The organism is Sulfitobacter sabulilitoris (genome assembly GCF_005887615.1).
Lineage (GTDB): Bacteria > Pseudomonadota > Alphaproteobacteria > Rhodobacterales > Rhodobacteraceae > Sulfitobacter_E > Sulfitobacter_E sabulilitoris.
Map to the genome: position 1 here is coordinate 565,353 of NZ_VANS01000001.1, position 56,969 is coordinate 622,321.

At 64.7% G+C, this 56,969-nt stretch carries 52 protein-coding genes and 1 pseudogene (2 of these 53 cut by a window edge); 20 read left to right on the forward strand and 33 right to left on the reverse strand.

Annotated elements, in window-relative coordinates:
* The 8 genes from ppk2 to guaA all read right to left on the reverse strand — a co-directional run.
* Positions 1–257: the start of a polyphosphate kinase 2 gene (ppk2, locus tag FDT80_RS02590; RefSeq protein WP_138660673.1), read on the reverse strand. The gene continues 613 nt to the left of window position 1, outside the view; the window shows 257 of its 870 coding nt (coding positions 1–257); its start codon is at positions 255–257; its stop codon lies off the left edge, out of view.
* Positions 258–327: 70 nt separating this feature from the next.
* The gene (locus FDT80_RS02595; RefSeq protein WP_425471974.1) at positions 328–1,284 is read right to left on the reverse strand and encodes an alpha/beta fold hydrolase; all 957 of its coding nucleotides are present in this window, start codon (positions 1,282–1,284) and stop codon (positions 328–330) included.
* 7 nt (positions 1,285–1,291) lie between these two features.
* Positions 1,292–2,209: a homoserine O-acetyltransferase MetA gene (metA, locus tag FDT80_RS02600; RefSeq protein WP_138660675.1), complete on the reverse strand. Its 918-nt coding sequence runs from the start codon at positions 2,207–2,209 to the stop codon at positions 1,292–1,294.
* A 70-nt stretch (positions 2,210–2,279) separates the two neighbouring features.
* Positions 2,280–3,146, reverse strand: a complete 867-nt coding sequence (locus FDT80_RS02605; RefSeq protein ID WP_138660676.1) for an ATPase — start codon at positions 3,144–3,146, stop codon at positions 2,280–2,282.
* Between the two features lie 41 nt (positions 3,147–3,187).
* Positions 3,188–4,126, reverse strand: coding sequence for a DMT family transporter (locus tag FDT80_RS02610; RefSeq protein WP_138660677.1), 939 nt, complete (start codon positions 4,124–4,126; stop codon positions 3,188–3,190).
* 156 nt (positions 4,127–4,282) lie between these two features.
* Positions 4,283–5,377 carry an OmpP1/FadL family transporter gene (locus FDT80_RS02615; protein ID WP_138660678.1) on the reverse strand — a complete coding sequence of 365 codons (1,095 nt, stop codon included), beginning with the start codon at positions 5,375–5,377 and terminating at the stop codon, positions 4,283–4,285.
* A gap of 143 nt (positions 5,378–5,520) precedes the next feature.
* Positions 5,521–6,354 (reverse strand): DMT family transporter, encoded by an 834-nt coding sequence (locus FDT80_RS02620; protein ID WP_170311819.1) that lies wholly within the window; start codon positions 6,352–6,354, stop codon positions 5,521–5,523.
* 78 nt (positions 6,355–6,432) lie between these two features.
* Positions 6,433–7,995, reverse strand: coding sequence for a glutamine-hydrolyzing GMP synthase (gene guaA / locus FDT80_RS02625; protein ID WP_138660679.1), 1,563 nt, complete (start codon positions 7,993–7,995; stop codon positions 6,433–6,435).
* Positions 7,996–8,273: 278 nt separating this feature from the next.
* Here guaA and FDT80_RS02630 point away from each other — a divergent pair, with 278 nt between their 5' ends.
* Complete coding sequence (locus FDT80_RS02630) at positions 8,274–9,812, forward strand: trimethylamine methyltransferase family protein (protein WP_138660680.1); 1,539 nt, start codon at positions 8,274–8,276, stop codon at positions 9,810–9,812.
* Between the two features lie 60 nt (positions 9,813–9,872).
* Here the strand turns inward: FDT80_RS02630 and FDT80_RS02635 are convergent, their stop codons facing one another.
* Positions 9,873–10,163, reverse strand: coding sequence for a DUF6477 family protein (locus tag FDT80_RS02635; protein WP_138660681.1), 291 nt, complete (start codon positions 10,161–10,163; stop codon positions 9,873–9,875).
* Positions 10,164–10,423: 260 nt separating this feature from the next.
* On the opposite strand from FDT80_RS02635, the gene FDT80_RS02640 reads away from it, so the two are divergent.
* The 4 genes from FDT80_RS02640 to lipA all read left to right on the forward strand — a co-directional run bounded on the left by FDT80_RS02640 (position 10,424) and on the right by lipA (position 13,918).
* On the forward strand, positions 10,424–11,575 hold the full coding sequence (locus FDT80_RS02640; protein WP_138660682.1) for a DUF6456 domain-containing protein: 1,152 nt from the start codon (positions 10,424–10,426) through the stop codon (positions 11,573–11,575).
* A gap of 132 nt (positions 11,576–11,707) precedes the next feature.
* Positions 11,708–12,163 carry a DoxX family protein gene (locus FDT80_RS02645; protein ID WP_138660683.1) on the forward strand — a complete coding sequence of 152 codons (456 nt, stop codon included), beginning with the start codon at positions 11,708–11,710 and terminating at the stop codon, positions 12,161–12,163.
* A 115-nt stretch (positions 12,164–12,278) separates the two neighbouring features.
* Positions 12,279–12,872 carry a hypothetical protein gene (locus tag FDT80_RS02650; RefSeq protein WP_138660684.1) on the forward strand — a complete coding sequence of 198 codons (594 nt, stop codon included), beginning with the start codon at positions 12,279–12,281 and terminating at the stop codon, positions 12,870–12,872.
* An 86-nt stretch (positions 12,873–12,958) separates the two neighbouring features.
* The gene (gene lipA, locus FDT80_RS02655; RefSeq protein WP_138660685.1) at positions 12,959–13,918 is read left to right on the forward strand and encodes a lipoyl synthase; all 960 of its coding nucleotides are present in this window, start codon (positions 12,959–12,961) and stop codon (positions 13,916–13,918) included.
* Between the two features lie 54 nt (positions 13,919–13,972).
* Here lipA and FDT80_RS02660 read toward each other — a convergent pair whose 3' ends face one another.
* From FDT80_RS02660 to hpt, 4 genes are all read right to left on the reverse strand, one after another.
* Positions 13,973–14,872 (reverse strand): c-type cytochrome, encoded by a 900-nt coding sequence (locus FDT80_RS02660; protein WP_138660686.1) that lies wholly within the window; start codon positions 14,870–14,872, stop codon positions 13,973–13,975.
* A 4-nt stretch (positions 14,873–14,876) separates the two neighbouring features.
* Positions 14,877–15,356, reverse strand: coding sequence for a c-type cytochrome (locus FDT80_RS02665; RefSeq protein ID WP_138660687.1), 480 nt, complete (start codon positions 15,354–15,356; stop codon positions 14,877–14,879).
* A gap of 100 nt (positions 15,357–15,456) precedes the next feature.
* Positions 15,457–15,624, reverse strand: a complete 168-nt coding sequence (locus FDT80_RS18815) for a hypothetical protein (RefSeq protein ID WP_170311765.1) — start codon at positions 15,622–15,624, stop codon at positions 15,457–15,459.
* Positions 15,621–16,169, reverse strand: a complete 549-nt coding sequence (gene hpt / locus FDT80_RS02670; protein WP_138660688.1) for a hypoxanthine phosphoribosyltransferase — start codon at positions 16,167–16,169, stop codon at positions 15,621–15,623. The genes FDT80_RS18815 and hpt overlap by 4 nt, the downstream gene beginning before the upstream one ends.
* Positions 16,170–16,238: 69 nt before the next feature.
* On the opposite strand from hpt, the gene FDT80_RS02675 reads away from it, so the two are divergent.
* Positions 16,239–16,688: a type II toxin-antitoxin system RatA family toxin gene (locus FDT80_RS02675; protein ID WP_138660689.1), complete on the forward strand. Its 450-nt coding sequence runs from the start codon at positions 16,239–16,241 to the stop codon at positions 16,686–16,688.
* Between the two features lie 35 nt (positions 16,689–16,723).
* Here FDT80_RS02675 and FDT80_RS02680 read toward each other — a convergent pair whose 3' ends face one another.
* The 4 genes from FDT80_RS02680 to FDT80_RS02695 all read right to left on the reverse strand — a co-directional run bounded on the left by FDT80_RS02680 (position 16,724) and on the right by FDT80_RS02695 (position 20,175).
* Positions 16,724–17,905 (reverse strand): ammonium transporter, encoded by a 1,182-nt coding sequence (locus FDT80_RS02680; protein ID WP_138660690.1) that lies wholly within the window; start codon positions 17,903–17,905, stop codon positions 16,724–16,726.
* 167 nt (positions 17,906–18,072) lie between these two features.
* Complete coding sequence (locus FDT80_RS02685) at positions 18,073–18,537, reverse strand: CinA family protein (protein ID WP_138660691.1); 465 nt, start codon at positions 18,535–18,537, stop codon at positions 18,073–18,075.
* Between the two features lies 1 nt (position 18,538).
* Complete coding sequence (locus tag FDT80_RS02690; protein WP_138660692.1) at positions 18,539–19,030, reverse strand: phosphatidylglycerophosphatase A family protein; 492 nt, start codon at positions 19,028–19,030, stop codon at positions 18,539–18,541.
* Positions 19,027–20,175: a bifunctional 2-C-methyl-D-erythritol 4-phosphate cytidylyltransferase/2-C-methyl-D-erythritol 2,4-cyclodiphosphate synthase gene (locus FDT80_RS02695; protein ID WP_138660693.1), complete on the reverse strand. Its 1,149-nt coding sequence runs from the start codon at positions 20,173–20,175 to the stop codon at positions 19,027–19,029. Before FDT80_RS02695 ends, FDT80_RS02690 begins: the two co-directional genes overlap by 4 nt.
* Positions 20,176–20,381: 206 nt before the next feature.
* On the opposite strand from FDT80_RS02695, the gene dusB reads away from it, so the two are divergent.
* The 5 genes from dusB (at position 20,382) to ntrX (ending at position 27,560) form a co-directional block, all read left to right on the forward strand.
* Positions 20,382–21,344, forward strand: a complete 963-nt coding sequence (gene dusB, locus FDT80_RS02700) for a tRNA dihydrouridine synthase DusB (protein ID WP_138661755.1) — start codon at positions 20,382–20,384, stop codon at positions 21,342–21,344.
* Positions 21,341–22,420 (forward strand): two-component system sensor histidine kinase NtrB, encoded by a 1,080-nt coding sequence (locus FDT80_RS02705; protein WP_138660694.1) that lies wholly within the window; start codon positions 21,341–21,343, stop codon positions 22,418–22,420. Before dusB ends, FDT80_RS02705 begins: the two co-directional genes overlap by 4 nt.
* An 11-nt stretch (positions 22,421–22,431) precedes the next feature.
* Positions 22,432–23,796, forward strand: coding sequence for a response regulator (locus FDT80_RS02710; RefSeq protein ID WP_138660695.1), 1,365 nt, complete (start codon positions 22,432–22,434; stop codon positions 23,794–23,796).
* Between the two features lie 100 nt (positions 23,797–23,896).
* Complete coding sequence (locus FDT80_RS02715) at positions 23,897–26,155, forward strand: sensor histidine kinase NtrY-like (RefSeq protein WP_138660696.1); 2,259 nt, start codon at positions 23,897–23,899, stop codon at positions 26,153–26,155.
* Entirely contained in the window at positions 26,148–27,560 is a 1,413-nt protein-coding gene (gene ntrX / locus FDT80_RS02720; protein WP_138660697.1) for a nitrogen assimilation response regulator NtrX, read from the forward strand. Before FDT80_RS02715 ends, ntrX begins: the two co-directional genes overlap by 8 nt.
* A gap of 76 nt (positions 27,561–27,636) precedes the next feature.
* Here the strand turns inward: ntrX and FDT80_RS02725 are convergent, their stop codons facing one another.
* The gene (locus tag FDT80_RS02725) at positions 27,637–28,107 is read right to left on the reverse strand and encodes a hypothetical protein (protein WP_138660698.1); all 471 of its coding nucleotides are present in this window, start codon (positions 28,105–28,107) and stop codon (positions 27,637–27,639) included.
* Between the two features lie 131 nt (positions 28,108–28,238).
* Between FDT80_RS02725 and trkA the strand changes: the two genes are divergently transcribed.
* The 5 genes from trkA (at position 28,239) to FDT80_RS02750 (ending at position 33,415) form a co-directional block, all read left to right on the forward strand.
* Complete coding sequence (trkA, locus tag FDT80_RS02730; RefSeq protein ID WP_138660699.1) at positions 28,239–29,615, forward strand: Trk system potassium transporter TrkA; 1,377 nt, start codon at positions 28,239–28,241, stop codon at positions 29,613–29,615.
* Between the two features lie 3 nt (positions 29,616–29,618).
* The gene (locus tag FDT80_RS02735) at positions 29,619–31,172 is read left to right on the forward strand and encodes a TrkH family potassium uptake protein (protein WP_138660700.1); all 1,554 of its coding nucleotides are present in this window, start codon (positions 29,619–29,621) and stop codon (positions 31,170–31,172) included.
* 245 nt (positions 31,173–31,417) lie between these two features.
* Positions 31,418–31,657, forward strand: a complete 240-nt coding sequence (gene hfq, locus FDT80_RS02740; protein ID WP_138660701.1) for an RNA chaperone Hfq — start codon at positions 31,418–31,420, stop codon at positions 31,655–31,657.
* The gene (hflX, locus tag FDT80_RS02745; RefSeq protein WP_138660702.1) at positions 31,654–32,952 is read left to right on the forward strand and encodes a GTPase HflX; all 1,299 of its coding nucleotides are present in this window, start codon (positions 31,654–31,656) and stop codon (positions 32,950–32,952) included. The genes hfq and hflX overlap by 4 nt, the downstream gene beginning before the upstream one ends.
* Before the next feature lie 61 nt (positions 32,953–33,013).
* The gene (locus tag FDT80_RS02750) at positions 33,014–33,415 is read left to right on the forward strand and encodes a DUF2177 family protein (protein WP_138660703.1); all 402 of its coding nucleotides are present in this window, start codon (positions 33,014–33,016) and stop codon (positions 33,413–33,415) included.
* On the opposite strand, the gene FDT80_RS02755 is transcribed toward FDT80_RS02750, so the two are convergent.
* Entirely contained in the window at positions 33,416–33,979 is a 564-nt protein-coding gene (locus FDT80_RS02755; protein ID WP_138660704.1) for a pseudouridine synthase, read from the reverse strand.
* An 8-nt stretch (positions 33,980–33,987) separates the two neighbouring features.
* Positions 33,988–36,453: a penicillin acylase family protein gene (locus FDT80_RS02760; protein ID WP_138660705.1), complete on the reverse strand. Its 2,466-nt coding sequence runs from the start codon at positions 36,451–36,453 to the stop codon at positions 33,988–33,990.
* 99 nt (positions 36,454–36,552) lie between these two features.
* Between FDT80_RS02760 and FDT80_RS02765 the strand changes: the two genes are divergently transcribed.
* Positions 36,553–37,425, forward strand: a complete 873-nt coding sequence (locus FDT80_RS02765) for an NAD(P)-dependent oxidoreductase (RefSeq protein WP_138660706.1) — start codon at positions 36,553–36,555, stop codon at positions 37,423–37,425.
* Positions 37,426–37,564: 139 nt separating this feature from the next.
* Here FDT80_RS02765 and FDT80_RS02770 read toward each other — a convergent pair whose 3' ends face one another.
* Both FDT80_RS02770 and hemB read right to left on the reverse strand, forming a co-directional pair.
* Positions 37,565–38,131, reverse strand: coding sequence for a lipid-binding SYLF domain-containing protein (locus tag FDT80_RS02770; protein ID WP_138660707.1), 567 nt, complete (start codon positions 38,129–38,131; stop codon positions 37,565–37,567).
* Positions 38,132–38,259: 128 nt separating this feature from the next.
* Entirely contained in the window at positions 38,260–39,264 is a 1,005-nt protein-coding gene (hemB, locus tag FDT80_RS02775; protein ID WP_138660708.1) for a porphobilinogen synthase, read from the reverse strand.
* A gap of 122 nt (positions 39,265–39,386) precedes the next feature.
* Here hemB and FDT80_RS02780 point away from each other — a divergent pair, with 122 nt between their 5' ends.
* Both FDT80_RS02780 and mfd read left to right on the forward strand, forming a co-directional pair.
* Positions 39,387–39,914: a component of SufBCD complex gene (locus tag FDT80_RS02780; protein WP_138660709.1), complete on the forward strand. Its 528-nt coding sequence runs from the start codon at positions 39,387–39,389 to the stop codon at positions 39,912–39,914.
* Positions 39,915–39,947: 33 nt separating this feature from the next.
* Positions 39,948–43,433 carry a transcription-repair coupling factor gene (gene mfd, locus FDT80_RS02785; RefSeq protein ID WP_138660710.1) on the forward strand — a complete coding sequence of 1,162 codons (3,486 nt, stop codon included), beginning with the start codon at positions 39,948–39,950 and terminating at the stop codon, positions 43,431–43,433.
* A gap of 7 nt (positions 43,434–43,440) precedes the next feature.
* Here the strand turns inward: mfd and FDT80_RS02790 are convergent, their stop codons facing one another.
* From FDT80_RS02790 to FDT80_RS02810, 5 genes are all read right to left on the reverse strand, one after another.
* On the reverse strand, positions 43,441–44,637 hold the full coding sequence (locus FDT80_RS02790) for a multidrug effflux MFS transporter (protein ID WP_138661756.1): 1,197 nt from the start codon (positions 44,635–44,637) through the stop codon (positions 43,441–43,443).
* Between the two features lie 158 nt (positions 44,638–44,795).
* Positions 44,796–45,218 (reverse strand): adenylyltransferase/cytidyltransferase family protein, encoded by a 423-nt coding sequence (locus FDT80_RS02795; RefSeq protein ID WP_138660711.1) that lies wholly within the window; start codon positions 45,216–45,218, stop codon positions 44,796–44,798.
* Positions 45,215–46,144: a LicD family protein gene (locus tag FDT80_RS02800; protein WP_138660712.1), complete on the reverse strand. Its 930-nt coding sequence runs from the start codon at positions 46,142–46,144 to the stop codon at positions 45,215–45,217. The genes FDT80_RS02795 and FDT80_RS02800 overlap by 4 nt, the downstream gene beginning before the upstream one ends.
* A gap of 110 nt (positions 46,145–46,254) precedes the next feature.
* On the reverse strand, positions 46,255–46,896 hold the full coding sequence (locus tag FDT80_RS02805; protein WP_138660713.1) for a DsbA family oxidoreductase: 642 nt from the start codon (positions 46,894–46,896) through the stop codon (positions 46,255–46,257).
* Positions 46,893–48,410, reverse strand: a complete 1,518-nt coding sequence (locus FDT80_RS02810) for a class I adenylate-forming enzyme family protein (RefSeq protein WP_138660714.1) — start codon at positions 48,408–48,410, stop codon at positions 46,893–46,895. Before FDT80_RS02810 ends, FDT80_RS02805 begins: the two co-directional genes overlap by 4 nt.
* Positions 48,411–48,477: 67 nt before the next feature.
* Here FDT80_RS02810 and FDT80_RS02815 point away from each other — a divergent pair, with 67 nt between their 5' ends.
* The gene (locus FDT80_RS02815; protein WP_138660715.1) at positions 48,478–49,101 is read left to right on the forward strand and encodes a helix-turn-helix domain-containing protein; all 624 of its coding nucleotides are present in this window, start codon (positions 48,478–48,480) and stop codon (positions 49,099–49,101) included.
* Positions 49,102–49,180: 79 nt separating this feature from the next.
* Here FDT80_RS02815 and FDT80_RS02820 read toward each other — a convergent pair whose 3' ends face one another.
* The 6 genes and pseudogenes from FDT80_RS02820 to FDT80_RS19050 form a co-directional block, all read right to left on the reverse strand.
* A complete protein-coding gene (locus FDT80_RS02820; protein WP_425471945.1) occupies positions 49,181–50,998 on the reverse strand; it encodes an extracellular solute-binding protein in 1,818 nt (605 codons plus the stop codon).
* A gap of 322 nt (positions 50,999–51,320) precedes the next feature.
* Complete coding sequence (locus tag FDT80_RS02825) at positions 51,321–51,713, reverse strand: VOC family protein (protein ID WP_138660717.1); 393 nt, start codon at positions 51,711–51,713, stop codon at positions 51,321–51,323.
* Positions 51,714–51,744: 31 nt separating this feature from the next.
* Positions 51,745–54,864, reverse strand: a complete 3,120-nt coding sequence (locus FDT80_RS02830; RefSeq protein ID WP_138660718.1) for an efflux RND transporter permease subunit — start codon at positions 54,862–54,864, stop codon at positions 51,745–51,747.
* Positions 54,861–56,069 carry an efflux RND transporter periplasmic adaptor subunit gene (locus FDT80_RS02835; RefSeq protein WP_138660719.1) on the reverse strand — a complete coding sequence of 403 codons (1,209 nt, stop codon included), beginning with the start codon at positions 56,067–56,069 and terminating at the stop codon, positions 54,861–54,863. The genes FDT80_RS02830 and FDT80_RS02835 overlap by 4 nt, the downstream gene beginning before the upstream one ends.
* Complete coding sequence (locus tag FDT80_RS02840) at positions 56,059–56,577, reverse strand: GbsR/MarR family transcriptional regulator (protein WP_138660720.1); 519 nt, start codon at positions 56,575–56,577, stop codon at positions 56,059–56,061. The genes FDT80_RS02835 and FDT80_RS02840 overlap by 11 nt, the downstream gene beginning before the upstream one ends.
* A 242-nt stretch (positions 56,578–56,819) precedes the next feature.
* Positions 56,820–56,969 (reverse strand): annotated as a pseudogene (locus tag FDT80_RS19050) (transposase) (its annotated part continues 529 nt past the right edge of the window); the annotation flags it as partial.

Here is a 56,969-nt window from a genome sequence, read left to right on the forward strand (position 1 = left end):
TTGCCGGCGGCGTCGCGCCCCTCGAATACACAGGCGACGCGCGCGCCGCTGTCCTGGCACCAGGCCTGCATCTTGACCAGTTCGATCTGCAACCGCTCCAGCGCTTTGGTGTAGTCCTTGCGCTTCATTTCGGCTTTGTGCGGATAGCTGTCGGACAGAATGTCGTTGCGACCCGCATCGGCAATCGCCCTGCGCACGTCGTCGGGCGCCTGGGCGGCGAAATAGGCGCTGATCGCGCCGTCAAAGGGCAGGTTCATGTGGGCTCCGGGGTTGCATCGGGTCACATCCTATATGGGATGTTAATGCGATTAACGCAAACCCGCAGCGTCAGAGCCCGGCGCGCCGCGCGGCCCGGTCCACCGCCGCGGCGACCGCCTGCGGATCGACGTGATGCGGCATGTGGCCTATCCCCTCCAGCCGGGTCAGGTTGGCCCCGGGTATCTGCCGCGCCAGCGGTTCGGAGTGGATGTCGATCGGCACGATCGTGTCGGCGGTGCCGTGGACGATCTCAGTCGGCATGCGCAGCGACGGATAATGCGCCGACATCTCGACCACATGCGGGCGCAGTGAATTGACCTGCTGGGCATTGGCGCGCATCGCGCTGCGGCGCAGGGTCATGTCCGGGCCGAAGTGATCCAGATATCCGTCGGGCGCGCTTTGCGGCGCGAAAATGGAACTCAGCGTGCTTCGAATCACCGGTTCGGGCACGAAGGCGGTGATCACCGGAATCACCAGCGCGCCGCCCGCGGGCGAGGAATTGACCTTGTAAAGCAGGCCAAGGTCGCCGGGCCAGGGGTTGGACGCCGCCGACACCAGAACCAACGCCGCCGTATCGTCGGGCCGCTCCAACCCCCAGGCCAGGGCGACCGCGCCGCCGTAGGAATGGCCCAGCACGATCGGATCGGTCACGCCAAGCCGGTCGGCGGCGGCCTGCAACAGCCGGGCTTGCACGCGCGGGCTTTCGGACCTGGCGTTCCATGCGCCCTCGTATGCGTTGCCCGGTCGTTCGGTCCAGCCCAGGCCGGGACGGTCCATCAGGATCACGCGGTAGCGGTCCGACATGCGTTCGGCAAAGGCAAAGGTGAAATCGCGCATCGACCCGCTGGCCCCGTGGATCATCACCAGGTCGGGGCCATCGCCCATCACCTTGACGTGCACGTCCGTGCCCTCGATGTCCAACAACTGCCCGGTCGGCGGATAGGCGGCTTCGGCCCGGTTTTCGCGAATGCGCGCGCAGCCCTGCAAAACCGTTGCAAAGACCAGAACGAGCAGCGTTGTCGTGATCACGGTTCTACGTCCCAATGCTCTCAAGCTCGTAAGGTGTGGATTGGTAAATCTCGTTGATCCAGTTGCCATAGAGCAGATGCGCATGACTGCGCCACCGGTTCAGCGGCGGTTTGGCGGGGTCGTCGTCGGTATAGTAGTTGGCCGGCACGTTGATCGGCGTGCCGCTTTCGACATCGCGGTCGTATTCCTGTTTCAGCGTGTCGCGGTCATATTCGAAATGGTTGAAGATATAGAGCGCGCGATGGTCCCTGTCCTCGACAAGGCAGGGGCCGACCTCGTCACTGCCCAACAGCGTCCTGAGCGCCGGGACGGCGTCGATCTCGGCCTGGCGCATTTCGGTCCAGCGCGACACAGGGATCACGCAATCATCCGAAAACCCGCGCAGGTAGGGCGAAGACGCATCGAGGTTGCGATGCCTGAAACATCCGAAGGCCTTGGCCGCCAGCATGTGCTTTTCTATCCCGTGAAAGTGGTTGATCATCGCCATGCCGCCCCAGCACACGCCAAAGGTGGAATGAACGTTGCTCTGGGTCCAGTCCATGACCTCGCGCAGTTCCTCCCAATAGGTCACATCGGTAAAGGAAAGATGTTCGATCGGCGCACCGGTGATGATCAGCCCGTCGAATTTCTCGTCCTTGACCTCCTGAAAGGGGCGATAAAAGCTTTCCATGTGCTCGGCGGCGGTGTTCTTGGTCTGATGCTCCGACATGCGCACCAGGCTCAGTTCGATCTGCAGCGGCGTCGCACCGATGAGCCGGGCGAACTGGTTTTCGGTCTGGATCTTTTTCGGCATCAGGTTGAGCAGTGCGATCCGCAACGGCCGGATGTCCTGCCGCGCGGCCTGCTCCTCATCCACGACCATCACGCCCTCGCGGGTGAGAACGGAATAGGCAGGCAGGTCTGAAGGCAGCTTGATCGGCATCGTGGCGGTAATCCTTGTCCCAGGGGGTTCAGATAGAGCGGCGGGCGCGGCGGCTCAAGGGTCGGGCGTGTCACATGGGCGTGCGCGCGGACACCGCGTTGGCGATCAGGTCGTCGAAATCCTGCGGGCTGCGCAATGCGCTCACCTGATCGGCGGTCACGGTCACACCCCAGCGTGCCATCGCCTCGTAACGCGGTTTGCGGTGCGCCAGCGCCTGCGCATAGGTCCAGCGGATAAAGGCGTCTGGATCAACATCCGCCTCTACGCAGTTGTTTTCGATCAGGTATTCCTTCCACACCCGCAACAGGAATTCGGGCTGGTAGGCCATCGGCTTGGGCGCCTTGTCGAATCGGCGGATCAATTCCTGCGTGTGCGCGGCGTCGCCCTTGATCCAGACCAGCAGACACTGGCGCGACAATTCGCCCAGCAGCGGGTCGGAATCGTCATCCGCATCGACCCATTCGCAGATCGACCCGCCGGTGTCGCAGATGAAATGCGGATACCCGTAGAGACGCTCGGCGCGGTCGGCGAAATACCCGGTATCCATCAGGGCCGCGATCTCGGCCTGACGAAACTGTTCCTGCCGGTCGCAATAGTCGGCAAAGGGCAGGCCGCCCCGGTCCGGGTCGCCCGGCTTGCCAAGATAGGTCGCGACCGGGCTGAGGTTGGCGAAGGTGATGTTGGACCCGATATAGATGCTGTCCGACAGCAGCAGCTCGCGCAGGAACGGCACCTTCATCGCCTCGGCCTTGGCGTTGTCGGCGATCCGTTCGCCCAGGTAGCGCGTGCCGATGCGGTAATCGATGGAATAATGAAACCACTTGCCGCTGTCGCGCAGCAACGTGGACATATGGGTCTTGCCCAGCCCCGACATGCCATAGACCAGCACCTTTTTGCGCGCGGCGGCACGCCAGTCGTCAGCGGTGGGATAGAGCATGCGGTGTCCTGCCTCGGGGCTTGGGGTCTTTGCGTCCTGTCCTAAAGCGGGGGGCGGGGCCGGTCAATCACCCGGCGGGCGCGCAGCGCGCCCCAGATCCGCCCGTCAAGCACCACCAGACCCAGCGCCAGCAACGCAAAGCCGCCATAGGCGTTGGGGCTCAGCGCCTCGTCCAGCACCAGCGCGCCCAGCGTGATCGCAACCGGCGCGATCAGCAGCGTGACCAGCATCAGGTTGCCGCTGCCCGCCATGCCAAGCACCCGGTAGTAGAGCAGGTAGGCCCCGGCGGTGGCCACCAGCGCAAAATATCCGACCGCCAGCAGCGTCACGGGCTGTAGCGCAAGCGTCAACGGCCCCTCGACGATCCACGCCAGGGGCAAGGTGATGATCGTCGATCCGGTCAGCATGCCGGCGGCGGCCAGTTGCGGGCGCAGGCCCGACATCGTCTTGCGCGCCCAAACGCCGGCCAGCGCATAGGACACCGTGCCGCCGATCACCGCCAGCTGCGCCAGGCTGCGCAGATCCAGGGTGCGCAGGTTGTCCAGCCCGATGGCCGTGGCCACCCCGGCAAAGCCCAGCGTCACGCCCACGGCCTTGCGCAGGGACAACCGTTCATCCGCGAAAAACAGCGCGGCGGCCAGCACCCCGAAAATCGCCGTGGTCGCATTGAGGATCGAGGTCAGCCCGCTTTCGATATGCAGCTGCCCCCAGGCCATCAATCCGAAGGGAATCACGTTGTTGAGCATCCCCATCACGGCAAAGGCGCCCCAGATCCGCCAATCGCGCGGCAGCGGCACGCGCATCGCGATCACCACCGCCCAAAGGACCAGCATCGCCCAGAACGTCCGGTGCGCCACCGACGTGAGCGGCCCGACCTCGTTCAGGGCCACGCGAATCGACAGGAAGGAGCCGCCCCAGATCAGGGCCAGCAACAGCAGTTCGGCCCATGCGCGGGCAGAGAGGGTCTTTTGGGCAATCATGCCAACGGTCTATGCCGCCGGGCGCGGCGTGGCGACCCGTTTGTTGCGCCATCGCCGGCACGGCCTGCGCCCACCCGGGCGATGATGCCACACGAAAAAAAGGGCGCGCGATGTGCGTCGCGCGCCCCTTGTCTGCCTTGATCGTGATCGATGCGATCAGAAGTTGAATCCGACCTTCACACCGACGGCGATGGCATCGTTGTCGCCAAAGTTGCTGGCTGCGTTGGTGCCATCGAGCGTGGTTTGCGCATCGCCGATGTTGACGTACCGGATGCCGCTGGTGATCTTCATGTTGCCGCTGGTGTAGGTCGCGGCGACGCCGAGGCTCTTGTTGCCATCGGTCGGCCCGAGATTGCTGGCGAAACCGCCATTGCTTTTCTCGTAGCCGAGGCTTGCCGCAACCGACCACGTGTCGTTCAGGCGGCGGCCGACGCCCAGCGAGTAGGTGAATACGTCGTCTTCGTAGCTGACCAGCGCGCCGGGCGGGTAGTTGGCGGGCGTGATATCGAATTCGGACCATTCGACCCAGCGCACGCCACCGAACAGCAGGGTGTCGGCGGCAATGCCGGTCTGGAATTCGAGGTTCACCGACTGCGGCGTCTCGATGGTGGTGGTGCTGCCGGGCAGCGTGGTCGCGCCGAACATCTCGGTGGTCGCGACGTCGTGCTCGATCTTGGAGTTGTAGGTCAGCGACACGCGCAGCGCGATTTCGGGCTTTTCGAACGATGCGCCGACGACATAGCCGACGCTGGTGTCGCGGTCGCCATCGACCGAATAGCCGCCCACGAAGGGCACCGCCGCCGTCGCCTCGACCGACTGCACGCGCAGACCGCCGTAGATGCTGACGTTCGACGGCATCTTGTAGCGCAGCAGACCGGTCAGCGCCTGGCTGTTGAACTCGGCCCGCGCGCCTTGGGCGAAATAACCGGTGCCGGTGGGGTATTCCACGTCCGCGCCAAAGGGCTGGTCATAGATCAGCGCATAGGACAGCTGATCGTTGATGTCGGCCTTGTAGGCCGCGCCGAATTGCAGGTAGCTGGGTGTCAGATCGCCGGACGGGGCCGGGCCGCCGCCGAACACCGTGCTGGTGCCGCTGGTGTCGGGCGCGATGCTGCCCAGGCTGAACTCGCCGTAGCGGCCCTTTTCGAACAGGGCCGTGATCGACTGGCCCGAGCGGTCGATGCCACCGGCCTGTGCCGCGGCCGCGGCCGTCAAGCCCACTGCGGCAGCCGTGAAAAACGTCTTACTCATGATACTCCTCCCCAGAAGTCGGCCTGCGCGGGGGTTGAGGGAAAGGGGGGTGCGCAGGAGGTGGAAAAAATAAGCGGCCCGCACCCGCGCCGGTCAATTCCTGACGTAGCGGCAGGCTGCGTCACCCCGAACAGGACCTAGCGTCACTGTGTCTTTCGTGTCTCGGACATGAGGTTGAGATAGTTGCCCGCAAAGATCACCAGCGCACCGACAAAGACCCAGACGTCGACGATTTCGCCGTAAACCAGCATTCCGATGACGGCAATCGCGGGCAGGCGGATGAAATCGATCGGCACCACCACGGTCGCCGGCGCGATGGCCAGCGCATTGGTCAGGCAGTAATGCGCCAAAAGCCCCGCCACCCCGATCACCACGACGAACGGCAAGACGGCAGGCTCCGGAACGGCGATGTCGCCGTCGTACCCGGCGGCCACCAGGCCAAAGACAAGCTGCATGGTCGTGAGGTGGAACAGGATCGACATGATCCCCTGGGTGCGCGTCAGCCGCTTGGTCAGCATGATCGTCAGCGCAAAGAAGATCGCCGAACTGGCCGCCGTCACGACGCCCGCGTTGATGCCCGCCATGTCGGGACGCGCCACGATCAGGATGCCCGCGAACCCCATCAGCGCCGCCACCGCCCGCATCCTCGTCAGCCGTTCGCCCAGGATCAGCGGCGACAGCACGATCACCCAAAGCGGCGAGGTGAATTCGAGCGCGAAGACCTGCGCCAGCGGAATCACCGTCACCGCGTAGAACCACAGGTTCTGACCGGTGAAATGCGCCAGGTTGCGCAGGGCGTGGGTGCCCAGATGCGCGCACGAAATCCTGCGCCACGCGCCCGTCACCGCCGCGACGGTGCACACGACGATGACCCCGATCAGGCTTCGGTACATCATCACCTCGAATGTATCGAGCTGCACCGAGACCTCGCGACCCGCCACCGCCATCGCGGAAAAGGACGCGATGGAGCCGCTCATCCAGACGGCCGCGCGCAGCACCGGTGCCACGCCCGGCGCATCCGGAGCCGAAAGCGTCAACGCCCGCGCCTCACCTAGTCATTCCCATTCGATGGTGCCGGGAGGTTTGGAGGTGATGTCGTAGGTCACGCGATTGATGCCCGGCACCTCGTTGATGATGCGGGTCGCGGTTTCACCCAGAAACTCGTGCGTGAAGGGGAAATAATCCGCCGTCATGCCGTCCACGCTGGTCACCGCGCGCAGCGCGCAGGCGAAATCATAGGTTCGCCCGTCACCCATCACCCCCACGGTGCGCACCGGCAGGATCGCGACAAAGGCCTGCCAGATGTCGTCGTACAGCCCGTGCTTGCGGATCTGGTCGATATAGACGGCATCGGCCTCGCGCAGGATCGCCAGCTTTTCGCGGGTGATCTCTCCGGGGCAGCGGATCGCGAGGCCGGGACCGGGGAAGGGATGGCGCCCGATGAAGGACGGCGGCAGGCCCAGTTCGCGACCCAGCGCGCGAACCTCGTCCTTGAACAGCTCGCGCAGCGGCTCGACCAGTTTCAGGCCCATCTTTTCCGGCAGTCCGCCGACGTTGTGGTGCGATTTGATCGTGACCGAGGGCCCGCCCGAAAAACTCACCGATTCGATCACATCCGGATAGAGCGTTCCCTGCGCGAGGAAGGTCGCGTCGCCCACCTCCCTCGCGTGTTTCTGGAACACGTCGATGAACAGCTTGCCGATGATTTTTCTCTTGGTTTCCGGGTCGCTTACACCGTCAAGTTCACCCAGGAACAGGTCCTGTTCATCGGCGTGGATCAGCGGCATGTTGTAGTTGTCGCGGAACATGGTGACGACCTCTTCGGCCTCGCCCTTGCGCAGCAAGCCGTGATCGACAAAGACGCAGGTCAGCTGATCGCCGATGGCCTCGTGAATGAGCACCGCGGCGACCGAACTGTCCACACCGCCCGACAAGCCGCAGATCACCTTGGCGTCGCCGACCTGTTCGCGGATCCGCGCGATCGCTTCCTCGCGGTAGGCGCCCATCGTCCAGTCGCCCTTGAACCCTGCGATGCGCACGAAATTCTCGTAGAGCCGTGCGCCGTTGGGGGTGTGGTGCACCTCCGGGTGGAACTGCACCGCGTAGAAATGGCGCGTGGTATCTGCGGTGATCGCAAAGGGCGCATTGGGCGAGGTGCCGTAGACGGCAAAACCCGGCGCCAGCTTGCTGACGTGATCGCCGTGGCTCATCCAGACCTGTTCGCGGTCCGTCTCGAACCAGCCTTGCAGCAGATCGAGCCGGCCGTCCGACGGCGTCACGTAGGCGCGCCCGAATTCGGCCGTGCCGTGGCCGCGCTCCACCTGGCCGCCCAGCACGTGCATCATCACCTGCTGGCCATAGCAGATGCCCAGGATTGGAACCCCCAGATCGAAGACCCTGGCAGGCGGCATCGGCGCGCCTTGGGCAAAGACCGAACTGGGTCCGCCCGACAGGATCACCGCGCGGGGCGCGAAGTCGTCCAGAAAGGCGTCGGTCACCGCGTTGAAGGGGTGGATTTCGCAATAGACATTCAGTTCGCGCAGGCGCCGCGCGATCAGCTGGGTAACCTGGCTGCCGAAGTCGATGATGAGGAGGCGGTCATGGGATGCATCTGTCATGTCCGCTGATTAGGGGCAGGATGCGGGGCTGGCAAGGGCCGGATTGCGCGTGCGCCCGCAAACGCCGCCCTTGACCGGGGCCACGTCGGTTGCCCGCCCGCCGGAGGGATCGGCGATTGGGGGCCAGCCCCCAAACCCCCGGGATACTTGAGAACAAGAGAAGTGGAGAAGCACGACCGGGAGATGTCGCTTTTTGCCCTGCGCCGCCGCAATCCGCGCGAAGCCGCGCGCGCGAATAGGGTAGTCACCGGCTCAGAGATTGGCGTCAGGGGAACATCATGGCGGAAGCAGCAAGACGGGCACGGGGGGGCGGCGGTGCCGCACGGCGGGCGGAGCGCAGTGCTATCTCCTTCGAAACGGCGCGCTATATCGAGCGCAACATTCCCAATTTCGAAATCCTGAGCGACGAGGCGCTTGAAATCATCGAAACCAATGCCGAAACCATTCTGGAAGAAATCGGCGTGAATTTCGTGGAAAACCCCGGCGCGCTGGCGCTGTGGCGCGAGGCGGGCGCCGAGGTGGACGGCGAGCGCGTGCGCATCCCGCGCGGCCTGGCGCGCAAGCTGTGCGAGACGGCGCCGTCGAGCTATACGCAGCATGCCCGCAACCCGGAGCGCAACGTGGTCGTCGGAGGCCGGAACCTAGTCCTGGCGCCGGTCTACGGCCCGCCCTTCGTGCGCGATGTCGAAGGCGGTCGCCGTTATGCCACGATGGAGGATTTCCGCAAGTTCGTGAAGCTGGGGTACATGTCCAAGTGGCTGCACCATTCGGGCGGAACGGTGTGCGAGCCGACCGACGTGCCGGTGAACAAGCGCCATCTGGACATGCTGCACGCGCATATGACCCTGTCGGACAAGCCGTTCATGGGATCGGTGACCGAGCCCAGCCGCGCACAGGACAGCGTCGACATGTGCAGCGTACTGTTCGGTGACGATTTCGTTCAGCAAAACACCGTGATGACCTCGCTCATCAACATCAACTCGCCGATGACCTTCGACGACGTGATGATGGGCAGCCTCGAGGTCTATGCCCGCAACAACCAGGCCTGCATCATTTCCCCCTTCATCGTGGGCGGCGCGATGGCGCCGGTGAGCGTGGCGGGCACCCTGACGCAGGTCTTGGCCGAAGTGCTGGCGGGGATCGCCTACAGCCAGCTGGTGCGCAAGGGCGCGCCGGTGATCTTTGGCGCCTTCGTGACCTCGATCGACATGAATTCGGGCGCGCCCACCTTCGGCACGCCCGAGGCGAGCCACATCACCTATGGCGCGGGGCAGCTTGCACGCCGGATGGGTCTGCCGTTCCGGTCGGCGGGGTCGTTCTGCGGATCGAAGCTGCCTGACGCGCAGGCCGCCTACGAGACGGCCAACAGCCTGAACCTGGGGCTTTTGTCGGGCGTGAACTTCATGCTGCACGCCTGCGGCTGGCTGGAGGGCGGGCTTGTGTCCTCTTTCGAGAAATTCGTGATGGACGCCGATCAATTGGGGTATCTGCACCACCTGGCCCGCGGGGTCGAGATGGACGAGAACGCGCAGGCGCTGGGTGCCATCCGCGAGGTCGGACCCGGCGGTCACTACCTGGGCTGCGAACATACGCAGGCGAATTTCAAAAAGGCGTTCTGGAAGTCCGATCTGCTGGATTACAAACCCTTCGAGACATGGGATGACGAGGGCGCGCGCGACACGCAGGCGCTGGCAAGCCTGCGGGTCAAGAAGCTTCTGGGCGACTACCAGCAACCCGCGATGGACCCCGCGACGCGCGACGCGCTGGACGCCTTCGTGGCCACCCGCAAGGCGGCGTCCCCCGACAGCTTCATGTGATCCGTTCAGAACCCGGGCAGCAGACCGCGACGCGCGGCCTGATGCCCGGTCAGCCGACGGTCAATCGCTAAGCGACGCGCGCAAAAACCGCGCCTCGCCGATCATGGCTATCAAGACATCGACATGGCGAATCAAGCTGTAGGACGCATCCTTGTCCCGCCGCTGCAGGTCCATCGCGGCCTCGATCTCCATCAGGCGCATCAGCGCGGCGCCGTGGCGCGGCAACACCCCATAGCCCATTTGGCGGGGCAGATGGATGTCGCGGCGATAATCCTCGGCCCCGATACGCGCGGCGCGCATCAAAAGGCTGGGGCGGCGCAAGGCGTGCAGCATAGACAACAGATCGTGCATGGGGTCAGTCCTTTTCAAATCGGATAAACCGGGCGTGAAACCGCGGCTTTGACCCACCATGACACAACCAAAACGGGTGTTGCGTGACTGCGCGTCGTGCCGCGCGGAGGTTTCATAACTGTTTATGTTTTAGAAACAATGCTTGCAAAACGACCTGATTTTAACGAACGGGTAATAAATGCATCTTTAAGTTGAGTGGATAAGTCTGTGGAAAAGCCACAGCGCTGCTTGGCCCCCAAAAGACCGTCCAGAAAGCCGCAATGCCAGCTCAGACTTCCACCCCAGACTTGTCACGGGCCTTGCCGCCCTGGGTCCCCGCCAGCGTCCGGAACTATCTGGCGCATACCGAAGCCGGTCTGCCGATCCGGGCGCTGGCACGGGCCTCGGGCTGTCATGCCTCGACCATTCTGCGCCAGATCCGGCGAGTCGAGTTGCGGCGCGACGATCCGCTGGTCGATGCCGCCCTGCGCGGGCTTGGGGCCAGAATGACGCCCCCCCGTTCATTGACGCCTGACCCAATGAAAAAGGAAATATCTCGCATGAATGCTATGACATCCGGCCCGTCCTCTGCCGATCGTGTTCCGATGGATCATGCCGCGCTGATGCGCGACGCGGTGCGGGTGCTGCGCCGCCTGGTTGAAAAGGGTGCCGTATTGGCGGTTGCCGCCGACATGGAAAAAGCCGTCGTTGTGCGCGACACCGCCGGCGGCCCGTCCACGCGCACCGCCGTGGTGGATCGCCACGTCGCGCAGACGATGGCGCTGAAGAACTGGATCGCCGCCGAAACGACCGGGCGCATCACACGCTATGCCATCACGCCCGCCGGGCGCACCGCGCTGACCGACATGATCCTCCAAGAGCAGCGCAGCGCCGGATTTGCCGAAAGCCAGACGCCCTTTGCGGATCAACATCGCCGCTGGGGCGAAAAGACGGTCGCGGATACCGATACGGGGCGCCCGCGCCGGATGCGCTACAACCTTGCCGAAAGCCCGCTGACCGCGCTGGCGCGGCGACGCGACAAATCGGGCAAACCGTTCCTGAGCGACGATCTGGTGACCGCCGGAGAGCGCCTGCGCGAGGATTTCGAGCTTGCGCAGATGGGGCCGCGCGTCGCGCAGAATTGGGACCGGTTCCTGACCGGTGGCGGGCGTGGCGGCTTTGCCCCCGACAGCGGGATCGGCGATGGTCCGTCGACGGCCCGGGCGCGCGTGGCCGGCGCGCTGGCCGATCTGGGGCCGGGCCTGTCGGACGTGGTGCTGCGCTGCTGCTGTTATCTCGAGGGGCTCGAGACCGCGGAGCAGCGCATGGGCTGGTCGGCGCGGTCCGGCAAGATCGTGCTGCGCATCGCCCTGATGCGGCTCAAGCGGCATTATGACGAAACCACCGGTCCCGGCGGCCCGCTGATCGGGTGACGCGCCGGGGCGCTTGCGGCTTGCCCGGGCAGGGCGCACGATTGCGTGTGTGCCCTGCGACAGGCCTAGGCAGACGTGTGGGTGCAGGTCACTCTGCGGGGGAAGTGACCCGAACAGCCACGGAGCCCCGACATGACCGCATTCGATCGCCGCGACGCCACCGCCACACTGATCCTGCGATTGGGCCTGTCGTGGTTCATGTTCCTCTGGGCGGCGCATAAAATCATAACGCCGGCGCAGTATCAGGGGCTGGCGCGTCATTTCGACGGGCTGGAGATCGCGCTTTGGCAGGTGTACCTGGTGGCGGCGGTGCAGATCGTGCTGTGTACCGCGATGGCGCTGGGGGCGCTGCGGCCCGTCAGCTATGGCGCACTGGCGCTGATGCACGCCTATACCGTCAGCCGCCGCTGGGAGGGGTTTCTCGACCCATTTGCAGTGAACGGCAACGGATTCCCCGTCAACCGAAACCAGGTCATCGACCTGGCGGTGATGGCGGCCTTTGTCGCGCTGGTCCTGCTGATCCACCGCGATCGATTCAGCCTGGGCGGCTGGATGAGCCATCGCATGGGCGCGCGGTGGTGGCAGTAGCGGTCGCTTGCATCGAGGGGGCCCGGACGCAGTCCGCCTGTCCTGCGCTGAATCAAGAACAGAATTCGAAAACCCGCTACCGTGGCTGCGGGACCAGCGACATCGGGGGGACATCATGGCCGCGACCGGACTTCTTGCGACCTGTGCGCGGCGCGGCGTCACGGTCATCGCAGTGTTGCTGGCTCTGCCGGGGCAGCCGGAGGCGCAGGAACGGCGCTATGTCGATCTTTTCGCCGGCCAGATGACCACCAACAAATTCTATCAGGCCGTCGATCCCACGTCGGTGGATTTCGCGGATTCGTGGTTTCTGGGCGCCGGTTTCGGATGGGAACGCCCCATCGGCGCCAGCCGCTTTGACTGGGGACTCCAGGCGCAGATCGTCGGCCATGCCGGCCGGCAGGACCATTTCGAGGTCAACGTGCCGGTGATCATCCGTTACCGGCCGCGCGACCCCTGGCCCCGCTGGGTCGAAAGCACCGCCTTCGGCATCGGCGTGTCGCACGCCACCAAGACGCCACAGGTCGAAATCGACCGGCGCGGCGAATCGAGCCGGTCCTTCGTCTATTGGATGGCCGAGATCGAAATCGCGCATCCGCGCCCGGGCAGCAGCGTGATCGCGCGGCTGCATCACCGCTCCGACGGGTACGGGCTTTATGATGCCGAAGGCGGGTCGAGCGCGCTTGTGATCGGCTGGCGCATGTCCTTCTGAGGGCCGCGGCACGCCTTGTCGCACCCATTGGACAAAGCGCGGGCGGATGGCTAGATACGGTAGCAGCAATCGATAGGAGCCCTGCCATGCGCCCGCGCGATCTGAAGATCCCCGAACAGCGCCACCCCGAAAAGGCGCGCCGTCCCGACAACGCTCAACCCAAGAAGCCGGACTGGATCCGCGTCAAGGCGCCCGGCGGCAAGGGCTATGCCGAAACGGCGAAGATCATGCGCGACAACAAGCTGGTCACCGTCTGCGAAGAGGCGGGCTGTCCCAATGTGGGCGAATGCTGGAGCCAGGGCCACGCCACGATGATGATCATGGGCGAGGTCTGCACCCGCGCCTGCACCTTCTGCAACATTGCCACCGGCAAGCCACCCGAGGACCTGGACGCGTTCGAGCCGGGGCGCGTGGCGCATGCGGTGGAAAAGCTGGGCCTCAATCACGTGGTCATCACGTCCGTGGATCGCGACGACGTTGAGGATGGCGGCGCCGATCACTTCGCGCAGACCATTCGCGCGATCCGCCACCGCAGTCCCGACACCACGATCGAGATCCTGACGCCCGATTTCATCAAATGCGACCCCTCGGTGCTGGAGGTGGTGGTCGAGGCGCGGCCGGACGTGTTCAACCACAACCTGGAAACGGTGCCGGGCCTCTATCCGGAGGTGCGCCCCGGCGCGCGGTATTTCCATTCGCTGCGACTGCTGCAGAGGGTGAAGGAACTGGACCCGTCGATGTTCACCAAATCCGGCATCATGGTGGGACTGGGCGAGAACCGCCAGGCCGTGGCACAGGTGATGGACGACATGCGGGCCGCCGACATCGATTTCCTGACCGTCGGCCAGTACCTCCAGCCGACGCCCAAGCACCACGCGGTGGACCGCTTCGTGCACCCCGATGAATTCGCCGCCTACGAAAAGGCCGCCTATGGCAAGGGGTTCCTCATGGTGTCGGCGACGCCGCTGACCCGGTCGTCCTATCACGCGGGCGACGATTTCGCGCGGCTGCGCGCAGCCCGGAACCGCAAGCTCGGGATCGCCTGAGCGCGCAGCGGCATTTTCAGAACTTTCCGGTCCGTTTTCTTTGAAAGAAACCGGCTAGTGCACCGGCGGCACGATCTTGAGATAGGCCGCGATCGCCTCGAGGTCGTCCTTTGGCAGTCTGGAGAGGTTATCGACGACATCGGCCATTTCGCCCCCCACGCTGTCATAATCCGGCGTCAGGCCGGTGGTGAAATAGGCCACCAGGTCGTCTTGCGACCACTCCAGCGCGGCGGGTGTGATATCGGGGATCTTGCCCTTGCCCGCCGGGTTCGGCCCACCGCCGAGCCACGCATCCCGCCGCAGCCCGCCCAGCACGTTGCGCGGGGTGTGACATTCGCCGCAATGCGCCAGTGCCTCGACCAGGTAGCGCCCCCGCGCGGCGGCCTCCGTCAGATCGCCCGACACCACGAAATCGTCACGGACATACAGCCGCTTCCAAATCCCGATCCCGCGCCGGATCGAAAAGGGAAAGCTCACGTCATGCGCGCGCGACGGCGCATCGGAGGCCGGCAGGCCGCGCATGAAGGCGAAAAGATCCCTCAGATCCGCCTTTGTCATGTGGCGGTAGGCGGCATAGGGGAACACGGGGTAGTAGTGCTGTCCTTCGGGGGACACGCCCGCCATCACGGCGCGCGCGAATTGCGCCACCGTCCAGTCGCCGATACCGGCATCGGGATGCGGGCTGATGTTGGGCGCATAGAAGGTGCCGAAAGCGCTGGTAAAGCCAAGGCCACCGGACAGCAGGCGCATCGCATCGCCCTCTGCGCCCGGGGCGGCATGGCACGAGGCACAGCCGCCCGCGTGAAACACCAGCTCGCCCGCGCGCGCATCACCGGGCAGGGACCAGTCGCCCGCCACCGTACCGGGCCGCGTCGCGACCAGACCTGCCACGGCAACCGCGGCGACGATCACTGCGCCGGCCCACCCGATTCGCCGTGCCAGCCCGCCGGCCATCGGATCAGTTTTTGGGGCCGCGGTAGTCGTCGTGGCAGGCCTTGCAGGCGCCGCCCAGATCCTCCATCGCCGCCTGAATGGCCGCAAGATCGGCACCGGCAGCGGTTTCCATCGCCGCGGCGGCGGTTTGCAGGGCGGTGAACTTCGCCTCGAACCCCGCGGCATCGGTCCAGACGGCGGGTTTGGCGCGCGCGCCCTCGACCCTACCCTGTTCGGTGCCCGCGACCCACGTCAGCGACCGGTCGAGCCGCGCCGCGGCATTGAGGTTCGCGGCGGCGGCACGCGCGGTCGCAGTGTCGAAGGGAATGTCGCCCTTGGCCATATCGCCCAGAACGCCGGTGTTGTAGCTGATGAGCTGCATCTGCGCGCGGCGGGCATCCACCGCTGATTTCAGCGCCTTGTCGGAATGGGCCGCGGCAAACGCGGTCGTGGCAAGAACGGCAAAGGTCAGAGTGGCGGTCAAGGTCACATCGGAAATACGCATGGGTCACCTCCTTGTTGAACGTGACGTTGACCGTACCATGGGGCTGCGGGCGCGCGCGTACACTTTTGCGATAGCGGTCGGGGCGCCGTCCGCGCCGCCCTCAGCGGCGAATCCGCTCTGCCGTGGCCCAGTCGGGCCAATATCCCAGCTTTTCGATGCCCCATATCGCCACACCCGCGGCCACGATCGCAAAGACCAGCTTGACCCGTTTCTCAGAGGGCGGGTTGCGGGCCCATTTCGACATGCGAAACAGCCAGATCGGGCTCATGCCGGACCGTCGATAAAACGGACCTTGCCGATGAAGGGCAGGTTGCGATTGCGCTGCGCGAAATCGATGCCGTAGCCCACGACGAACTCGTCGGGAATTTCAAAACCGGTCCAGTCGGCCTTGAAATCGACTTCGCGGCGGCTGGGCTTGTCCAGAAGCGCGATCGATTTCAACCGTGCGGGATTGCGGCTGGCCAGCAGTCGCGTGACGTGGTTGAGCGTGTGCCCGGTGTCGACGATGTCTTCGACGACCAGAACGTCGCGACCTTCAATTGCACCGCGCAAGTCCTTGAGAATACGCACTTCCCGACTGCTTTCCATACCATCGCCATAGCTTGACGCCTCCAGGAAATCGACCTCGATCGGCAGGTCCAGTTCGCGCACAAGGTCGGCGATGAACACAAAACTGCCGCGCAGCAGACCTACCACGACCAGCTTGTCGGTGCCGTCGAATTCATCGTGGATCTCGCGACACAGCGCCTCGATTCGCGCGGCGATCGCCTTGGCCGAGATCATTTCATCTATGACATATGGCCGCGCTGACATGGCTTTGCCCTTGAATTTCGGGAGGTTCGCGTAGAGTTACGGTGCTATCGTGGACCATATGAGAAATCAATGCCGACACATTCCGAGACCCGCAAGCTGCCTTATACGGCGCAACAGATGTATGACCTTGTCGCCGACGTGGGATCCTATCCCGAGTTTCTGCCGTGGTGCGCCGCCGCGCGGGTGAAATCGGAGACACCCAAGACCGACCACACGATCATGGAGGCCGATCTGGTGATCAGCTTCAAGGTCTTTCGCGAACGGTTCACCAGCCGCGTCGTGCTGTGGCCCGAGACGAAAAAGATCGATACCGAATATCTTGACGGGCCGTTCAAATACATGAAATCGAACTGGGCGTTCAAGGATGTTCAGGGCGGCTGCGAGGTGTCGTTCTTCGTCGATTTCGCGTTCAAGAACATGATCCTGCAAAAGCTGATCGGCGTCGTTTTCAACGAGGCGATGCAGCGGATCGTGCGCGCCTTCGAGACGCGCGCCGAAAAGCTTTACGCCAAGGTGTAAGCCCTCCGGCCGCATGGGCCGGAGGGGCAGGCACCCTAGCTGGTGATGTCGTAGGCACGCTCTCCGTGGACCGCCAGATCGAGGCCGTTGGTTTCGGTCTCCGCATCCACGCGCAGGGGTGTGACCAGCCGCACCACAAGCACCAGACCCACCGTCACCGCGACCGTGTAAACGCCCACGATGGCCAGCGACCCAAGTTGCGCGGCCCAGGCGCCCGCGCCGAAGACCGCGATCATCACAGTTCCGAAAATGCCGCCCACGCCGTGCACGGCAAAGACATCGAGCGTATCGTCGATCTTGAGACGATTGCGAATGAGCACCACCGCTTCCTGGCACAGCACACCGGCGACCGCACCGATCAAAAGCGCTTCGAGCGGGCCGACGAAACCGGAGGCGGGCGTGATCGACGCCAGCCCCGCGATCGTGCCCGTGACAAGCCCCACCAGCGACGCCTTGCCGAACTTCACCATTTCCCATCCGGCCCAGGTCAGCGATGCCGTCGCGGCCGAGATATGCGTGACCGTCAGCGCCATCGCGGCCCCGCCATCGGCGGCAAGCTGACTGCCGCCGTTGAAACCGAACCATCCGACCCAGAGCATCGCGGCGCCGATCATCACGAGGCCGGGATTATGCGGCGGCGTCGTCTGGTTGCGGCGCGGCCCAAGAAAGATCGCCAGCACCAGCGCAGCCAGACCGGCGGTTTCATGCACCACGATGCCGCCCGCGAAATCGCGCACCCCGGTATCGCCGAAAATGCCGCCATCGGCCAGCATCCCGCCGCCCCAGACCCAATGCACCACCGGCGCATAGCACAAGAGCATCCACAGGCCCGAGAACAGCAGGACAAAGCCAAAGCCGACCCGCTCGACATAGGCGCCGACGATCAGCGCGGGCGTGATCACCGCGAATGTCATCTGGAACGCAAAGAACAGCACCTCGGGCAGGGTGCCCGCGAGGCTGTCGGCGGTCACGCCGCGCAGCGCCAGTTTGTCCAGTCCGCCCCAGACCCCGCTGTCGCCCGATCCGAACGCGATGGAATAGCCAAAGATGAACCACAGGATGCTCATCAGGCAGGCGACCGCGTAGCAATGCATGAAGACGCTCAGCACGTTGCGGCTGCGGACGAGCCCGCCGTAAAACAATGCCAGCCCCGGCAGCGTCATGAATAGGACCAATGCGGTGGCGACCATGATCCAGGCTGTATCAGCTCCGTTCATCTTTGATTTCCCCTTGAGTTGCGGTGGCCGCGACAATGCGCAGAGACCGCCCAATAAAAAGGGGAGAGCGACGTTTCACCGCCGGAATTTCAGGCAATCCGCGAACTGCATATATTTTGTGCGCCAATTTGCAGGTATCGCCCAAATATCATGCGATCCGCAAAACGTCAGAGCGCATCCAGCAGCAGGCGCAGCGCATGGTCTCGGGCGGCTGCACGCACCTTGTCGCGGCCCAGGGCGCCGAATTCCACCGTGTCGGTGCGAATGTCGCCCCGTGTCGCGATGCCAAAGCAGACCCGGCCCTCGGGCTTGAACTCTGACCCGCCTGGTCCGGCGATTCCGGTGATCGCCACGGCCAGGTGCGCATGCGACCGCGCCAACGCGCCCTGCGCCATTTCGCGCGCCACCTCGGGCGACACCGCGCCATGCGCCGCCAGCGTGTCGGGCGATACGCCCAGCATCTCGACCTTGGCGGCGTTGGTGTAGGTGATGAACCCGCGGTCAACCACCGCCGAGGATCCCGGAATATCGGTCAGCGCCGCCGCGACCATCCCGCCCGTGCAGCTTTCGGCGGTGGCAATCATCTTGCCATCTTTCTTCGCATTATCAAGCACCTGCGACGCAAGGCTCATGTCAAAATACCCCGTGATAGAGGCCAGCCATCGCCACGACACCAAGCGCCGCGAACAGGCCCGCGATCACATCGTCCAGCATCACGCCCAGGGCATCGCCGCGCCGGTCGGCCCAGCCGACGGGACCGGGCTTCCAGATGTCGAATAGCCGAAACAACGCGAATGCGGCGATCCAGCCGGGCCACATCACGAGGATATCCAGCCCCATCGACCAACTGGCATAGCTGAGCGGCCCGAGCGCCAGCCACTGGCCCGCCACCTCGTCGATGACGATCTCGGAGGGGTCGTGGTCGTCCTGGCCCGCCGTGAGGCGCGCGGTGGCCCACCATCCTGCCGCAAAGGCCACGACGATCCCCACGCAAAACAACGAAAACCCCCCGAGGGCATGGACCAGCCACCCCAGCGGAAGCGCCGCCAGCGACCCCCATGTGCCGGGCGCCGGACGGATATGGCCGACCCCGAACACCGTGCCGATCACGCCCGCCGCGGTCATGGCTTCACCAGCGTCGCGGTCGCGATGCAGGCAATGCCTTCGCCGCGCCCGGTGAACCCCAGCTTTTCCGACGTGGTCGCCTTGACCGACACGCGCGCCGCGTCGATCCCCATGATGTCGGCCATACGCGCCCGCATGTCCTGGCTGTGCGGCCCGACCTTGGGGTATTCGCAGATCAGCGTGCAATCGACATTGCCGATGGCAAAGCCCATCTGCGCCGCCAGATCGACCGCGTGGCGCAGGAAAATCCGGCTTTCGGCGCCTTTCCACTGCGGATCGGAGGGCGGGAAATGCTGCCCGATATCGCCCATCGCCAGCGCGCCATAGATCGCATCCGTCACCGTATGCATCCCCACATCCGCATCCGAATGGCCAACCAACCCGTGGGTATGGGGCACATTCACACCGCACAGCGTCACGTGATCGCCCGGCCCAAAGGCATGCACGTCGAAGCCGTTGCCCAATCTGATATCCACATCGTCCCCTTGTCTGTCTTTCAATATCCGCGCCGCGCGGGCGAAATCCTGCGGCGTCGTGATCTTCAGGTTGTCGGCGTCGCCCAGCACGATCGCCACGTCAAGACCGGCTGCGCGCGCCACCTCCACATCGTCGGCGGCGGGGCCGTGATGGGTGCGGTGTGCGGCCATGATGGCGGCAAAGTCAAACCCCTGCGGCGTCTGCGCCCGGAACAGCCCTGCGCGATCCCGCGTCCCGCTGACCCGTCCCGCCGCGCCGGTCCAGAGCGCGTCAGTCACCGCCAGCGCCGGGGCGGCGCCGCGGTTGTGATCGAGCGCCGCGATGACGTCGTCGATCACCCGCGCGGCGACACAGGGGCGCGCCACGTCATGGATCAGAACGCGCGTCGTGCCGGTGCCGTCCAGCGCCTCGAGCCCGGCACGCACCGAGTACGCCCGTTCGGCCCCGCCCGCGACCACGGTATGACCGGCGGCGCGAAAGACGGCGGCCTCTGTCATGTCGTCGGGGTGCAGCACGATCACAAGCCGCGCGATCGCGGGATGCGCCGCCAGGGCCCGCACCGTGTGGTCGATGACCCGGCGCGCGCCGATCACCTGCCACTGTTTGGGGCGCGGCCCACCGGCGCGCTGTCCGCGCCCGGCGGCGACAAGAACCGCCGCGACGGTCATATCGATGTCATCCTGATCATGCGCCCTGTTTATGGCTTTGCCGGGCCGCAGGCAATTGCCCCGATGCACCGCCTAAAATTTAGGCAACAGCGCCGCTCAGGCTGTTGCGCGACGCCACTTTCATTGAGTAAGACAGCCGCCAAGGGTACACCAATACCATCTGCACAAGGATTAAGCATTTGAGCCGCCCCGCGCCACCCTTCGAAATGACCCCGCCGGTGCTGCTGGCACCGATGGCCGGGATCACCGATTTGCCGTATCGCACGCTGGTCGCGTCCTTCGGGGCGGGGCTGGTGGTGTCCGAGATGGTGGCCAGCCACGACATGCTGAATGCCCGCCCCGGCAGCCGCGAAAAGGCGGAACTGGGCATCGGCATCGAAGGGACGGCGGTGCAACTGGCCGGGCGCGAGGCCGGGCCGATGGCCGAAGCCGCGCGCATGGTCGAAGGGCAGGGCGCGCGGATCATCGACATCAACATGGGCTGCCCCGCCAAGAAGGTGACGCAGGGCTATTCGGGATCCGCGCTGATGAAGACGCCCGATCACGCGCTGACCCTGATCGAGGCGGTGGTGCGCGCGGTCAAGGTGCCTGTGACGCTCAAGACCCGGCTGGGATGGGACGATGCGATGCTGAACGCGCCGCAGATCGCGGCCCGCGCCGAGGCGGCGGGCATCGCGATGATCACGATCCACGGGCGCACCCGCTGCCAGTTCTACAAGGGACGCGCCGATTGGGCCGCGATCCGGCGGGTCAAGGACGCGGTCGGCATTCCGGTCATCGCCAACGGCGACATCACCTGCGGCGGCACCGCGGATCAGGCACTGGCGCAATCGGGTGCCGATGGCGTCATGGTCGGGCGCGGCGCGCAGGGGCGGCCCTGGCTGCTGGCGCAGATCGCGCACGCGCTTTACGGCACACCGGCCCCGCATATCCCGACGGGCGCCGCACTGGGCGACATGGTGCAACAGCATTACGACGCGATGCTGTCATTCTACGGCGAGGACCTGGCCCTGCGCGTCGCGCGCAAGCACCTGGGCTGGTACATGGATCACGCGGGCACACCCGCCCCCCTGCGCCGTGCGGTCCTGACGGCGGCCGATACCGCCACCGCCCGCCGCCTCGTGGCACACGCGATGCAGTCCGCCCCGGCGCGGCAGGTCGCGGCATGACCTCTGATCGCGCCATCTGGTCCTCGCTGCCGGTGCCGGCGCTGATCATCGGCGCGGACGATACGATTCTCGACGTGAACTCCGCCGCCGAAGGGTTCCTCAATGCCTCTGCCAAGTCCGTTCATGGCACGCCCATCTGGGATCAGATAGCGATCGACGACCCGCTGGAGGAAGCCTTTGCGCGCGCACGCAGCGCCGGCACGCCGCTGTTCGTGAACGACGTCGATGTCGGCAGCGGCAATCGCGCGCCGCTGCAATGCGCATTGCAGATCGCGCCACTGGCCGAAAACCCCGGCTGCATGATCCTGATGATCTCGCCGCGCGAACTGGCCGGGCGGATGACCCAGAGCCATAGCGTGAAATCCGCCGCCAAATCCGCCATCGGCATGGCCGAGATGCTGGCGCATGAAATCAAGAACCCGCTGGCGGGCATCACCGGCGCGGCCCAGCTTTTGTCGATGAACCTCCAGCCCGAAGACCTTGAGCTGACCGATCTCATCGTCGAGGAAAGCCGCCGCATCGTGAAGCTGCTCGAGCAGGTGGAGCAGTTCGGCAATCTGTCGCCGCCCGACATCAAGCCCGTCAATGTCCATGACGTTCTGGACCGGGCGCGGCGGTCGGCGCTGCTGGGCTTTGGCGCGCACATGAAGATCATCGAGGATTACGACCCGTCGCTTCCCCTGGCCCACGGCGATCCGGACCAGCTTTTGCAGGTGGTGTTGAACCTGGTGAAGAACGCCGCGCAAGCCTCTGATCCCAAAGGCGGAACCATTCGCCTGCACAGCTATTTCGAACACAGTTTCCGGCTGCGCCGATCCGATGGCACCGGCCAATCGCTGCCCTTGCAGATCGAGATCATCGACGATGGTCCGGGCCTGCCCGAGAACATCAAGGGCGATATTTTCGACCCCTTCGTGTCGGGCCGCGAAAACGGCACCGGCCTGGGTCTTGCGCTGGTCAGCAAGATCGTATCGGACCACGGCGGCTGGATCTCGGTCACATCGGTGCCGGGCAAGACCATCTTTCGACTGTCACTGCCACGCGCGCCCCGCAGCGACGCGCCCGCTCACGCTTAGGAGAACGCACTATGGACGGCACGGTACTGGTAGCAGACGACGACCGCACGATCCGGACGGTTCTGACACAGGCGCTGACGCGCGCGGGATGCCGCGTGCACGCGACCTCGAGCCTCACGACGCTGATGCGTTGGGTGGCCGAGGGCAAGGGCGACGTGGTGATCTCGGACGTGGTCATGCCCGACGGCAACGGCCTTGAAATGCTGCCCAAGATCGCCCAGGATCGGCCCGGCCTTCCGGTGATCGTGATCTCGGCGCAAAACACCATCATGACCGCCATCCAGGCCGCCGAGGCCGAAGCCTATGATTACCTGCCCAAACCCTTCGACCTGCCGGATCTGATGAAGCGCACGGCGCGCGCGCTGGAATTGCGCCAGACCGCGCGCAAGGCGCCGCCGCCGTCGGACGACCGGCCAGACGACCTGCCGCTGGTGGGGCGCACGCCGGTGATGCAGGCGCTCTACCGCGTGGTGGCGCGGGTGATGAACACCGACCTTCCGGTGCTGATCTGGGGCGAAAGCGGAACGGGCAAATCGCTGATCGCGCGCGCGATCCACGACTTTTCCGATCGCCGCAGCCTGCCGTTCATCACCGCCACGGCGGGCGATCTGCAAGACCTCGAAGGGCCCGCGCGCTTGCTGGCGCGGGTCAAGGGCGGCACCCTGCTGATCGACGAGATCGCGGATATTCCCGAGGAATTGCAGGCCCGGATCGTGCGCATGATGGACACGCCCGGCGATTACAGCCCGCGGTTCCTGGCGACAAGCCAGTCCGACCTGACGGCGGCGATGGAAAAGGGTCTGATGCGCAAGGATCTCTACTACCGCCTGAGCGGCGCGACGTTGACCGTGCCGGCGCTGCGCGAGCGTGTCGATGACATCCCGCTGCTGGCCGATTACTTCCTCGCGCGGGCCGAAACCGCAGGGGCCGCGCCGCGCCGTCTTTCCAAGGACGCGGCCGAAATCTTTCGCACCTATAGCTGGCCCGGCAACGCGCGCCAGCTCGAGAATGCGATTCGCCGCCTCGGGCTGACCAGCCGTGCCGCCGAAATCACCGGCGCGGAAGTCGAACAGGTGTTGGGCAGCCAGCCCGACCTGGAGCCGATGCGCGCCGCCGGAGATACCGAGAAACTTGGCGCTTCGGTCGAGCGTCACCTGCGCCGCTATTTCGACCTGCACGGAAATATGCTGCCCCCCACGGGGCTTTACGCGCGGATCCTGCGCGAGATCGAAGCCCCGCTGATCGAAATCGCGCTGGAGGCGACGGCGGGAAACCAGGCGAAATGCGCCGACCTTCTCGGGATCAATCGCAATACTCTGCGCAAGAAGATCACCGATCTGGATATCCAGGTGACACGCCGCCGCAAATTGATGTAAAACCGCAACATAAACGTGGCCATTGGGTTTCACTGCCCCTTAGGATCACAAAATACAGCGGTCGGCGCACAAAGCGCCACATCATGAGCGAGGGCAGCGGGTGGCAACCCGGTCACGCAGTCTACACTGGAACAAGCTGTGGCGTCTGCGCCGGGTGCGGCGCGTTCGCAATTCCGCGACGCTGGGCCTTGTGGTTCTGGGCCCGCTTCTGGCGCTTGCGACCTACCTGGTGCTGGGGCCGTTGGGGCAGGGGTCCAACACGCCCAGCCTGCGGCTGATCCTGCTGGCCGATCTGGTCTATATCCTCGTGGTCGCGGCGCTTGTGCTGGCGCAGGTGGGTCGGCTGGTGGCCGCGCGGCGCGCCAAATCCGCAGGCTCGCGGCTGCATCTGCGGCTGACGGGCGTGTTCGCGTTGATGGCGCTGATCCCGACGGTGACGGTGGCGGTGTTCGCCGGGCTCACCGTGAACGTCGGCCTCGAAGGGTGGTTTTCCGATCGCGTCCGCGAGGTGGTCGGCAGTTCGCTGGCGGCGGCCGAAGCCTACGAGGCCGAGCAACGCCGCGACCTGGCCGAGGACGCGCTGGCGCTGGCGCGCAGCATCGACAACGCGCGGCGCGCCGGCATCAACCTGAGCGACAGCGAACTGGTGGGCGAAGGCCAGCGCCAGATCCAGCGCGGCCTGCGCGAAGCCTACCTGATCGACGGCACCGCAGAGATCCGGGCGCGCGGCGACCGGTCCTACCTGTTCGACTTCGAGCCCCCGACCCGCGAACAGATCGCCGAGGCCGACACCCGCGATGTGCTGGTGATCGAGGACTGGCCCAACAACGAATTTCGCGCGCTCGTGCGGCTGGCCGCCTTCGTGGACCGGTTCTTGTACGTCAGCCGCGATGTTGACGGCGAAATCCTCAGCCTGCTGGACGAAACCCAGGAAACCGTGCGCCTCTACCAGCAGCTTGAAAGCGATCGTGGGCGATTGTTGTTTGAATTCGGGCTCTTGTACCTGGCCTTCGCGGTGATCCTGATCCTGGCGGCGATCTGGCTCGGCCTGTGGTTCGCCGAACGTCTGTCCGGTCCGGTGGGGCGTCTGACCGGGGCGGCGCAGCAGGTCGGCGCCGGCGACCTCGAAGTGCGCGTCCGCGAGGAGGAGGGCGACGACGAGATCGCGATGCTGGGCCGCTACTTCAACCAGATGACCCGGCAGCTCAAGGGCCAGCGCGACACGTTGCTGGACAATACCCGCCAGATCGAACGCCGTCGCCGGCTGTTCGATTCGGTGCTGAGTTCGGTGACGTCGGGGGTTGTCGGGCTCGACCCCGAGGGCCGTGTGGCCTTTGTCAATCGCTCGGCCGAGCGGTTGCTGGACTGGCAGGACGATCAGCAAGCCACGGCCATTACCGTCGCCGTGCCCGAATTCGGCCCCCTGTTCGAGACCCTGGTCACCGGACCGGCCGAAGTGGCGCAGGGCGAGGTCAAGGTGGTCCGCCAGGGGCGACTGGAAAACCTGCTGGTGCGCATGGCCACCCGGCGCGCCGAGGAAGGCCATCTTGAAGGCTACGTCGTGGCCTTTGACGACGTCACCGATCTGGTCAGTGCACAGCGGCTGGCCGCCTGGGGCGACGTGGCGCGGCGGATCGCGCATGAGATCAAGAACCCGCTCACCCCGATCCAGCTGTCGGCGGAGCGGATCAAGCGCAAGTTCGGCCCCAAGCTGGGCGAAGATCAGGCCGCGCTGGACCAGATGACCGGCGTTATCGTGCGCCAAACCGGCGACCTGCGCCGCATCGTCGACGAGTTCTCGAAGTTCGCGCGCATGCCCGAGCCGCAGCGCACGCCGCAAGACCTGTCGGTGCTGGTGCGCGATGCGGTGGTTCTGCAACGTGCCGGGCAGCCGGATATCGTCATCACGTTCAAGCAGCCCGACGGTGAAACGCCGTCCGACGTCGATGCGACCATGATCAGCCAGGCCTTGACGAACTTGATCAAGAACGCCGGTGAAGCCATTGAAATATATAAATCAAGTGGCGCGCATGATGGGTATGAACCGGAAATTCGGGTCACCCTGACGCGCGAAGGGACGACCGCGCGGATCACCATCGCCGACAATGGCGTCGGCCTGCCCGAAGACCGCGCGCGGCTGTTCGAGCCTTACGTGACGACCCGCAGCGAAGGCACGGGCCTGGGTCTTCCCATCGTCAAGAAAATCATCGAAGAGCACGGCGGAACCCTTACGCTCGAAGACGCCCAATGCTTTGACCAGACCGCCCATTCGGGCGCGATGGCGGTCATTACGCTGCCGCTGCGCGCCGCCGATCCCTCCCTCTCCGCCCCGCAAGAAGGACACGCACACCATGAGTGACATTCTTATCGTCGATGACGAACGCGATATCCGAGAACTGATTTCCGACATCCTCGAAGACGAGGGGTTCGCCACCCGGCTTGCCGGCAATTCCGACGATGCGATGGCCGCGATCAACGCCGAACCGCCCGCGCTGATGATCCTCGACATCTGGCTGAAGGACAGCCGGATGGACGGGATCGACATCCTCAAGACAGTCAAGCGCGACAACCCCGACGTGCCGGTGGTGATCATCTCGGGCCACGGCAATATCGAAATCGCGGTGGCGGCGATCAAGCAGGGGGCTTACGATTTCATCGAAAAGCCGTTTAACATAGATCAGTTGATGGTGGTGATCCGGCGCGCGATGGAAACCAGCCGCCTGCGCCGCGAAAACCAGTCGCTGCGCCGCCGCGACGTGACCCGCGCCGACATGATCGGGTCGTCGGCGGCGTTCCGCGCGCTGGTGGGGCAGCTTGACAAGGTCACCAAATCCAATGGCCGCGTGATGCTGACCGGCCCCGCCGGATCGGGCAAGGAAGTCGCGGCGCGCTACATCCATGCCAATTCCGCCCGCGCGGATGCGCCCTTTGTCACCGTCAACTGCGCCGGGGTCGCGCCCGACCGGATGGAAGAGGTGCTGTTTGGCCGCGAGACCGCCGACCGGGGGGTCGAACCCGGCCTGTTGGAGGAAGCGCATGGCGGCGTCGTCTATTTCGACGAGGTGGCCGACATGCCCATCGTCACCCAATCCAAGATCCTGCGGGTGCTTGTCGATCAGCAGTTCCAGCGCGTCGGCGGCAACGACAAGGTGCGCGTCGACCTGCGGGTCATCTCCTCGACCAACCGCGACCTGGAACAGGCCATTGCCGCCGAGACCTTCCGTCAGGAGTTGTATCACCGGCTGAACGTGGTGCCGATCGCGGTGCCGTCTCTGGCCGACCGGCGCGAGGATATTCCGCTGCTGGCGCATCACTTCATCGCCGAGATGAACAGCTCCCAGGGTTTGCCCCTGCGCGACCTGACCGAAGATGCAGTGGCCCTGCTTCAGACAATGATCTGGCCCGGCAACGTGCGGCAACTCAAGAACCTGGTGGAACGCGTGCTGATCCTTGGCGACAGCAACGGCCCGATCGAGGCGCGCGAACTGCCCGGTGATGACGACGGTGACGCGGGCGAAGGCCGCGTCGTGCTGTCGGGCGCGCTGGCGACCTTGCCGCTGCGCGAGGCGCGCGAGGCCTTCGAGCGCGAATACCTGCTGACACAGATCAACCGCTTCGGCGGAAACATCAGCCGCACCGCCAATTTCGTCGGAATGGAACGCTCGGCCCTGCACCGCAAGCTCAAGTCGCTGGGCGTCGTGACCTCGGCCAAATCCGGGGCGCGCGTGGCCCGTGTCGACGAGGATGCCGACGCGGCCGAATAGCGGCGCGATGCCGCCCGGCCTCTGCGGGCGCGGCCTCCACACCGTGGGGCGCGCCCGGCATCGACGGCCTGTCGCCTTACTGCGCCCGCGTCACGATCCGCCAGCCGCCGCCTTGCTGGCGGACCACGCAGGACCTTGGCGTCAGGGCCGGAAGCACCTCGGTCTGGCCGGGCGGCACGCGGCGCGACACGCCGCCGGGGCAGGGTGGCACCGTCACCGGGGCATAGCCCCTGGCGGCCATGCATTGCGCCTCCACCCGGCGCCGCAGCGGCAGGTTCACGTCGACGGTGTAGATCTCTCCCGGAAGGTAGAACCCGCCCCTGGAATAGCAGGTGCCGTCGGATCTGCAGACCCGTCCCCCCGGCACGTAGCGCGGCGGCCCGCGGCGCAGGGAATTGGCCACCGGCACGTCGCGCAGGGCCTGCACCTGACAGGTGGTCGTGTCGGCCTGCATCTGCGCCACGCGGACGCCTTCGCGGTGATAGATCGACAGCGGTGCGCAGCCGCCGGCCACGAGGACGAGCGCCAGAAATAACATCTGTTTCATATCGCCGAAGTATGCGCCCAAATCGCCATCGGGACAATTGAATTGACCCCTAAACGGCCATCTGCCATTCAGAAGGTCCGGTATCGGCGCCCGCCACGCAAGGGCCCGGATGGACAAAGGATCGCAGCCCCATGAAGGTCATCATTTGCGGCGCAGGCCAGGTTGGCTGGCAGATCGCGCGGCACCTGTCGGGCGAACGCAACGACGTCACGGTCGTGGACAACAACCCCGACCTGGTGCGCCGCGCCACCGATACGCTCGATGTGCAGGGGGTCGCGGGCTTTGCCAGCTATCCCGACGTGCTGGACCGTGCGGGCGCCCGCGACGCCGAGATGATCATCGCGGCCACCCACTCCGACGAGGTCAACATGGTCACCTGCCAGGTGGCGCATTCGGTCTTTGGCATCAACCGCAAGATCGCGCGCCTGCGCTCGCAGTCCTATCTCGATGCGATCTATTCCGATCTCTACCGGCGCGATCACATGCCTATCGACGTGGTGATCAGCCCCGAACGCGAAGTCGCGGCCGCCGCCCTGCAACGGCTGTCGGCGCCCGCCGCCTTCGACACCGAAGTGTTCATGGACGGCAAGGCGCAGCTGCTGGGCATCACCATCGACGACGACTGCCCGGTCGTGAACACGCCGCTGCGGCAATTGACCGATCTGTTCTCGACGCTGCGCACGGTGGTCGTGGGGGTGCGCCGCGAAGGATCGCTTTTCGCGCCCGAAGCCAAGGACCAGCTTTTCGTCGGTGACGACTGCTATGTCTTTTGCCATGTCGACGACATCACCCGCACGCTGGAGATTTTCGGCAAGAAAGTCACCAAGCAGGAGCGGATCGTGCTGGTCGGGGGCGGCAACGTCGGCCTGGCGGTCGCGCAGGCGCTGGAGCAGCGCACCAACCGGATCCGGGCCAAGGTGATCGAAAAGAACCGTCACAACGCCGAACGGGCCGCCGAGGCGCTGGAGCGGACGATCGTGCTGAACGGCGACGGGCTCGATTCGGGGATGCTGGCCGAGGCGGGGATCAGCCGCGCCGACGCGATGATGGCCGTGACCGACGACGACAAGACCAACCTGCTCTCGGCCGTCCGCGCCAAGGCCGAAGGCTGCCCCTATGCCATCGCGCTGATCAACGACCCCACGCTGATCCCCCTGATGGTGCCGCTGGGGATCGACGCCTATATCAATCCGCGCGCCACCACGGTAAGTTCGATCCTGCGCCATATCCGGCATGGCCGGGTGCGCGCGGTCTATTCCATCGGCGACGCCGAGGCCGAGGTGATCGAGGCCGAGGTGCTCTCGACTTCGCCGATGGCCGGCAAGCGCATATCGGAAATCGATTTTCCCGAAGGTGTGCTGGTCGGGGCGGTGCGCAAGGGGCGCGAGGTCTTGCGCCCGGTGGGCAACACCCGCATCGACGACGGCGACGTGATCGCACTCTTTGCGCTGGCAAAGGACGTGCCCGAAGTCGAGCGCCTGATGCAGGTCTCGATCGATTTCTTCTGAGCGATGAGCCGCGGAACCCGCCATACCAAGCCGGAAAGCCTTTGGGCGCAGGCCCTGCGGCTGCCGCTGTTCCTGCTGATGTTCGGGGTGGTGTCGCTGGCGATGATGGTGCCCGCGATCTATGGCGGCATCGCGCGCGACCTCATGGCGGCGCGGGCGTTCTTCTACTCCGGGCTGCTGGGGCTTATCCTGTTCACGCTGATCGCCATCGCCCATGCCGGCCGACAGCCCCGGCACGGTGCGTTGGGGCCGTTGTTGTCGCTGTTCTCGGCCTTCGTGTTCCTGCCCGTGATCCTTGCCATTCCCTTCTACGAGGCGCTCAAGACCACCACCTTTCTCAATGCCTACCTCGAGATGGTCAGCGCGGTAACCACCACGGGGGCCACCGTTTTCGACCGCCCCGAACGGCTGGTGGGCGTGTTGCACCTGTGGCGTGCGCTGGTGGGGTGGCTGGGCGGGCTGCTGATGTGGATCGCGGCCTCGGCCATTCTGGCCCCTCTCAACCTTGGCGGCTTCGAGGTGACGGCGCAGGCCGAACCCGGTCGCCGCGAAGCCGAAGGCAGCGCGTCGGGGCGGGCCGATCCGCGCGACCGGCTGATGCGCGTCATCGGAGCGCTGCTGCCGATCTACCTCGGGCTGACGCTGCTGTTGTGGACGCTGCTGATGGTCAGCGGCGATCAGTCGCTGGTCGCGCTGACCCACGCCATGTCCATCATGGCGACATCCGGCATATCGGCTGTGGGTGGCGTGGAACACGGCTTTTCCGGCATTCCGGGCGAGGCGGTGATGATGCTTTTCATGCTGTTCGCGCTGTCGCGGCTGACCTTTTCCAGCGATACGATCACCGCCACGCAGGCCGGGTTGCGCACCGATCCGGAATTCCGCATCGGTCTGGCCCTTGTGGTGGGTGTGCCGCTGGTGCTCTTCGCGCGCCACTGGATCGGCGCCTTCGAAGTCTCTGCCGAAGAGGACATCGCCCGCGCCGGACGGGCGTTCTGGGGCTCGCTGTTCACGGTTATGTCCTTCCTGACGACCACCGGTTTCACCAGCGCCGACTGGGCCGAGGCCCAAAGCTGGTCCGGCCTGCGCACTCCGGGTCTGATTCTGCTGGGCCTGTCGCTGATCGGCGGCGGCGTGGCGACCACGGCGGGCGGGGTCAAGCTGCTGCGGGTCTTTGCGCTCTACCAGAACGGCATTCGCGAGATGCAGCGGCTGGTGCATCCCAATTCCGTCAGCGGCGCGGGCAGCGTCGGGCGCCGCCTGCAACGCAACGGGGCGTTCATCGCGTGGGTTTTCTTCATGCTATTCGCGCTGTCGCTGACCGGTGTCACCCTGCTGCTGAGCATGCTCGGCGTCAGCTTCGAGGACGCGCTGGTGCTGAGCATTGCAAGCCTGTCCACCACCGGGCCGCTGATCGAAGTCGCCAGCGACGCGCCCATCCGGCTGGCCGAGCTTGGCCCCTGGGCCAAGGCGGTATTTTGCGGCGCGATGGTGCTGGGGCGGCTTGAAACGCTGGCCATCGTGGCGCTTTTGACACCCGATTTGTGGCGCGCCTGACGCTAAATTATCCGCCGCGCGACAACGCGCTGTTTTTTGGGGTGGAATCTCCGCCTGACCCGCTTCATACTCTGGTCTTGGGGCTGTGTTCCCTTGCGGAACCCGACCTGTTATGCGCGCCATGCGGGCAAAGATATTGATGCTGCCCTGTTGGCGGGCGACACATTGGACACCTGCACGATCCGCGGGCTTTTATGAACGCGCTCGATCCGCGAGCGACTGCAAGAACAAAGGCGAGATGACAAATGGCATCTGACAGACAGAACCTTCAGGACGCGTTCCTGAACCACGTGCGCAAGACCAAGGTCCCGGTCACGATTTTCCTGATCAACGGCGTCAAGCTGCAGGGTGTCATCACCTGGTTTGACAACTTCTGCGTTTTGCTGCGCCGCGACGGGCAAAGCCAGCTGGTCTACAAGCATGCGATTTCGACCATCATGCCATCGCAGCCGATCAGCCTTTACGAGGGCGAAGACGCTACTTGAGCCGTCCACCGTTCCAGATCGACGAGACAACGACACCCAAGCACACCAATGCCTGGGTGATCCATCCCGATATCAAATCCGATCCCAACCGCCGTCTGCCCGATCACGCGCTGGCCGAAGCGGTTTCACTGGCCCATGCCTTGCCCGAACTCAAGGTCGCGGGCTCCGAGATCGTGCCGCTGAAAACGGTGCGCGCGGGGATGCTGTTCGGCTCCGGCAAGATCAAGGAGATCAAGGAGCGGCTGGAGCAGCACGAGGTCGAACTGGTGCTGATCGACGGCCCCGTAAGCCCGGTGCAGCAGCGCAACCTCGAAAAGGAATGGGGCGTCAAGCTTCTGGACGGCACCGGACTGATCCTCGAGATATTCAGCGACCGCGCGGCGACCCGCGAAGGCGTGTTGCAGGTCGAGATGGCCGCGCTGACATATCAGCGCACGCGGCTGGTGCGCGCCTGGACCCACCTTGAGCGGCAGCGCGGCGGGCTTGGCTTTGTCGGCGGTCCCGGCGAGACCCAGATCGAGGCGGACCGCCGCGCGATCGACGAACAGCTTGTGCGGTTGCGCCGGCAACTTGACAAGGTGGTCAAGACCCGTGCCCTGCACCGCGCCGCGCGGGCCAAGGTGCCCTATCCGATCGTGGCGCTGGTGGGTTACACCAATGCGGGCAAATCGACGCTCTTCAACCGCCTGACCGGCGCGGAGGTGATGGCCAAGGACATGCTCTTTGCCACGCTCGACCCCACCATGCGGCGCCTGCAACTGCCCGACGGGCCGGAGGTGATCCTGTCGGACACGGTCGGCTTCATCAGCGATCTGCCCACCGAACTGGTCGCCGCCTTTCGTGCCACGCTCGAAGAGGTGCTGGCCGCCGACATCGTGGTGCATGTGCGCGACATCAGCCACCCCGAGACCGAGGAGCAGGCACAGGACGTGCGCGAGATTCTCGCCTCTCTGGGGGTGGACGCCGCGCGCGAGTCCTTTGAGGTCTGGAACAAGATCGACCTGCTGCCCGACGACCGCCGGGACGCCGTCCGCGCCCGCGCCGAACGCGATGAAAAGGTCTTTGCCATTTCGGCCATCACCGGCGAAGGGATCGACGGCTTTCTGTCCACCGTCGCGACGGCCCTGCAGGGCGCGCTGCGCGAGGCCGACCTGCACCTTGGCTTTGACGAAGGCAAGAAGCGCGCCTGGCTGTTTTCGCAGGACATCGTGGAGCACGAGACCCAGACCGACGACGGGTTCGACATCACGGTGCGCTGGTCGCCCGCCCAAGAAGCGCAGTTCCTGCGGCTGTGACCCGTTGCCCCGGCTCGCGCGTGCCGCGCGCATGCCCACACCCCAACGCAGGAGCCTACGCATGCGTCTTGCCATCCTTTATGCCCTGACCTTCGCGCTGTTTCTCGGGTTCGACTATCTCGGGCTCAGCTACATCGTTCGCCCGGCGTTCGAGCAGGCCATCGCGCCCTTGCTGCTGGAGGAGTTGCGCATCGGCCCGGCGCTGGTGTTCTATGCGTTCTACATCGCCGGGTTGCTGTGGTTCGTCTCGGTCCCCGGCCTGCGCGATGATCGCGGCATCGGCTGGGTCGCGGGAAATGCCGCCCTGCTGGGCGCGATGGCCTATGGCACCTATGAATTCACCAACCTTGCAACGCTCAAGGACTGGACGTGGGTCCTGGTCCTGACCGACCTCACCTGGGGAACGGCGCTGACCGCGACATCGGCCAGCCTGGGCGTCTGGATCACCCGGCGGCTGGCCTAGTTAGGGTCCGGTGGCGCTTGCGAACCGCCACGCGCCGGGCGCCAGCCGGTTCAGTTGCCAATCGCCCACCTGCACGCGAATGAGCCGCAGACATGGCAGGCCGACATGCGCCGTCATGCGCCGCACCTGGCGATTGCGCCCCTCGCGGATGGTGATGCGCAGCCACGCGTCCGGCACACTCTTGCGAAACCGCACCGGCGGATCGCGCGGCCACAGCGGGTCCGGCGGGGCGATCAGGTCGGCCTTGGCGGGTTTTGTCGGGCCATCCTTCAGCGTCACGCCCCGGCGCAGCGCCTCCAGCGCGGCCTCGTTGGGAGTGCCTTCGACCTGCACAAGATAGGTCTTGGCCATCTTGTGCCTGGGGTCGGCGATGCGCGCCTGCAGCTTGCCATCGTCCGTCAGCACCATCAGCCCTTCGCTGTCGCGATCCAGCCGCCCGGCGGGATAGACGCCCGGCTGGTCGATGAACTGCGACAGGGTTGGGCGTGGCGATCCTTCGGTGCCCTTGTCGGTGAATTGCGACAGCACGCCAAACGGCTTGTGAAAGAGGATGACCCGCGACATCGCCGCCGTCACTTCGCGGGGTTGAGCACGGTCACGCCCACCGCCGCCGCCCGCGCCAGATCCGCGTCCAGCGACATCGGGATATATTCGCCCCGCCGCCAAAGCTGCGCCATGTCGTCGTAATGCCGCGACAGGAAATGCCCCGATTGCCCGGTCGAGGTGATGAAGACCGAACTGTCGGGATCGGCGAAATCATAGACCCCCCGATAACCCGCGCCATGCACGTTGAAGAACGGGTCCGGGCCTGTGCCCCTGGTCCGGCCGCGCTGCAGGGTGAAATCGCCGCCGCTGGTCGATTGCCGGATGTTCACGAAATACCGCAGCAGCGGCACGTCGCCCAGCACCTGGTGATCATGCGTCGCCTGATGCGCGTCGCCCCAGCGCAGGCTTTCCAGCGCGGGGCCCCATGTCTCGTTGATCCAGATCAGCGCGTCGTCCAGCGCCAACCGGGCCATGTCCGCGCAACTTTCCACCGGGGCCGATTGCAGCACGTCGCACCACACGCCCGCACCATCGACATCGCGGAATGCCCGTTCGATGAACAGCGGTTCGACATGCGTGATCTCCTGCGCCAGCGGGCCCAGTTCATCCTGTATCAGCCGCGCCTGGAGGCTGCGCAGCCAGGCGGTATAGATCAGTGGTTCGGGCAGGTGTTCGTTCATCTCGCCCGACCAGCCCGCCAGCAAGGCAAGCGCGCGCTGGCGCTGGCGCTCGGGCGTGCCTTCGGGGGCGGTCTCTCCGGTGAACCACAGCTCGGCGCCGATCAGCGGCAACAACGACCGCGCGGCAAAGCTCACCGTGTCGAGCTGCGCTTCGATGAAGCTGTCGCGGGTATGGACCTGCCGGTTCTGCATCAGGCGCTGCCAGCGCTGCACGCGCTGCGTGTCCCCCCACAGGTACGAGACATGGTTGGGAAAGGGCCGCTCGACCGTCTTGTTGTTGGTATTGCCTAGGATCCCGCCCGCCGGGGCCACGAATTCGGGATTGGCCGCATAGGGCATCCGCCCCTGCCAGCGGTTCTCGCTCCGCCAGCCCTGGCTGGGCATCCGCCCCTTGGACTGATGCGCGGCATCGCGGCGCGGCATCACGCCGATCGTCTTCATCGCGATGTCGCGGCTGTCCACCAGCGTCAGGTTCTGGCTGGGCGCGATATAGCCTTCGCTGACCGCAATGCCCTCGCGCACGGATTTCGCCGCCATCAGCCTGAGCGCCGCCGACACCGAGGTGTCGCGCCGGCTGAGCGCGGTCCAGGCCAGCGACGCGACATGCCCCGGCGGCGTGATCGCGCCGAGATTGTAGTGCGAGCCCGGAAGCACCGGGCCATTGTCGGTCCAGCGCAGGGTGATCGTGACCGGATCGGCATCCTTGACATTGATGATCGAGCGGCGCGTCTCGAACGATTTGAAGCCGTCGGGCGTGCGGTATTCCTGGGGGTTGTCGGGGTTCAGCGCCTCGACATAGACATCCTGGTCATCGACGTAGGACGAGGTCAGCCCCCAGCCCAGATCGGCGCTGCGCCCGGTCAGGACCACGGGCATGCCGGGAATCGTGCCGCCGATCACGCCGCCCGACTGCAGTTCGAGCCGTGCGAGATACCAGATCGCCGGCGCGCTGAAGCCCAGATGCGGATCGTTCGCCAAAAGCGTGCCCCCCGAGGCGGAGCGGTCGGGCGCCGCCGCCCAGGCGTTCGACGCGCCGGCAAAGGCGAGGTGCTTGAAAGGCGACAGCGGATGCGGATCCAGCGGCAGGCCGGCGAAATGCCGCGGGGCCCCCGGCACGAGCGCCGCATATTCGGGCAGGGCCGCGACCCCGGTGCCCGGCGCATCGGGCAGGATATCGCCGATCTTCCGGTCGTCAGGCAGTTCCAGCGACACCCGCGCGCGGATCACCTCCGCCTCCAGGTGGCCCGACAGTTGCAGCGCCATCAGCTTGACCACTGCCAGCGAATCCGCCGGCCGCCACGGCGCCATCGGGGCCCCGAAGAGGAACATCTCGGGCGCGCCGCGTCCAAGCGCCTCCGAATTGATCTGGTCCAGGCGCGCATTGACGCCCATCGCATAGGCCTCCAGAGCCCGAAGGGTCCGGGCGTCCTGCACCTCCAGCGAGGCCACCGCCCGCGGATAGAGGTCGAGCCGCCGCAAGAGCTTGTCGATCTCCAGCGTGCGCGCGCCGAACACTTCCGACAATCGGCCCTGCGCGGTGCGCCGCAGCATGGTCATCTGCCACAGGCGGTCCTGCGCATGGGCAAAGCCGAGGCCATAGAACACGTCCGCGTCCGCCGCGCCGAAGATATGCGGCACGTTGGCGTTGTCGCGCAGAATCTCCACCGGGGCGGTCAGACCGGGCAAATCCAGCGTCGCGTCGTAGTCGGGCAGGGACCGCGCCGCGAGGTAATAGACCAGCCCCACGGCGCCCACGGTCAGCACCAGCAGCGCCGCGGTCAGGCGCAGCAGCCATTTGAACAGATATGCCATGCGAACGCCCCCTTGGTTGATGCGTGGCGATTGACCCTTGGTCTGCGACTGTTAGGTAGGGTGTCAGGGTAACGCAACAGCGAATGAGAGGGCAATAACATGGCCAAGTTGGCATTTCTGGGACTGGGCGTCATGGGCGCACCGATGGCGGGGCATTTGCAGAAGGCGGGCCATGATGTGACGGTGTACAACCGCACGCATTCAAAGGCCGAGGGTTGGGTGGCCGAATACGGCGGGCAGGCGGCCAAGACCCCGCGCGAGGCGGCGATGGGAGCAGATTTCGTGATGGCCTGCGTCGGCAACGACGACGACCTGCGCTCGATCTGCCTTGGCGACGACGGTGCCTTTGCCGGCATGTCCAAGGGGGCGGTGTTCGTCGATCACACGACCGTCTCCGCGGCGGTCACGCGCGAGCTTTATGCCGCGGCCAATGACCGGCAGGTCAGCTTTGTCGACGCGCCTATTTCGGGCGGTCAGGCGGGCGCGGAAAACGGCGTGCTGTCGATCATGTGCGGCGGCGATCAGGGCGCCTTTGACCGCGCGCTGCCGGTGATGGAGGTCTATTCCAAGATCTGCCGCCGGATCGGAGAGAGCGGCGCGGGCCAGATGACCAAGATGTGCAACCAGATCGCCATCGCCGGGCTGGTGCAGGGCCTGTCCGAGGCGCTGCATTTCGCCGAGAAGGCCGGGCTTGACGGCCGCGCGGTGGTCGAGGTCATCAGTCAGGGCGCGGCAGGCAGCTGGCAGATGGCCAACCGCTTCGAGACGATGCTCGACGACAGGTTCGACCACGGGTTTGCCGTGGACTGGATGCGCAAGGATCTGGGCATCTGCCTCGATACCGCGGACGAGACGGGCGCCTCGCTGCCGGTGACGGCGTTGGTCGATCAGTTCTACAAGGATGTGCAGAGGATGGGTGGCCAGCGTTGGGATACCTCCAGCCTGATCAAGCGCCTGCGCCACTACGGATAGACCACGCCCGACGCGGCGCGGGCGGAAAATTCGAATTTTCCAAACCGGATTTTTTCAAACATCCGCATCGCCATGAAAAAACGACCGCATCGGGGCCACCCGGTGCGGTCGTTTTCCAAACGGCCAGACGGCATCGCGATCAGGGGATGATGCGGGTGTATTTCGTGCCCTGCAACGTGGCCCCGATGCGCAGGCCCGCGCGCCCGAACACCGCCGCCAGAACCGGCGCCAGCGCGGTCGTCGTCTCTGCGCTGACGCTGTCGCCCCGGTCCGAGATCACGTATTCGATATCCGCGCCCGCGGCCCAGCCGGGCGAGCGGCGGAAATCGGTCAGCGCCTGCTCGGTCATGAAAAACAGGACATGCGCATATTGCTGCGCCCCGATCTGCAGGCCCGCGCTGGCCTTGGTGGTCGAATAGTAATCCACCGTCACACCGCCCACCCGCAGCGCGCCGCGCCCGTAGGCGCCGCCGATGCCAAGGCCCGCCTCGGTCACGAGCGGCATCACCAGCATGCCGTTGGCCTTGGCCGCCAGCGATTCCGTGTTGGGATAGTTGCGGTACATTTCGGCCAGGGTGGCGTCGACGCGCGCATCGATCATGGCCGGGCCCCGACCGCCGACACCGTTGCCGCAGGCCGCCAGGGCGCCGACGCCGGCCAGCGCGGCCAAGGTAAAGCCGCGACGCGTAAAATTATGAGTGTTCATGTGATGTGCCTGTATTTGTTGCTCGAATACCGGTTGATCCGGTTTATGCGCAAACATACGCCGATTGGCGTGGTCTGTCACCCCAAACGCCGCATTTTGCGCGACTTACCGCCCGTGACCGGTCGCCGTCATCCGCCGTCGCGCAAGCGCCGCGCCACCGCGGGGGCGAAATAGGTCAGCACACCGTCGCAGCCCGCGCGCTTGAAGGCCATCAGGCTCTCCATCATCACCCGGTCGCCGTCGATCCAGCCGTGCTGCGCCGCCGCCTGGATCATCGCGTATTCGCCCGACACCTGATATGCAAAGGTCGGCGCGCCAAAGGCGTCCTTCACCCGGCGGCAGATATCGAGATACGGCATCCCCGGCTTGACCATGACCATATCGGCGCCTTCGCTCAGGTCCCGCTCGACCAGGCGCAGTGCCTCGTCGGAATTGGCCGGGTCCATCTGGTAGGTCTTCTTGTCGCCCGTCAGCGCCGCCGAGGCACCCACCGCATCGCGGAAAGGGCCATAGAAGGCGGACGCATATTTCGCGGCATAGCTCAGGATCATGACGTTTGAGTGGCCCGCCTGTTCAAGCGCCCCGCGCATCGCGCCGATGCGCCCGTCCATCATGTCAGAGGGGCCGATGATATCGGCACCCGCTTCGGCCTGCGCCAGGGTCATCCTGACCAGCGCCTCGATCGTGCGGTCGTTGACGATCTCGCCATTCTCGACGAAACCGTCGTGCCCGTTGATATTGTAGGTATCGAGCGCCACGTCGGTCATCACGGCAATCTGCGGCACGGCGGCCTTGATCGCGCGGATGGCGCGGTTGGCGTGATTGTCGGGATCCCAGGCGCCGGCGCAATCCTCCGTCCGCTCTTCGATGCCGGTGTAGGGAAACAGGCAGATCGCCGGAATTCCCAGATCGGCGGCCTCGATCGCCGCCTCGACCACCTTGTCCACCGACCGGCGCATGACCCCCGGCATCGACGGCACGGGCTCTTCGATCGCATCCCCGGACCGGACGAAAAGAGGCCAGATCAGGTCTTCGACGCCAAAGCTGTTTTCGCGCACCAGCCCACGGATCGCGGGCGATTGGCGGGCGCGGCGAAAGCGGGCGGCGGGGTAGGCGGCTTGGGTCGGTCGCATCGGCTGTGTCACCTTTTGTGGGCAGTGCAACGAGTGCCACGATTTTTTGCGCAAGCCAAGGGTAGGAATTGCCGCCAAGCAAGGATAAGAGAAGGACAAAGGCCAACAATAAAGCAGCCCCCTTGAACTGGTATCAGAACCTTTTTGAACTGATCGACATGCGCTCCTTCTCGAACCTGTGGTTCTGGATCGCGCTTGCCGTCGTTTGGTCCACCGCCAGCCATTGGGTGCTCGGCGTGCCCTTTGACATGGTCATCCGCGCGCGCAAACAGGGCGGTCAGGCCGAAACCGACCTCGAAGACATGGTCCGCATCAACGTCAACCGACTGCTTTATATCGCACGGGTGTCGGGGCTGTGGCTGTTGGGCTTTGGCTGCTTTTTCCTGACCATGCTGGCGCTGCTGGCATTTTACTATGACATGGAATTCGCGCAGGCGCTGTTGCTGCTGGGCTTTCCCATGTCGATCGTCGGCCTGTTGAGCCTGTCGACCGCGCGCCTGATCCAGGACGAGGGCTCCACCGGCGAGGTGTTGCGCCGCCGCATGACGCGCCACCGCTTTTTCGTGCAGGTCATCGGCATGATCTCGATCTTCGTCACGGCGATGTGGGGGATGTATCAAAACATGTCGCTTGGCCCCCTTGGCGGTTGACACCCCGCCCGCAAGCCCCAATTGAAGCAGCCAATGACCGACGCATCCCACATCACCCTGAGCGGCGCGCCCGAAGGCTTTGACGCGACGCTCCTGCTCAAGGAACTCGACACGCGCGGCACCCCGGTCGTGCATGTCGCGCGCGACGACAAACGCATGGCGGCGATGCAGGACGCGCTGCGCTTTTTCGCGCCCGAACTGCCGGTTGTGACGTTCCCCAGCTGGGATTGCCTGCCCTATGACCGGGTATCGCCCAATGCCGATATCTCGGCGCAGCGGATGGCGACGCTGGCGGGGCTGGTGCACGGGATGCCCGAGCGCTTCGTGCTGCTCACGACACTCAATGCCGCCACCCAGCGGGTGCCCGCCCGTGCCACGCTGCGCGATGCGGCGTTTTCGGCCCGTGTCGGCGACCGGGTGGACGAGGCCGCCTTGCGGGCCTTCCTGGTGCGCATGGGCTTCGTGCAAAGCCCCACGGTGACGGAACCGGGCGACTATGCGATCCGCGGCGGCATCATCGACATCTATCCCCCCGGCGACCTGGGGCCGGTGCGGCTTGATCTTTTCGGTGACGTGCTGGATGGCGCGCGCCGCTTTGACACCGCCACGCAGCGCACCACCGAAAAGCTGGACCTGGTTGAGCTGGCCCCGGTCAGCGAGGTGATCCTCGACGAGGCCGCGATCACGCGCTTTCGGCAGAATTACCGCATCGAATTCGGTGCTGCGGGCACCGACGATCCGCTGTACGAGGCGATCAGCGCGGGCCGCAAGCATCAGGGCGCGGAACACTGGCTGCCGTTTTTCCACGACGATCTGGAGACGCTGTTCGACTTTTTGCCGCGCGCCACCATCAGCCTTGACGATCAGGTCACACCGATGCGGCTGGCGCGCTGGGACAGCATCGCCGACCAGTACGAGACCCGCAGGCTGGCGATGGCGCACCGCTCGAAGATGGACAGCGTCTACAAGCCCAGTCCGCCGGGCGGGCTGTATCTGGACGACGCGGGGTGGGAGGCCGCGATGGAGGGCCGCCGGGTTCTGCAACTGGCCCCGCTGGTGCAGCCCACGGGCCCCGGCGTGCTGGACGCTGGCGGGCGCATCGGCCGCAATTTCGCCCCCGAACGGCAGCAGGAAAGCATCAGCCTTTTCGGTGCCCTGGCCGCGCATATCAAGGCAAAGCTGGACAAGGGTCCGGTGCTGATCGCCAGCTATTCGGAAGGCGCGCGCGAGCGTCTGACCGGCCTCATCGAGGACGAAGGCCTGGCCGAGGCGATCCCGGTGCCCAATGCCACACGCATCGGCAAGCGCGGGCTGCACCTTGCGGTCTGGGCGCTGGACCACGGCTTTGACGCGCCCGGCATGACGGTGATTTCAGAGCAGGATGTGCTGGGCGACCGTCTGATCCGTTCCACCAGGCGCAAGCGCCGGGCCGAGAATTTCCTGACCGAGACGCAAAGCCTGACGCCCGGCGATCTGATCGTGCATGTCGATCATGGCATCGGGCGCTATACCGGGCTTGAGGTGGTCACCGCAGCGGGGGCCGCACATGAATGTATCTTGCTGGAATATGCCGAAGGATCAAAGCTTTACCTGCCGGTAGAGAATATCGAACTGCTGTCGAAATACGGTCACGAGGAAGGTCTGCTCGACCGGTTGGGCGGTGGCGCGTGGCAGGCCAAGAAGGCCAAGCTCAAGGAACGCATCCGCGAGATGGCGGACAAGCTCATTCGCGTCGCGGCCGAACGCGCCCTGCGCAAGGCGCCGGTTCTTGAACCACCGCCGGGCATGTGGGACGCGTTCTCCGCCCGCTTTCCCTATTCGGAGACCGACGATCAACTGAGCGCCATCGGCGACGTGGTGGACGATCTGACGTCGGGCAACCCGATGGACAGGCTGGTCTGCGGCGACGTCGGCTTTGGCAAGACCGAGGTGGCGATGCGCGCGGCCTTCGTCGCGGCGATGTCGGGCGTGCAGGTGGCCGTGATCGCGCCGACGACGCTGCTGGCCCGTCAGCATTTCAAGAGCTTTTCCGAAAGGTTCCGCGGCTTTCCGGTCGAGGTGCGCCAACTGTCGCGCTTTGTCAGCACAAAGGACGCCAACGCCACCCGCGAGGGCATGGCAAAGGGCACCATCGATATCGTCATCGGCACCCATGCGCTTTTGGCCAAGAACATCAGGTTCCAGAACCTCGGACTTCTGGTCATCGACGAGGAGCAGCATTTCGGCGTCACCCACAAGGAACGGCTCAAGCAGATGCGCACGGATATCCACGTGCTGACCCTGACCGCGACGCCCATTCCGCGCACCCTGCAACTGTCGCTGACGGGGGTGCGCGACCTGTCGATCATCGGCACGCCCCCGGTGGACCGTCTGGCCATTCGCACCTACGTCAGCGAATTCGACAGCATCACCATCCGCGAGGCGCTTTTGCGCGAACACTATCGCGGCGGGCAGTCGTTCTACGTGGTGCCGCGCATTTCGGACCTGCCCGAGATCGAAGCCTTCCTCAAGGAACAGGTGCCGGAGCTGTCCTATGTCGTGGCCAACGGCCAGATGGCGGCGGGCGAGTTGGATGACCGCATGAACGCCTTCTACGATGGCAAGTTCGACATCCTTCTGGCAACGACAATCGTGGAATCCGGGCTCGACATTCCCACGGCCAACACGATGATCGTGCACCGGGCCGACATGTTCGGGCTGGCGCAGCTGTACCAGATCCGCGGCCGGGTGGGGCGCTCCAAGACCCGCGCCTATGCGTATCTGACCACGAAACCCCGCGCGAAACTGACCACCACGGCCGAAAAGCGCCTGCGTGTGCTCAGCTCTCTCGATACGCTGGGGGCAGGGTTCACGCTGGCCAGCCAGGATCTGGACATTCGCGGCGCGGGCAACCTGCTGGGCGAAGAACAGTCGGGCCAGATGCGGGATGTGGGCTTCGAGCTGTATCAATCCATGCTGGAGGAGGCGATCGCCAAGATCCGCTCGGGCCAGATGGAGGGGTTGTCGGAGGCAGACGATCAATGGGCGCCGCAGATCAACCTTGGCGTGCCGGTGCTGATCCCCGAGGAGTACGTGCCCGATCTCGACGTGCGTCTGGGGCTGTATCGCCGCCTGTCCTCGCTGACCACCAAGGTTGAGCTTGAGGGCTTTGCCGCCGAGTTGATCGACCGCTTCGGCAAACTGCCGCGCGAGGTGAACACGCTGATGCTGGTGGTGCGGATCAAGGCGATGTGCAAACGCGCGGGCATTGCCAAGCTTGACGGCGGGCCCAAGGGCGCGACGATCCAGTTTCACAACGACAAGTTCGCAAGCCCGAAGGGACTGGTCGAATTCATCCAGGATCAGCGCGGGCTGGCCAAGGTCAAGGACAACAAGATCGTCGTGCGCCGCGACTGGAAATCCGAAGTCGACAAGATCAAGGGCGCCTTTGCCATCGCCCGCGATCTGGCCGACAAGGTCAAGGAAGCGCGCAAGGCGCCCAAACGCGACGCGGCTCCGAAAGCCAGGGCGGCGGAGTAGCGCGGCGCTATTGCGCGGGCACCGTGCGCGCATCGAGCCGCGCCATGTGGATCATCAGCGCAAAGGCCAGTGCAGCCATGCAGAACACCGCCCCCACAAGGGGCCGTGTCGTGCCGTCGAACAGCAACCCGATGGGCGACGCGATGGCCGCGGCCAGCACCGTGGACACGGCACCGATCACCGATGCCGCCATACCTGCGATATGGCCCATCGGCTCCATCGCGATCGCATTGAGATTGCCCACCGTCAGCCCGGCCTGAAAAAAGACGAAGAACTGCCAGACGACAAAGGCGGCAAAACCGTAGGGTTCGGGCAGCACACCCAGCAGCAGCATCGCCCCCGACAGGACGATCTGCAGCCCCAGCGCAAAGGTGATCAACCGGCGCATTCCCAGCCGCACGACCAGCAAGGCATTGAGCAGGCTGGACAAACCGGACACAAGCGCCACCCCCCCGAACCAGAAGGGAAAGCTGTCGACCCGGTGAAAGATCAGGTCATACACCGGCTGGATCATCATCAGCGTGGTGAACAGCATCGCCATCGCCAGTGTCTGCACAAGGATCGACAGGCGCACGGTGGGATGGCTGAACATCTGGCGCACCGCATCACGCACCAGCGCCAGGCGCAGCGGGCGCCGCTGATCGCGCGGCAGGGTTTCGGGCAGCCGCAGCCCGAGCCATAGCGCCGATATGACCGAAAACACGATGAAAGCGAGGAAGATGCCACGCCAGCCCGCGGTCGCGATGATGACCACGCCCATGGCCGGGGCAAAGGCCGGAACGATGGTAAAGATCATCATCACGATGGACAGGATGCGCGCCATCTCGCGGCCGGAAAACAGATCGCGGATGATCGCCACCGACACCACCCGCGGCCCCGACGCGCCGATGCCCTGCACGACCCGCGCCGCAAGCATCAGTTCGAGCGACTGGCTAACCCAGCCCACGGCCGCCGCCGAACAATAAAGCGCAGCCCCACCGAACATCACCGCCCGGCGCCCGAAGGCATCCGACAGGGGCCCGGAAAAGAACGTGCCCAACCCCATGCCAAGCACGAAGGCCGTCAGGATCAGCGGCGCGCGCGTCACATCCTCCGGGGTCAGTTCCCGCGCGATCTGCGGCAGCGCGGGCAACATGGCGTCGATCGAAAAGGCGATGGTGGCGAACATCATCGCCATCAGCGCGACCAGTTCGGACCGCGACATTGCCGGTTTCAGGGATTGGTTATTCAAAATGGCTCCGTCAGAAAAAGGCCCCGAGACTGACAGACCCTAAATCAAGTTAACCGGAAGTTGTATTTCTCACAAGTCCGCCGCCTGTCGGGATCTGTGGAATTTCGCACAGACGGACCTGCGTCAGCAGGTCAGGCCACCGCCGCCTTGCGCGCCGCGATCTGCGCCTTCAGCTCGGTTGTCGACACGTTCTTGGTGCGCGGAAGATACAGCACTTCGGCCACGTCGCGCAGATCGTCGAAATGCCCCGTCCAGTCGTCGCCGATCGCGAATACGCTGACGTTGTAATTCACGATATCGCTGCGTTTCTGCTCCCAGGTGGTTTCGGGGATCACGCGGCTGACATAGCGGCAGGATTCAAGGATCAAGCGCCGCTGCTCATATGGCATGACACAGGATTTGCCCTTGAGCGCGTTGAATTCGTCGGTGGAGCAGCCGACAATGAGTTCGCTGCCCATCGTGGCCAGCCGCTGCAGCAGGCGCACGTGGCCGTAATGGAACAGATCGAAGGTGCCATAGGTCAGGATCGTGCGATTGGGGAGCGTCTTGGTCATGCCTGGAGCCTTTCCAGAAAGGGCGCAAAGCGCGCGTTCGCAGACCGCCAGGGGAATTTGAAGAAGGGATCGGGTTTCACCCAGCCCTTGCCATAGTTCAGCGCAAGCATCTTTTCCGGCTCGGCGGGCAGGGCATTGCCGGTCACCGCACAGGTTTGCAGCGGCAGCACATCGCCGCGCGACAACTGCCCATGGGTATGGGGATAGACAAAGACCTTGTCGTCTTCGATCCAGGCCGGGAACAGATCGATCTGCGTCGTGCCGACGGGCTTGAGCTTGTAGATCGCGGCCTGCTTGAACGTCTCGGCGTCAAACAGGTCCAACTCCTCAAGCCGGGTGCGCAGGGTCAGCCATTCGGCCGCGGCCTCCGCCTCTGTCCGGGCCTTGAGCAGCAAGGCCAGATCGATGTCATCGTCATGTTCGATCAGCCGCGCGTCGCGCACCACCCCCAACAGGGTGCCGGAATTGAGAAAGACCTCGTAGCCTTCGTCGCGCAGCGCGCCCAGATGCCGCTCCACATGCCGCCAAACGCTGTCGTGGTCCAGATCGGCGAAGGTCTCGGAGCCGAAGCCGTGATTGGTCAGCCGGTCGTCGCCCATATAGGCGCGCAGCGTGGCCAAGAAGGTCTGAAAAAGCTCGGCCTGATTTTGCACGTTGCGCTTGTGGCGCAGCTTGTTGAGATGCCCGACCATCTTGGCTGGGCGAATGCGCCCGATGCCCGCGACCATGATCACCGCCTCGAGCCAATCGGTGCGAAAGGGCCGGGTGCGCAACTGCTGCAATTCGCCGTAGAGCGCCCAGTGGGGAACGTCGCCCGTGGGCGCGGTCAACTCCGCCAGCGCGGTCGCGTGGATTTCGGATATCCGCGCCTCGCGCTGCGCACCCGCATCATGCACCATGTCAGGCGCCGCCATATCTTTTGCCATGTAAACCGCTCAATAGTCTGTAAAAACGGGGGCTTTTGCCCCTCATTACGAAAAAGCTACGGCAATTCACCAATCAAAGCAAAACATTAATTTATGAACAAACCCTTCGCTCAGGTCTGTTTTGCAAGCTCTGCAATGACCTTGGCCCACAATTCGGGCGGCTGAGCGCCCGGCACGGCGTGTTTGCCCGCCACGATGAAGGTGGGGACCGACGTGATCCCCATCTCGCGGCTGTGGGCGTCGCGCGCGGCGATGTCGGCCAGATCCGCGTCCGAGGCCAGAAGCCGGGTCACGACCGATGCGTCCATCTCGATCGCATCCGCGATGTCGGCCAGCACTTCGGCGTCGCCGATGTCGCGTGCCTCGACGAAATAGGCGTGAAACAGCGCCGAAACCGCCGCCGTCTGCCGACCTTCGATGCCCGCCCAGTGGATCAGGCGGTGCGCATCCATCGTGTTGGGTGTGCGTTTCATCCCCTCGAAATCGATCTTGAGGCCGGCAGCCTGCGCATGTTCGACCACGGGCGCATAGGCGCGCACCGCCGCTTCCTTGCCGCCGAACTTCGTCTCGAGATAGGTGCGCCGGTCCATGCCGCCCGCGGGCATGTCGGGATTAAGCTGAAACGGGTGCCATTCGATCGCGAAGGGATGGTCGGGATGATCGGCCAGCGCGCGGTCCAGGTGCGCCTTGCCGATATAGCACCACGGGCAGATCGGGTCGGACATGATATCGAGCTTGATCGGGTCGGTCATTGTTTTGCCTCAAAGCTGGCGCGCAGAGCACGCCGCAGCAGTTTGCCGTTGCCGCCCGTGGGCAGGTCGGGCACGTGAATGTAAAGGCGCGGGCATTTGTAGCGCGCCAGCTTGGTCTGCGCATACCCCCGCAGGGCCGCGTCGTCCAGTGCGGCGGGCCCGGTGTAGAAGGCCGCGATCACTCGGGTATCGGCTTTGACCTCCACGTCCGTGACGCCCGCGCCGGTGATGCCGGGTATCTGCAACAGCGCCTGTTCGACCTCGATCGGGGACACGCGGTAGCCGCCGGCGTTCATCATGTCGTCATGCCGTCCCAGATAGGTGATCGCGCCCTGCGCATCCATCGACCCCTGATCGCCGGTCAGAAACCATTCGCCCTGCATCCGGGCGGCGGTCTCGTCCTCGGCGCCCAGATAGCCCAGCATCAGCCCCGGATCGCCGCGGTGGACCGCGATCGTGCCCTCGGCACCCAGCGGAACGGGGCCGTCGTCGCCCAGCAGCGCCACCCGGCGGCCAGGCTGCACATGGCCCAGAACCTGCGGCGCGCGCACCGGATGCCGCGGACTGGAGGAGATGAAGGTGGAACATTCCGACATCCCGTAGGCTTCGTGGATCGGCGTGCCGGTCGCATCCTCCCAGGCCGCGCGCACCCGGTGCGGCAGCTTTTCGCCCGCGCTCAGCCCATGGCGCAGCAGCGGCAGGTCCGGCGGCGCGCCCGCGTTCAGCATCTGGCGGTACACCCCCGGAGCGGCGGCAAAGATCGTGGCGTCATGCGCCGCCAGCAGGCCCGCCAGATCGCCCGAGGTCGTGCCCGCACCGGGGATCAGCGCGGTCGCGCCGATCGTCCAGGGATCCATCAGCCCGGTGCCCAGCGTGTAGGTCCAGTTGAACGCCCCGGCGTGCAGCAGCCGGTCGTCGGGGCGCAGCCCGTACCAGCCCTCGAACATCATCTGCCGGGCCCAGATCGCGCGATGCGCGTGCCCCACGGCGCGCGGGCTGCCCGACGTACCGGAGGTATAGATGACATAGCCCAGCCTGTCGGGATCGCCCATGTGAAACGCCGCCGGTGGCAGGCCGCGCCAGTCGCGCAGGGCATCCGTCATATGCGTCGCCGGGTGATCGGGGCAGGCCACATCCGGATCGCGCAGAACCGCGCGCGGCGCGAGATCGGCGATGATCCGCACCACCTCCGCTTCGGTCAGCGCGGCAGAGGTCGGCACCGGCACCAGCCCGGCGGCCAGCGCCCCCAGGTAGGCAAACGGAAAATCCACCGTATTGCCCAGCCGCATCAGAACGATATCGCCGGGCGCAAGACCGCAGCGCAGCAATCCGGTCGCCGTGCCCAGAACGGCCGCGCGCACCGCGTCGAAGCTCCAGGTCCGGGCGCCCAGCGGCCCCAGCACCGACAGCGCCGGCGCCGATCCGCGCGATACGCCGGCCTGCAACACGTGCCGCGCCATGTTGAAGGGCGCGGGGCAGGGGGCAAACGGCTCGGAGGCGACTTCAGACATCATGATCCGTCTGCTAGCGCGACGTCTGGCGCGTTGCAAGCATGCGGCGCGCCGCCTATAGGTTGGCGCCATGACCGGACAAGATCCCAAATCCCTGATCCAGATCGCCCGCCAGAACGGTGGGACGGACCGCGCTGAGCCGCTTGATCTGGGCGCGCGGGTGCGCGAATTGCGCAAGGCCCGCGCCTGGACGTTGGAACAGGCAGCCAACCAGGCGGGGCTGGCGCGCTCCACGCTCAGCAAGATCGAGAACGGCCAAATGTCACCGACCTATGAGGCGCTCAAGAAGCTGGCCGTCGGGCTAGAGATTTCCGTGCCGCAACTTTTCACTCCGCCCCAGCAGGGGCAGGTGGGCGGGCGCATGTCGGTCACGAAATCGGGCCAGGGCAACGCGCAGGCGACCGTCACCTACGAACACGAACTTTTGGCCGAGACGCTGACCAAAAAGCAGATGCTGCCCTATCGCGCGCGCGTGCGGGCCCGGTCGATGGAGGAATTCGACGGCTGGGTGCGCCACGATGGCGAGGAATTCCTGTATGTGCTGACCGGAGTCGTGCGGCTCTATACCGAGTTCTACGAGCCGGTCGAGATGCGCCGCGGCGACAGTGCATATTACGACGCCACGATGGGGCATAACGTCGTGTCGCTGAGCGACGAGGACGCGACGATCCTCTGGGTCACCGCGCTGACCTGATCAAGGCTGCGGCGGCGCCCGCCGGACGGATTTGCAAAGCGTGCCGCAGACCTTTGCAAACCGGCAGGGCCAGAACCGCCTAGCGCGGCGCGTACCACCAGACTTCGGGCATGAAATTCGGGCCGTCGCCATAGATCGGCAGCGGTTCGGGGTATTTCATCTCGGCGATATGCGCGATCAGACCGGCATCGTACTGCCAGAAGGGGATGACGTAGCGCCCTGCCGTCAGCACCCGGTCAAGCGCGCGGGTCGCGGCGACGAAGTCCTCCTGGCCACGTGCCTGCAGCATCGCGTCGATCATCGCGTCCACGGCGGGCGATGCCACGCCCATCAGGTTGCGCGACCCCTCCTGTGCCGCGGCCTCCGACCCCCAATAGAACCGCTGTTCGGTGCCGGGGCTGAGCGACAGCGCACGCCGGAAGGTCGTCATGTCAAAGTCGAACCCATTCACCCGCGCCACGTACTGCGCATCGTCGATCGCCGCGACCTCCGCCTTGATCCCCAACCGTGTCAGCGCCTGCGTGTAAAGCTCCGCGATGGCGATGTTTTCGGAACTGCCCTTGGCCAGCAGGATGGAAAAGGCCAGCGGCGTGCCGTCGGCATCGCGCATCGTGCCGTCCTGCGCGGTAAATCCCGCTTGCTCCAGCAGCGCCATCGCGCGGCGTATGCCCTTGCGGTTGCGCGCCGATCCGTCGCCCTGGGGCAGGCTATAGCCTTCCAGCGTTCCGGGCGGCAGGCTGTCGGCGAAGGGTGCCAGATGTGCAGCGACATCCTTTGGCGCGGGGCCGGGTCGCATGGCCAGCACCGAATTCGAGAAATACGACGTGATCCGCCGTTGCGCGCCGCCGGTCAGCGTGTCGTTGATGTATTCGAAATTGAACGCCTGGATCAGCGCCTCGCGCACGCGCCAGTCGTCGAAGGGCGCGCGCCGGGTGTTCATCACGAAACCGGTCATGCCCGACGGCTTTTGATGCGGGATCTCGGATTTCACCACGTCGCCGCGCGTGACGGCGGGAAAATCATACTGCGTGGCCCAGGTTTCCACGTTGAATTCGCGCAGGGCGGAAATTTCTCCGGCCTTGAACGCCTCGAACAGGACCGAGGCATCGCCATAGAAATCCAGGCGGATTTCATCGAAGTTGTGGCTGCCGCGCCGAAACGGGACATCCTTGCCCCAGTAATCGGGGTCGCGCGTCAGCGTTACATGGCGCCCGGCCTCGAAATCCGACACGACATAGGGTCCGGTCCCCAGCGGCACATCGGCGAGCGGCGCATTGGCAAAATCGCGCCCCTCCCACTGTGCCCGGCTCAGAACCGGGCGCATGCCCGCCAAAAGCGCCAATTCGCGGTTGTCGGTGTTGAACGTCATCCGCACGCTGCGCGGCCCGGTCTGTTCGATGCTGTCGATCTGCGACCAAAGGCCATGATACCTGGGATGACCCTCGGTCCCCAGAAGTTCGTAGGAAAAGATCACGTCCGCCACCGTGACGGGCGTGCCATCGGAAAACCGCGCCTCGGGGCGCAGTGTGAATTCGACCCAGGCCCGGTCCGGCGGCACCTCGACCGATTCGGCCAACAGACCGTAAAGCGCGAAGGGTTCGTCCCAGGATCGGCCCATCAGGGACTCGTGGGTGAAAAAAGAAAGCTGCCAGGGCGCCGTGCCTTTGCGCACGTATGGGTTGAGGCTGTCGAAACCGCCGGTATTGCCGAGCGTGATGGATCCGCCCTTTGGTGCGTCCGGATTGACATAGGGCAATGACACAAAATCCGGTGGTAGGGCCGGGGACCCGTACATAGATATCCCGTGTTGCGGCCCCGCTGCGCCGGATGACGGCCACAGAATCACCGCAATTGCGGCCAGAAACGCCCGTGCGTTTTGGAAAAAATCGAGCTCCATTTCGAAGACAATCCTGCTCTGCCCTTGTTTTATTGACCGCGACACTACCGGGGAGTTTATGTCTTATCAAACTTTTAGCTTGGATCGCGGCGCGGAATTGCTTATAACTAACTCACTGCTCGATAGGTTTCTTGCCTGTATGAAACCTGCCTCAATAACTTAACGCCTGCTTCGTGCAGGCGTTTTTTTTTGCCTGCTATCCAAGAGAAAAAGCAGGAGACGCGCCAGACTTGCGTAGGACAGCCTCGCGGACGACGTGTGAATTCGCTGCATCTGCGCGAATGGCCACTTTCAGGCTGAAACGCAAGATCAACTTGGCAGTTCAGCCCGTTTTCATCTCAATGAGCTGGATGAGATTTCCGCAGGTATCGTCAATGACCGCCATGTGACCGTTACCGGCATCGACCGGCTCTTGAACACATGCGACTCCGGAACTTTTCAGCCGTGCGCACTCAGTGGCCAGATCATCAACCTGAAACGACGCGGCCGGAATCCCGTCCCGCTTCAATGCGGCCTTGTAGGGCTTCACCGCAGGGTGCCCGTCGGGTTCGAGGAGCAATTCGGTCCCATCGGGCTCCTGAGGCGAAACAACCGTTAGCCAACGCGCATCGCCAGCGGGAAAGTCGTTCTTTTTCACGAAGCCGAGCTTGCCCGTATAGAACTCCAGTGCTTTTGACTGATCGTCCACAAAGACACTTGTCACATAGATCTTCATGTCTCTACCTTTCAGAGGTTCGGAGCCGGCTTTACGCGGGCACCGGCGTGCCGACTGAACGGGCAGCTCTGCGTTCACCCAACATGAGCATGGCAGGCGTGACCACCAGTGTCAGCATGGTCGCGACGACCAACCCCCCGGCGATGGCCGACGACAGTTCTGTCCACCACTGCGTTGACGGAGCCCCGTAGACGATCTCACGCGTGAAGAAGTTCAGGTTCAAGCCGATCACCATCGGCATCAAGCCAAGCGCGGTCGTCACTGATGTCAGGATCACCGGCCGCAGACGCTGGGCACCTGTGCGTAGTGCGGCCTCGAGCGGAGAACGCCCCGAGGTCTTGAGATCGTTATAGGTGTCGATCAGAACGATGTTGTTGTTCACCACGATGCCGGCCAGGGCGATCACCCCGATGCCGCCCATCACGATGCCGAAGGGGCGACCTGTGACGATCAATCCCAGCAGAACACCGGCGACGGAGAAGACGATCGCGCTCATGACCACAAAGGCTTGAAAGAAGCTGTTGAACTGGATCACGAGGATCACGAACATCAGGAAAATCGCCGCAATGAACGCACCGACCAGGAACACCATGCTTTCCTTCTGATCCTGCGCTTCGCCAGCGAAGCTGAACGAAACGCCATCGGGCAACTCCGCCTCGGTCAATGCCGCAGTCAGTGCGATAACCTGATCGTTCACCAGCAGGTCGGCCGCCACATTGGCCTCAATTGTCGTGACGCGCTTTTCGTCGATGCGTCGGATGACGCCCGTTCGATCTGACGGCTCGAAGGTCACGAAATTGGCGATGGGCACAAGCCCGGAAGATGTCGGCACCCGCAGGCTGCCGAGTTCCGCCAATGACCGTTCCTCCCGAGGAAAGCGAACCCGGATATCGAGCGAGCCATCCGTGTCGTCGGGGCGGTAATCCGCGACCGTGATCCCTTGGGTCAAGAGTTGCACGGCCTGGCCAAGAAGGCTCACATCGGCCCCGAACCGCGCGGCCTCTGCCCGGTTCACGATGATGGACACTTCGACGCCCGGCACGGGCCGCGTGTCGGTCACGTCCGTGAACCCGCCCAGTCCGTCCATGATATCGCGGATTTGCTGCACCGCCTGCATCTGTGCCGTTGCGTTGCCGCCTGTCACCTGAAGATTGACCGGCTTGCCCGCCGTCGGACCTCCGCTCTCGGTCTGCACCTGCACGTCGATCCCGGCGATGGCGGCAACATCCTCGCGGATATCCACCCCGATCTCGGCCGCAGTTCTGCGTGTATCCCACGGTGTCAGTTCGAGCTGGAGCGTGCCGATGGTTTCTTCGTCGCCTTGTCCCGCGCTCATCACGGATCGGGCATAGACGGAGGCGATCTCGTCGTAGCCGAGAATCCGGTTTTCAACCGCCCGCACGAGCGCATCGCGCTCGAAGATCGAGAAATTGTCGCGTGCGCGCACCTGCACCTGCATGAAGTCCGGCTCCACAGACGGGAAAAAGCTGATCCCCTGGCCGAATTGTCCATAGAGGCTGAACCCGCCGAGCAGCAGGGCGACTGCCAAAAGAACTGTCGCTGCGGGGCGAAGGATTGCCCACTCCAGAATGCGGACATAGATGCCGGTCAGACCTCCGATGTCGCGGGGATCGCCAAACTCGGCCGCATGAAGTGCCGCCTTGGCTTTCGCGGATTGCGGCTGCCTTTTGCCGATCAGCCCGCCCATGACGGGGATAAAGATCAGCGCCATGAAGAGTGAGGCGAACAGTGTCAGGATCACGGTGATCGGCAGGAATTTCATGAACTCGCCCACCATGCCCGTCCAGAACAGCAGCGGGAAAAACACGCTGAGCGTCGTCGCGGTCGAGGCGATGATCGGCCATGCCATCCGCTTGGCGGCAAAGGCATAGGCCTCCTTGGCTGGAACACCTTCCTGCAATTTGCGGTCGGCCAGCTCTGTCGTGACGATAGCCCCGTCCACGAGCATCCCGACCACAAGGATCAGCGAGAACAACACGACGATGTTCATCGTGAATCCCATCCCCCAGAGGGCGATTACCCCGGCAAGAAACGCGCCCGGAATGGCAAGTCCGACGAGGAAGGCAGACCTGAGCCCGAGGGCCAGGACGATCACGATCATCACGAGGATGACGGCGGCGATGACGTTGGCTTCCAGATCGCTCAATAGGTCTTTCACCTGCTTAGATTGATCCTGAAGATAGGTGATCTCGATGCTGTCCGGCCAATCGGCCCGCAGCTCTTCGACAAGCGCCTTCACTTCGGCCACGGTCTCGATGATGTTCGCACCCGAGCGTTTGGTGATTTCCAGCGCGAGTGCCGGCTGCCCGTTGATCCGGGCAAAACTGCTCGGGTCCTCGAACGTGCGGCGGATCGTGGCCACATCGCCGAAGGTGACGACAGCATCGCCGCGCACCTTGACCGGCATCGCCATCACATCTTCGAGGTCTTCGATCAGGCCCGGCACTTTCAGCACGATCCGGCCAGCCCCGGTTTCGATCGCCCCCGCGGCGATCAGTCGGTTGTTGCGCTGGATTTGCCCGATCAGCTCATCGAAGGACAGGTTGTAGGTCTGGAAGACGGTAGGGTCGATCAGCACCTCGAGAAATTCGAAACGCTGCCCGCCGATATCGACTTCGAGGACACCTTCAAGACCCTCGATCTCTTCCTGGAGCGTGTCGGCAAGGTCGTTGAGCGTCCGTTCCGGCACCGGGCCGGACAGGATGGCTGTGATGATAGGAAAGAGCGCCGTGTTGATCTCGGTGATGGTGATGTCGCGGGCGTCTTCGGGCAGATCGCCCTGCACCCGGTCGACGGCCTCACGCACCTTGTCCAATGCTTCGTCGTTGTCACCTCCCGGCATGAACTCAAGCTGGATGCTTGCAAAACCCTCGCTGGCATCGGAATTCATGCTTTGAAGGCCGGTAATCGAGGCAAACTCGGTCTCCATCGGCTCAATCAGCAATCGTTCGGCGTCGCTGGGGCTGATGCCATCAAGGCCGGTTGACACGTAAAACAGCGGCAGCGGCACTTCCGGGTTGGCTTCTTTCGGGATCGAGACATAAGCGAATGCACCGACGGCCAGCACCATGACCAGAGCCATGACGACAACGCGGGACCGTGAAAAAGCGGCCTTGATTATGCTGTTCATTGGGTCTGCTCCCCTGCGGCGGGCGCCACGGTTTCATCGGCGTTCACGTAGCCCTGACCAACCGTGATGACATCGACAGTGTCCGGCAGGCCGGTCACCCAGACGCCGTCGATCTGCGCGCGGACGACTTGAACAGGGAAAAACTCGACCACATTGCCGCCGTTCACGGTCTTCACACCGAGGCGGCCTTCCGTGTCGAGCGACACGATTGAGGGCGAAAGAAAGTGCGCAGTCGCTTCACCTGTCGGGATCACGACCTCGGCCGAGATACCTGCCGGGATCGCACCATCGTCATTCATGACTTCGATCTCGGCAAGAAACGTGCGGGTCTCGGCGGCCGCCGATGTTCCGACGAACGTCACAGTGCCTTCCCGTTCCTCACCGGTGATAAAGCGCACAGTCGCCGTCTGGCCGGCGGAAAGCCGGTTCAGGGATTGTTGGGGCACCTGGATCGCGACGGTCAGAGGCGTGATATCGACCAAACGTCCGACTTCCGTTCCGGCCGAGATGAACTCGCCTTCATCCAGATCAAGCGTTTCGATGCGTCCTGCGAAAGGCGCTGTGATCGTCAGAGCCTCGGCGGCCTCGGAAACCGCCGTGACCTGAGCCTGCGCCGTCGCGAGCGTCGCACGCGCCTGCGACACCCGATCCACCGTTGCGACGCCGCGTTCCAGAAGGGCCTGCGCATTGTCGAACTCGCGTTGGGCGCGCGCCAGTTCTTCGGCGGCACGGGCGGCTTCCGCATTGTTGCCGGTCGGATCGATCCGCGCGATCGCATCCCCAGCCGACACGTCCTGGCCCTTGCGGACCAGAACTTCGGCGATGTTGCCGGATGTCTCGGCTCTGAGCATCGTATCGCGATCAGGCAGGGCCTGACCCTCGGCCTGATAATATTGGGTGGTTGTTTCCGCAGTCGATGTCTCGACGGCCACGGCCACCGGCTTCGGGTCTTCCCGTGTCACGACCGCTGCGCTGTCTTCAGATGGCAGGATGAATCCGCTCCCCATCCAGCCGACAATGCCGACGACCAGTGCACCGGCGATCCAGGTCGAGCGCGACGCGCCTTCGTCGGATGAAAAGGCAAGTTGCTTCGGCGCGGTATCGCTCTGATGATCGGGCGTTGCGGACCCGGCATCCTGTTCTTCGGAAACAAGTTCGGCATCCAAGACCGGATCATCTGCCTTGGTCAGCGTGTTAGTCTTCATGAGATTGTTCCTCCGGGGTTTTCGGGGCTGGCACCGGATTTTTCGATTTCCTGGACTGCAGTTCGTCAAGCGCGACTGCCACGGCGGTTTCCAGTGATGCGTAGAAGTCAGCGTATTCGGACAGCCGCGCCACTGCGCCGGTATCCTCGGGAAGTGCGGCGACGGTTCTCACGATCTCTTCCCGCGTGGATCGGGTTCGCTTGTGGACCCCTTCGAGCAACGTTGCGTAAGGATTGGTTGCAAGCTGGAAGAAATCGCCACGCTGGCCTGGCTTCGCCCGGCGCTTCACAAGACCCCGCTCTTCGAGGAGCCGAATGCTGGTGCTGATGCTCGCGCGGCTGACCTGCAAACGTGTTGCGAGATCCCCGAAAGACACCATCTCTCCGTCGAAGATCAACATCCCAAAGACGCGACCGGCGATACGCGGCAGCCCCTCCGCCTGCGAGATGAGGCCCGACTTCTCGATGAAGTCGGCCCGGACAGCATCAATCTTGGTCTGCTTCGACATCTGCGATTCCTTCTGTTGAAGCCGGTCAATCCACAACAAATATGTCTAATGTACATTTTGTTTAGTCATAACTGAACGAACGTAACGTCACGAATACGCCTGCTGGGGTCAGGTCGGTTGGTGCCCACACCTAGGCGATGCGGACGTCAGCGGCATTGCGGAAATTTGGGGGCCTGGGTGCCCAGACGACCTTGGCCGTGACCGGATCATGGCCACCCTAGGCCACACGATGTTGCGCGTCATATCTGGCGGCCGACGGCCTCGCAGAGCAGGCCGCGCATCCGATCCACGACAGGGATCGGTTTCCAAAAGGTCGTGATTTTGACCGTTGGGAGACCGGACAATGACTTCAGCTTCCGCGCCTTGGTGTCGGGGGGGCCCGGTGGTTCCAC

Excerpts from the sequence above, each read along its gene's own strand:
- FDT80_RS02710 (WP_138660695.1), top strand. The coding sequence starts at position 22,432 with ATGGACGGCACGGTACTGGTAGCAGACGACGACCGCACGATCCGGACG.
- hpt (WP_138660688.1), bottom strand. The coding sequence starts at position 16,169 with ATGTCAGCGCGGCCATATGTCATAGATGAAATGATCTCGGCCAAGGCG.
- FDT80_RS02835 (WP_138660719.1), bottom strand. The coding sequence starts at position 56,069 with ATGAAGACTAACACGCTGACCAAGGCAGATGATCCGGTCTTGGATGCC.
- FDT80_RS02795 (WP_138660711.1), bottom strand. The coding sequence starts at position 45,218 with ATGACCAAGACGCTCCCCAATCGCACGATCCTGACCTATGGCACCTTC.
- metA (WP_138660675.1), bottom strand. The coding sequence starts at position 2,209 with ATGCCGATCAAGCTGCCTTCAGACCTGCCTGCCTATTCCGTTCTCACC.
- FDT80_RS02800 (WP_138660712.1), bottom strand. The coding sequence starts at position 46,144 with ATGGCAAAAGATATGGCGGCGCCTGACATGGTGCATGATGCGGGTGCG.
- FDT80_RS02805 (WP_138660713.1), bottom strand. The coding sequence starts at position 46,896 with ATGACCGACCCGATCAAGCTCGATATCATGTCCGACCCGATCTGCCCG.
- FDT80_RS02650 (WP_138660684.1), top strand. The coding sequence starts at position 12,279 with ATGGCCGCGACCGGACTTCTTGCGACCTGTGCGCGGCGCGGCGTCACG.
- FDT80_RS02820 (WP_425471945.1), bottom strand. The coding sequence starts at position 50,998 with ATGGAGCTCGATTTTTTCCAAAACGCACGGGCGTTTCTGGCCGCAATT.
- FDT80_RS02690 (WP_138660692.1), bottom strand. The coding sequence starts at position 19,030 with ATGACCGCGGCGGGCGTGATCGGCACGGTGTTCGGGGTCGGCCATATC.
- FDT80_RS02620 (WP_170311819.1), bottom strand. The coding sequence starts at position 6,354 with ATGAGCGGCTCCATCGCGTCCTTTTCCGCGATGGCGGTGGCGGGTCGC.
- ntrX (WP_138660697.1), top strand. The coding sequence starts at position 26,148 with ATGAGTGACATTCTTATCGTCGATGACGAACGCGATATCCGAGAACTG.
- FDT80_RS02725 (WP_138660698.1), bottom strand. The coding sequence starts at position 28,107 with ATGAAACAGATGTTATTTCTGGCGCTCGTCCTCGTGGCCGGCGGCTGC.
- FDT80_RS02825 (WP_138660717.1), bottom strand. The coding sequence starts at position 51,713 with ATGAAGATCTATGTGACAAGTGTCTTTGTGGACGATCAGTCAAAAGCA.
- dusB (WP_138661755.1), top strand. The coding sequence starts at position 20,382 with ATGACCCCGCCGGTGCTGCTGGCACCGATGGCCGGGATCACCGATTTG.
- trkA (WP_138660699.1), top strand. The coding sequence starts at position 28,239 with ATGAAGGTCATCATTTGCGGCGCAGGCCAGGTTGGCTGGCAGATCGCG.
- hemB (WP_138660708.1), bottom strand. The coding sequence starts at position 39,264 with ATGCGACCGACCCAAGCCGCCTACCCCGCCGCCCGCTTTCGCCGCGCC.
- FDT80_RS02840 (WP_138660720.1), bottom strand. The coding sequence starts at position 56,577 with ATGTCGAAGCAGACCAAGATTGATGCTGTCCGGGCCGACTTCATCGAG.
- FDT80_RS02770 (WP_138660707.1), bottom strand. The coding sequence starts at position 38,131 with ATGAACACTCATAATTTTACGCGTCGCGGCTTTACCTTGGCCGCGCTG.
- hfq (WP_138660701.1), top strand. The coding sequence starts at position 31,418 with ATGGCATCTGACAGACAGAACCTTCAGGACGCGTTCCTGAACCACGTG.
- mfd (WP_138660710.1), top strand. The coding sequence starts at position 39,948 with ATGACCGACGCATCCCACATCACCCTGAGCGGCGCGCCCGAAGGCTTT.
- FDT80_RS02635 (WP_138660681.1), bottom strand. The coding sequence starts at position 10,163 with ATGCACGATCTGTTGTCTATGCTGCACGCCTTGCGCCGCCCCAGCCTT.
- FDT80_RS02755 (WP_138660704.1), bottom strand. The coding sequence starts at position 33,979 with ATGTCGCGGGTCATCCTCTTTCACAAGCCGTTTGGCGTGCTGTCGCAA.
- FDT80_RS02640 (WP_138660682.1), top strand. The coding sequence starts at position 10,424 with ATGCCAGCTCAGACTTCCACCCCAGACTTGTCACGGGCCTTGCCGCCC.
- FDT80_RS02680 (WP_138660690.1), bottom strand. The coding sequence starts at position 17,905 with ATGAACGGAGCTGATACAGCCTGGATCATGGTCGCCACCGCATTGGTC.
- FDT80_RS02760 (WP_138660705.1), bottom strand. The coding sequence starts at position 36,453 with ATGGCATATCTGTTCAAATGGCTGCTGCGCCTGACCGCGGCGCTGCTG.
- FDT80_RS02750 (WP_138660703.1), top strand. The coding sequence starts at position 33,014 with ATGCGTCTTGCCATCCTTTATGCCCTGACCTTCGCGCTGTTTCTCGGG.
- FDT80_RS02815 (WP_138660715.1), top strand. The coding sequence starts at position 48,478 with ATGACCGGACAAGATCCCAAATCCCTGATCCAGATCGCCCGCCAGAAC.
- FDT80_RS02610 (WP_138660677.1), bottom strand. The coding sequence starts at position 4,126 with ATGATTGCCCAAAAGACCCTCTCTGCCCGCGCATGGGCCGAACTGCTG.
- lipA (WP_138660685.1), top strand. The coding sequence starts at position 12,959 with ATGCGCCCGCGCGATCTGAAGATCCCCGAACAGCGCCACCCCGAAAAG.
- FDT80_RS02765 (WP_138660706.1), top strand. The coding sequence starts at position 36,553 with ATGGCCAAGTTGGCATTTCTGGGACTGGGCGTCATGGGCGCACCGATG.
- guaA (WP_138660679.1), bottom strand. The coding sequence starts at position 7,995 with ATGACAGATGCATCCCATGACCGCCTCCTCATCATCGACTTCGGCAGC.
- FDT80_RS02735 (WP_138660700.1), top strand. The coding sequence starts at position 29,619 with ATGAGCCGCGGAACCCGCCATACCAAGCCGGAAAGCCTTTGGGCGCAG.
- FDT80_RS02705 (WP_138660694.1), top strand. The coding sequence starts at position 21,341 with ATGACCTCTGATCGCGCCATCTGGTCCTCGCTGCCGGTGCCGGCGCTG.
- FDT80_RS18815 (WP_170311765.1), bottom strand. The coding sequence starts at position 15,624 with ATGAGCCCGATCTGGCTGTTTCGCATGTCGAAATGGGCCCGCAACCCG.
- FDT80_RS02695 (WP_138660693.1), bottom strand. The coding sequence starts at position 20,175 with ATGACCGTCGCGGCGGTTCTTGTCGCCGCCGGGCGCGGACAGCGCGCC.
- FDT80_RS02685 (WP_138660691.1), bottom strand. The coding sequence starts at position 18,537 with ATGAGCCTTGCGTCGCAGGTGCTTGATAATGCGAAGAAAGATGGCAAG.
- FDT80_RS02790 (WP_138661756.1), bottom strand. The coding sequence starts at position 44,637 with ATGTCGCGGTCCGAACTGGTCGCGCTGATGGCGATGATGTTCGCCACC.
- FDT80_RS02675 (WP_138660689.1), top strand. The coding sequence starts at position 16,239 with ATGCCGACACATTCCGAGACCCGCAAGCTGCCTTATACGGCGCAACAG.
- FDT80_RS02830 (WP_138660718.1), bottom strand. The coding sequence starts at position 54,864 with ATGAACAGCATAATCAAGGCCGCTTTTTCACGGTCCCGCGTTGTCGTC.
- FDT80_RS02615 (WP_138660678.1), bottom strand. The coding sequence starts at position 5,377 with ATGAGTAAGACGTTTTTCACGGCTGCCGCAGTGGGCTTGACGGCCGCG.
- FDT80_RS02645 (WP_138660683.1), top strand. The coding sequence starts at position 11,708 with ATGACCGCATTCGATCGCCGCGACGCCACCGCCACACTGATCCTGCGA.
- FDT80_RS02810 (WP_138660714.1), bottom strand. The coding sequence starts at position 48,410 with ATGATGTCTGAAGTCGCCTCCGAGCCGTTTGCCCCCTGCCCCGCGCCC.
- FDT80_RS02665 (WP_138660687.1), bottom strand. The coding sequence starts at position 15,356 with ATGCGTATTTCCGATGTGACCTTGACCGCCACTCTGACCTTTGCCGTT.
- FDT80_RS02605 (WP_138660676.1), bottom strand. The coding sequence starts at position 3,146 with ATGCTCTATCCCACCGCTGACGACTGGCGTGCCGCCGCGCGCAAAAAG.
- FDT80_RS02660 (WP_138660686.1), bottom strand. The coding sequence starts at position 14,872 with ATGGCCGGCGGGCTGGCACGGCGAATCGGGTGGGCCGGCGCAGTGATC.
- FDT80_RS02630 (WP_138660680.1), top strand. The coding sequence starts at position 8,274 with ATGGCGGAAGCAGCAAGACGGGCACGGGGGGGCGGCGGTGCCGCACGG.